Genomic DNA, 55806 nt, shown 5'->3' with positions numbered 1-55806 from the left:
GCATCCCGCACACGTCCTTCGCGAAGATCTTGCGGGTGAACACGTCCTGCACGAGCTGGCCGTCCTTCACGCCCGTCACCGTGACGAACACGAGCACGACGTCCTGCTTCGTCGACGGCACCGCGCGGCGCATGATCGACTTCAGCGTGTCGCGGTCGCTCGACAGGCGCAGGTCTTCGAGCAGGAACTGCACGAGTTCGCGGTGGCCCGGATAGCGCACCGACTTGTAGTCGAGCGTCTCGACCTTGCCCGACAGCGTCTCGCACAGCGTGCCCAGGCCGCCCGACGTGTTGAACGCTTCGTATTCGGTGCCGTCGAGCGAGAAATGTTCGAGGCCTTCGAGCGGCTGCACCCACTGCTTGCGGCCGTCGCGGATCGCTTCGCACGGCTGGCAGTATTCATTGATCAGGCCGTCGACGCTCCACGTCAGGTTGTACTTCAGCGCGTTGGTCGGATACTCGGGCAGCGCGCCGACGCGCATCTTCACGTCGCGCACTTCGCTGAAGCCGTTCACGAGCTCGTGCGCGGCGATGCCGATGAAGCCCGGTGCGAGGCCGCACTGCGGCATGAACGCGCGGTCCGAACCGTCGGCCAGTTCGCGGATCGCGTGGGTCGCGCGCACGTCTTCGGTCAGGTCGAAGTAATGGACGCCTGCCGCCTTGGCCGCCGCGGCGACGTTGACCGCCAGGTAGTACGGCAGCGCGTTGACGAGCGCATCGAAGCCCTTCACGGCTTCACGGATCGCATTGGCGTCGGCCGAATCGACACGTTGCGTCGCGATGCCCTCACGCGACAGCTTGGCGAGCGCATCAGCGTCACGGTCGAACGCGACGACTTCGTAGTCGCCCGTTTCACGCAGCATGTGAGCAATGGTGTGGCCGATCAGACCTGCGCCGACGATGGCGATTTTCATGCGCTTATCTCCTGATGATGGGTTTGGTGTTGGTGTACGGCGTCGAGCCATGAACACAGTTTAGGGACGTGCAAAATCAGTTCCAAGACGAAGAATGATGCGAAACGACCGATACTTTCGACGAAATGACTACACATTTCGTCACAACGACCAAATCATCTAAAAAACGCGTATACGGCGTGCGTCAGACGGGCCGCGATCGACGCGTGTGGACGCGTGTGGCCGGACAGGAAGGAACACGCAAGGCGGGACATGGCAGGCAAATGAATCGTTGCGCGCGCCCGCGCACGCATTCGACACAACGACGCTCGCGTGCGGACGCACGAGGCAACGCCCCGCCCCGCGGCGTGCGCGGGCGGCGGGCATCAAGGGGAAGGGAAAGGAGGAAAAGCCTGCGCGACGAATCGAATCGCGCCGCGGCGTCACATGCGACACCGCATGCGACGCGTCATCCGCCGATCGTGCCGCGATCGATCTTGCGCGACAGAATGATCGACGTCGTCGTGCGTTCGACGCCTTCGAGCGTGCCGATCTGGTCGAGCAGGTCGTTGAGCCGTTCCGGCGAATCGGCACGCAACCACGCGACATAGTCGTATTCGCCACTCACCGCGCACAACAGCTGCACCTCGGGCATCCGGTCGAGCTTGCGCAGCACGTCCCTGCCGAACTTCGGCGTGAGAATGATGCCGACGTATGCGTAAATGCTCGCGTCGAGCACGTCCTGACCGAGCCGCACGCTGTAACCGGCGATCACGTTGGTACGCTCGAGCCGCGCGATGCGCGCGACGACCGTCGTGCGGGCAACGTCGAGCTGTCGCGCGAGATCAGCGACGCTTGCGCGCGCATCCGCTTGCAGCAGCGCGACGAGTTGCCGGTCGAGATCGTCGAGTTGGTCGAGGCGAGGAGGACGCATGAGGCTGGGCCGGCGTGCAACGCGCCGGCGAAATGGAACGTGACGCGATGATAGCGCCGAACGCCGGTGCGCCCAAACGGGATCTCACGCGCTCGCATCGCCCCGCCTCGTTCGCGCGCGGCGCCCGACTCGCCGATCGAACACCGTCGATCGCCGGCCTTCGCCAGGTCCCTTTCAATTTCGATTCGTATCGGATGTAAGCAAGTGTCGCTTTCGCTGCTGCACTGCACGCAACGTGCTACTAATAAGGTGCGACGCGAGATGCGCGCTCGCGGCACTGGCCGCCGCGCCCGCTCGCAGGACACCACCCCGGAGAGCCAACCATGAAGAAGATCTCGCTCACCCTCGCTACGCTCGCCGTTGCAGCCAGCGCATTCGCGCAAACCCCGCCGCAACCGCAAACGCCCGCACCGGCAGCGGCAACGGCCGCGTCTGCCCCTAGCGCCGAACAGCGTGCCGCACGCCACGAAGCGCGCATCGAGCAGCGCATCAAGTACCTGCACGACCAGTTGAAGATCACGTCGGCGCAGGAACCGCAATGGAAGACGTTCGCCGACACGATGCGCGAGAACGGGGACACGATGGGCCGCCTCTATCGCGCCCGGATGGAAAGCCATGACGTGTCCGCGGTCGACGACATGAAGCAGTACGCGGAACTCGCGCAGGCGAACGCGGACGGCGCGAAAAAGCTCGCCGACGCATTCGCGCCGCTCTACGAGCGCTTCCCGGCCGACCAGAAGGCGCTCGCCGACACGACGTTCCGCAGCTGGCTGCACCACGGCGGCGAACACCGCGGCAAGGGCAAGGCCGCGAGCAAGGAAGGCAAGGCAGCAGCCGCGCCGGCCGCCAGCGCGCCCGCGCAACCCTGACGTCCGCCCCGTCGGCGCCGCACTGCCCGTGCGGGCCGAACGGCGTCGCGCATCCCGCGGGAATCCGGCGCGTCACACGGCGCGCCGGATTCGGGATAAGCTCCCGGCTTTTCCCGCACTTCCCCCCTGCCATGCTCGAACTCAAGCACCTCGATCTGCGTACCGACCCGCAGGCCCGTCGCGTCGTGAAGGATGAAACCGTCACGGTCGCATTCGCGGATGCCGACGGCGAACTGATGAGCCTCGAAGGCCCGAACCGCTATGTCGCGGGCGACGCGCTGATCACCGGCTCGACCGGCGACCGTTGGGTCGTGTCGCGCGCGCGCTTCGACGCGAAGTACCTGCCCGCCGATCCGGCGCTCGCGCACGGCGCGCCGGGCGCCTACCGGAACCGGCCGGCCGTCGTGCTCGCCCGTCGCATGGACGAGCCGTTCACGATCGCCCGCTCGGAAAACGGCGACACGCTGCGCGGCGTGGCCGGCGACTGGGTCATGCAATATGCACCCGGCGACTATGGCGTCGTGCAGGCGCAGCGCTTCGCGCAGGTTTATCGCGACGCGTAAGCGCGCGTCGCGTGACACGCGCCGCGCCGGCATCGCGCCGGCGTCGCCGCTCACGCAAAGTCTTCGTCGAGTTCGAGTTCCGCGGTGCGCTCGACGGCTTCACCCGCCGCGTGCCGCTCCTCGAGCGAGCCCAGCATCGCTTCCGTGTACGCATGCAGCACCGCGTGGCTGCGGGCGCGCTGCATCGGCCTGAGCGCCAGATAGCGCGCCAGCGCGGCCGGCACGATGCGGATATCGAGCGTCATCCGTTTCGGCGTCGAACCGAAACGCATCGCAAGCCACTGCACGGACAGGAAGCGCCCGCGTTCGTCGCTGCTTTCGGCAAAACGCGTCTGCTCCGGAAAGAGATCGCAGATCACGCGCGCGAGCGCGTCGAATTCGGCGCTTGCGCATTCGATCAGATAGTCGTCCATTCCGCCTCTCCCGTCAGGCCGCCGCGCGCGGCGACCGGCACGTCTTCACCAGCACGGCGACCAGGATCGCGGCCAGCACGAAATACACGGCCTCGAGCGATCCGGCCGGCAGCACGCGCACCTGGTACAGCAACGCCGGTGCGGCCGCCAGCGCATGCAGCACGATCGCGAGCGGCAATACGCCCGCGCGGCCGGCACGCACGCCGCGCCAGACCAGCACCGACAGCGCGAGCTGCACCGCGAACGCCGCGCAGCGCTCGATCAGCAACAGCAGGATCGACTGTGCCGACAGCGTCGCCAGCATCACGTGCAGCCGCACGACGGTATCGCCCGGCAGGTCCGCGAGCTGCGTCTCGAGCTGCCCGCGGCTCGCGAGCCACGCGAGATACGACCACTGGCCCCAGACGAGCACGCCGACGAACCAGGCTTCGGCGCCGGCATGGCCGATCCCGTAGCCGATGCCGCGCCCGTCGCTGGCCGACGCGCCGTAGCGGCGGTTCAGGAACCAGAACCCGAGATAACGGCCGACTTCCTCGAACACGGCGGTCGCGAGCGCGCTGTACGCGACGAATGCGAGCGGCTGCGTGAGCCAGCCGCCGGCGGGCGTCTGACTCAGCACGAGGCCATGGAATGCGCGTTCGACGATCATCGCGAACAGCGTGAAGACGGCGACGCCGACGATCGTGTCGCGGCGGTCGAGCGCAAGCGGCTTGCGCAGGGTACGGAAGAGAACGAACGGCAGTAGCGCGATGATCAGCGTGGCGGCGATCAGCACCGCCAGCGTGACGGGAGCGACAGTCATGAATTTCCTTGTTCGGGGCAGCGCACCTGACGCGCCGCGTGCCCCGCATGATACTCAGCTTGCGGTCGACGCGCGCGCAATCAGCTCGCCCGGCAGCATCGCGACGCGCACGTCGCCGACCGCGCCGTCGATGCGCTCGTGCACGAATTCGACGGCCTTGTAGCCGATCTCGTAGGTCGGCTGACGGATCGTCGTGATGCCGATCAGCTCGGCCCACTCCGGATCGTCGATCGACAGCAGCGCGGCCTTTTCCTGCCATGCGGCGCCGAAGCGGGCGCGCAGGTGGCGCGCGATCGCGAGCGCGACCGGCGCGTTCGCGGCGAACAGCGCCGCCCGCACGCCGCGCTGCGTGGCCGCATCGACGCGCGCGTCGAGGTCGGCGAGCGCCACGGCGGCCGCGGCCGGCTCGTTCAGGTCGAGCACGACCGTCGGCGGCACCGGCAGCCCGCGCGCCTCGAGCGCCGCGCGGAACGCGGCCTCGCGCAGGCGCCGCGAGCTGACGCGCTCGAACGGCTGCACGACGAAATGAATCGCATCGAAGCCGCGCGCGATCAGGTGCGCGAGCGCCGTCTCGATCGCATCGGTGTTGTCGAGCCCGATCAGGTCCGCCTCGAAGCCCTCGACCGTCCGGTCGACGAGCACGGCCGGGATGCCGCCGCCGCGCAGCGGGCGCAGCACGTCTTCCTCGGCGCCGAGCGCATTGACGATCAGCCCTTCGACCCGGTAGGTCGTGAGCAGCTGCAGGAAGCGCCGCTCCATCTCGACTTCATTCGCCGCGTGGCAGATGAGCGGCATGTAGCCGAGCGCGTGGCACGCGGCCTCGACGCCCAGCAGCACTTCGACGGTATAGGGATTGGTCAGGTCGGCCGCGAGCATGCCGAGCAGCCGGTTGCGGCCGCGCTTCAGCCCGCGCGCCATCTGGTTCGGCCGGTAGTTCAGGCGCGCGATCGCCGTCTCGATCCGCTGGCGCAGATCGGCGGACAGCACGTGCGTCTCGCCGTTCAGATAGCGCGAAACGCTGGTCTTGCCCGTGCCGGCTTCGCGTGCGACGTCGCTGATCGTCGCCGGACGCTGCGTGGAAGGTTGCGAATCGCTCAAGTCGTGCCTCGCGACGTACGATCCGCGCCGCTTCGTGTGCGGACGGACCTTTGTTGTTGGATACGAACGCCCCCCGGCGCACGCCGCCGCTCCCCTGCTTCGCGGTCGATCGAAGCCGGCGCCTTCGCGCCCGCTCCGCTCGCCTGACACGCACGGCGATCGGCCGCACCGGGCTGGCACGGATGCCCGTCGCCGGACGCCGCCGGCCGCGTGGCCGGGTCGTCGATGCGCGACGAGCGGGCGATCATAACGCAGCCTGCCCTCCCGCACCAAGACCATCGACTCTAACTGCGGCGGCGGCCCGCCGGCCGGCCGCCGCCGCTCAGACGCGCGCGAGCGCGTCCGGATTGACGAGATTCGTGCGCAGCGTGCCGGCCAGCGCGCCGACCAGGTTTTCCGCGGCGCAGCGCGCCATCGCATGGCGCGTCTCGTGCGTCGCCGAGCCGATATGCGGCAGCGCGACGACGTTGCTCATCCGCAGCAGCGGCGAGTCCGCCGCCAGCGGCTCCGTCTCGAACACGTCGAGCCCCGCGCCGCGGATCGTGCCGGCCCGCAGCGCGTCGATCAGCGCGGCCTCGTCGACCACCGGCCCGCGCGACGCGTTGATCAGGATCGCGCCACGCTTCATCTTCGCGAATTCGGCCGCGCCGATCAGGTGATGCGTTTGCGGCGACAGCGGAACCTGCAGGCACACGAAGTCCGACTGCGCGAGCAGCTCGTCGAGCGTCACGCGGCGTGCGCCGTACTGCGTCTCGGCTTCGGCGTGCGCGGCACGGTTCGTGTACAACACCTGCATCCGGAAGCCGAGCGCCGCGCGGCGCGCGACCGCGCCGCCGATCCGCCCGAGCCCGACGATGCCGAGCGTCTTGCCCTGCACGTCGGTGCCGTACAGATCGGGGCCGATGCTGCGCTGCCAGTGGCCGGCCTTCACCCACTCCGCCAGTTCGACCACCCGCCGCGCGGACGCGAGGATCAACGAGAACACGGTATCGGCGGTCGATTCGGTCAGCACGTCGGGCGTATGCGCGAGCACGATCCCGCGCCGCGTGAGATCCGCGACGTCGAAGTTGTCGTAGCCGACCGAGATCGTCGACCAGGCCTTCAGCCGCGGCGCGCGATCGAGCATCTGCGGCGTGACCTTCAGGCTCGCGCCGATCGCGCCGTCCGCGTCGCCGAGGGCGTCGGCGAGCGCGTCGGCGCCGTCGGCCTGCACGAGCTCCGCATGCTCGCGCAGGTACGCGAGCACGTCATCGGGCAGCGGCTTGTACGCGACGATACGAGGCTTCATCGTTTTCATTTTCCTTGCAGCGGCGTCGCGAGCGGGTGCGCATCGCGCGCCTGGGGTTTGACGGACAGCGTGAGGATCACCGCGGCGACGAGCGCGACGCTCATGAACGCATACGATGCGACGGGCGACCCGGTCGCCCCGTTCAGGTAGCCGACGAAATACGAGCCGACGAACGAGCCGAGCGCGCCCATGCTGTTGATCAGCGCCATCGCCCCGCCGGCGACGTTCCTCGGCAGCAGTTCCGGCACGATCGCGAAGAACGGGCCGTACGGCGCGTACATCGCGGCGCCCGCGACGACCAGCAGCGCATACGAGATCCAGAAGTGCGACGAGCCGAGCGCATACGACGCGGCGAACGCGGCCGCGCCGACCAGCAGGAACGGCCACACGAAGCCGCGGCGCGAGCCGACCTTGTCGGACGCCCACGACGCGACCAGCATCGCGATCGTCGCCGCGAGGTACGGCAGCGCCGACAGCCAGCCGGTCGCGACCATCCCGAGCTCGGAGCCGTTCTTGACGATCGACGGCAGCCACAGCACGAAGCCGTACACGCCGATGCTCCAGCAGAAATACTGCGCGCACAGCTTGATCACGGCCGGCGAGCGGAACGCCTCGCCGTAGTTGCGCACGGGCTTGATCGCCGCCTGTTCGGCCGCGAGCGCGGCGTCGAGGTCGCGCTTTTCCTGCGCGGTGAGCCACGGCGAATCGGCCGGCTTGTCCTGCACGAGGAACCACCAGCATACGGCCCAGATGATGGCCGGCACGCCTTCGGCGATGAACATGTGGCGCCAGCCGAATTCGTGCACGAGATAGCCCGACACGATCGACATCCACAGCACCGTGACCGGGTTGCCGAGGATCAGGAACGTGTTCGCACGCGAGCGCTCGTTCTTCGTGAACCAGTTGCTGATGTAGATCAGCATCGCCGGCATCACCGCCGCCTCGACCACGCCGAGCACGAAGCGGATCGCCATCAGCGACGGGATGTTGGTGACCACCCCCGTGAGCGCCGCGCACGCGCCCCACAGCACGAGGCTGGCGAACACGAGCTTCTTGACGCTGCGGCGCTCCGCATAGATCGCGCCGGGAATCTGGAAGAAGAAGTAGCCGAGGAAGAACAGCGCGCCGATCAGCGACGACAGGCCCTTGCTGATCCCGAGGTCCTGGTTGATGCCGGCGGCTGCAGCGAACCCGTAGTTCGCGCGGTCGAGGTAAGCAAGGCTGTAGGTGATGAACACGATCGGCATGATCGTCCACCAGCGTCGTGCTGCGAGATTGGCTGCCATCAGAGTGTCTCCTTGGGTGATCGGAGTGGGCGGGTCAAACGCCCGGCTCCGCTCCCGTCCTTTCGGGAATCGACCGGCGTCGGCGCGATGGCGCCTGCTCCGGCCTCATGCAAAACCGTGCACGAAGCACGAATTGGGTCCGCGGATTGTGCCGTGTCCGGCCTCTCATTGCGCGGTGACGGTTTCCTCTAGGCGATCGGCGCGATTGCTGACGTTTTCGAGCCGATCGAGCGCCGCGCGGGTCGGCAAGCCTTCCGAATCGCCGATCACCTGGATCGCGAGCGCCCCGATGCGATTGCCGCGCGCGACCGCCTGCTCGACGGAGCGGCCTTCCAGCAGCGCGCTGACCACGCCGACCGCGAAGCCGTCGCCGGCGCCGACCGTGTCGACCACGTTCGCGACACGCTCGCCCGCCACCGTGCCCTCGCGGCCGTCGGCCGTGCGGAAGTACGCGCCGTCGGCGCCCAGCTTGATCACCACGCCGCGCGCGCCCTGTGCCAGGTAGAAGCCCGCGATGTCGGCCGGCGTGTCGTGCCCGGTGAGCTGCTGCCCTTCGGCAAGCCCGGGCAGCACCCAGTCGGCGAGCGACGCGAGCGCGTTCAGCGTCTTCGCCATCACGTCGGCGGACGGCCACAGCGTCGGGCGCAGGTTCGGATCGAACGAGATCGTCTTGCCGGCCGCACGCATCTCGTGCGCCAGCCGGAACGCAAGCTCGCACGACGTCGCGGAGATCGCGGGTGCGACGCCCGTCAAATGCAGGTGCCGTGCGCCGAGCACGTAGTCAGCCACGTAGTCGTCGCACGACAGGTGGCTCGCGGCCGAGCCCTTGCGGAAATATTCGACGGTCGGGTCGCTGCCGTCGTCGTTGCGCGACTTCAGCTGGAAGCCGGTCGGATAGCGCGGATCGACGGTCACGCACGACGCGTCGATGCCTTCGCGCGCGAGCGTGTCGAGCACGTAGCCGCCGAACGAATCGCGGCCCACCCGGCTCATCCAGCCGACCCGGAAGCCGAGCCGCGATAGGCCGATCGCGACGTTCAGGTCCGCGCCCGCGATCCGTTTCGTGAATTGCGCGGCGTGCGCGAGGTGGCCGGGCTCGGCGGCGACGAACATCGCCATCGCTTCGCCGTAGGTCACGACATCGAGTGCTGCCTTCATGAGTGCATTTCTCCGTATCCTTCGAGCGTCACGCGGCGGCGAGCCACGCGACGCGCCGGCCGGCATCGCCCGCCAGGTCGGCCGCATCGAACGGGAATTCGATGCCGCGCGGCGCCGCTTGCGGCAGGGCCGCGAGCACGCCCGTGACGAGCGTGTCGCCCGGCGCCGGCGCCACCGCGAAACGGCGCGCGCCCTCGCCAGCGACTGCCTTGCAATGAATGTATTCCACATGCGGCGCGAGTGCGTGCGCGCATGCGAGCGGCGCTTCGCCCGGCCACTGCCAGTTGCCGATGTCGAACGTCATGCCGAGCGCATCGGGCGCGCCCGCCTCGGCCAGCGCCGCGAACAGCCCGCTGAATTGCGCGAGCGCGCCGCCCACCGGCAACTGGCCGTTCTCGACCACCACGCGGGCACGCGCGCCGCGCGACAGCGCGACGATCTCGGCTGCGTGCGCGTTGCCGGCGAAGCCGCCGAGCTGGAACTTGACGAAGCGCGCGCCGAGCGCGTCGGCTTCGACGAGCGTGTCGCGCAGCGCTTCGGCGTCGAGCGCGCCGGTTTCCGTGTACAGCGTGGCCGGCGTCGAATAGACCGACCACAGCCCGTGCGCGGCGAGCGCCGTGCCGAGCTCGGCCAGCGCGCCGGGCGTCGCGTCGTCGTCCGATGCGAACAGTTCGCGCCGCACCTCGAAGCCGGTCGCGCCGGATGCCGCCGCGGTCGCGATGAATGCACGGTGACCCTCCTGACGCACGCGGTCCATCCCGAATGCGCTCGCCACGATCACGATGTCTGCCATGTCTGCCCTTTTTTTCTCCGGAATGGAACCGGTTCCATTTGCTTGAGACGGATGGTGCGCTTCGCCCCGGGCGCACGCCATAGAGGAAATCCCTAAGGATGGCCGCCGCACGAACGTGCGCGGGCGCAGGGGCATCCGGCGCTCCAGGACCGGCTTCGGGTGTCTACCCGGCGTCGTGCGCGAGGCTCATTTCCAGGAACTGGGCGGCCACGCGCGACGGCGCCGCGCCGTGCGGCACCAGGATCGAGAAATGACGCGTGAGCGGCGCGGGGGCGAGCGAGCGCGGCACGAGCGCCGCACCCTCGTGGCGCAGCGACATCGCGGACACGAAGCCGACGCCCATCCCCGCGCGCACGGCCTCCTTCACGGCCTCGACACCGGCGATCTCGAACGCGACACGCATCGGCGCGCCGCCGTGCGCGAACGCGCGTTCCACGAGTTGCCGCACGCCGGAGCCTTCCTCGCGCAGCACGAGCGGATGCGCGGCGAGTGCCTCGAGCGTGACGCCGGCTGCGTACTCGGGCGCGGCGAGCGCATGCCCGGCCGGCACGACCGCGACGATCTCGTCCTCGTGCCATGCGTGCACGGCGGTGCCGGGCGGCAGCGCCTCGCCGGGCGGCCCTTCGATCATCGCAATGTCGAGCGATGCCAGCGCGGCGACCACGTCGGCCGTGTTGCCGCTCATCGTGTGGATCGCCACCCGCGGCACGCGCGGCTGGAACGCCGCGATCAGGTAAGGCAGCAGGTAGCTGGCCGGCGTCGTGCTCGCGCCGATCCGCAGCGTGCCGGCGTCGAGCCCGCGCACCGCGTCGCGAAACGCGCGCGCCTGCGCGAACGTGTCGCGCTGGGCCTTCGCGTACTGCGCGAGCTGCTCGCCGACCGGCGTCAGGCGGATGCCGCGGCCGTCACGCTGGTACAGCGGCTCGCCGAACTCGTCCTGCAGCAGGCGCAGCTGGCCCGATACCGCCGGCTGCGACAGATGCAGCGCCACGGCAGCGCGGCTGATGTTCAGATGTTCGGCGACGGCCGCGAACGTTATCAGTTGATCCGGGGTCATGGGGATGAATTATCGGCTTCCCGGATAGTTTACGTCACAAATCACAATTTTTCATATCGATATAACCAAACTAGGATTAGGCCATCGCAACCTGCTTGATCACGGTGCCCCATGTCCACTGCTCCGACTCCCCATCTTGCCCACGCCGCGCCGTCGCTGCGCGGCCAGTTGAACGGCGTGCTGTTCGTCGCGCTGTTCGCCGCCGCCGTCACGAGTCTGTCGCAACTGCCGGCAGTCGCCGGGCTCGGCCTGTCGCCGCTGATCGTCGGCATCGTCGCCGGTGCGCTGTACGGCAACGCGCTGCGCGACGGCATGCCCGCGAGCTGGGCGGCCGGCGTCAACTTTTCCGCGCGCAAGCTGCTGCGCATCGCGGTCGCGTTCTTTGGCCTGCGCGTGAGCCTGCAGGAAATCGCGCAGGTCGGCCTGCCGGGCCTGACGGTGTCGGTGCTGATCGTCGTCAGCACGCTCGCGATCGGCACCTGGGTCGGCATGAAGGTAATGAAGCTCGATCGCGACGCGGCGCTCCTGACCGCCGCCGGCAGTGCGATCTGCGGCGCGGCCGCCGTGCTCGCGTTCGAGTCGACGCTGCAGTCGAAGCCGCACCAGAGCGCGATGGCCGTGGGCAGCGTGGTGCTGTTCGGCACGCTGTCGATGTTCCTGTACCCGTTCGCGTATCACGCCGGCCTGCTCAACCTCGACCCGACCGGCCTCGGCCTGTTCTTCGGCGGCACGATCCACGAGGTCGCGCAGGTGGTCGGCGCGGCGAGCGACATCAGTCCGGAGGTCACGCACGTCGCGACCATCGTGAAGATGACCCGCGTGATGCTTCTGGTGCCGGTGCTGCTCACGCTCGGCTGGTGGCTCGCCCGCTCCGCGCGCTCGACCGATGCGACCGCTGAAGGCGCGCAAGGCAAGCGCAAGGTGGCGGTGCCGTGGTTCGCGCTCGGCTTCCTCGGCTTCGTGATCGTCAATTCGCTGAACGTGCTGCCCGCCGACGTCACGCACACGCTGAACCTGCTCGACACCTTCGCGCTGACGATGGCGATGACCGCGCTCGGCATCGAGACCCGCGTGTCGCAGATCCGCGAGGCCGGCCCGCGCGCCTTGACCACCGGCCTGATCCTGTACGTGTGGCTGATCGCCGGCGGCTACGGGATCACCTGGGCGGTACAGCACTGGCTTGGCTGAGCCGCGCAGCCACGCCGCGACACGCGCCGCGCCCGACGGGAAGGTCCCGCGGGCGCGGCGCAGTGCTATGCTTCGCGTCGTTTTCCTTCGTCCTCTTCATCACCCTCTTTCAGCCGTGCTCTCGTTCCTGCTGAAGCTGCGCACTCGCGCCCAGACGCTGTTCCGCCTGTCGGACGCCCATACGATGCTGATCTGGTCGGCCGTCGTCGGCGTCGGCGGCGCCTTCGCCACCATGGCGTTCCGCGAAGGCATCGACCTGATGCAGCGCCTGATCTCGGGGCACAGCGGCAGCTTCGTGGAGATGGCGAAAAGCCTGCCTTGGTACGTGCGCTTCTGGATGCCGGCCGCGGGCGGCTTCCTCGCCGGCTGCGTGCTGTTGCTCGCGACGCGCGGCGACCGAAAATCCGGCAACATCGACTACATGGAAGCCGTCGCGCTCGGCGACGGCGTCGTGCCGGTGCGGCAGAGCCTGTGGCGCAGCGTGTCGTCGCTGCTGACGATCGGCAGCGGCGGCTCGATCGGCCGCGAAGGCCCGATGGTGCAGCTCGCGGCGCTCGCGGCGTCGCTGGTCGGCCGCTTCGTGCACTTCGACCCGCCGCGCCTGCGCCTGCTCGTCGCGTGCGGCGCCGCGGCCGGTATCACGTCCGCGTACAACGCGCCGATCGCCGGCGCGTTCTTCGTCTCCGAGATCGTGCTCGGCACGATCGCGATGGAGAGCTTCGGGCCGATGGTCGTCGCGTCCGTCGTCGCGAACATCGTGATGCGGGAATTCGCCGGCTACCGGCCACCGTACGAGATGCCGGTGTTCCCGGCCGTGACGGGCGCCGAAGTGCTGCTGTTCGTCGTGCTCGGCGCGCTGTGCGGCGTGCTCGCGCCGCAGTTCCTGCACCTGCTCGATGCGTCCAAGAACCAGTTCAAGCGGCTGCCCGTGCCGCTGCCGGTGCGGCTCGCGCTCGGCGGCCTCGTGGTCGGCGTGATCTCGGTGTGGATTCCGGACGTGTGGGGCAACGGCTACAGCGTCGTGAACCACATCCTGCATGCGCCGTGGACCTGGCAGGCGCTGGTCGCGGTGCTGGTGTTCAAGGTGATCGCGACCGCCGCGACCGCAGGCTCCGGCGCGGTCGGCGGCGTGTTTACGCCGACGCTGTTCGTCGGCGCCGTGTTCGGTTCGCTGTTCGGGCTCGCGATGCACGCGCTGTGGCCCGGCCACACGTCCGCGTACTTCGCGTATGCGATGGTCGGGATGGGCGCGTTCCTGGCCGGCGCCACGCAGGCGCCGCTGATGGCGATCCTGATGATCTTCGAGATGACGCTGAGCTACCAGGTCGTGCTGCCGCTGCTGGTGTCGTGCGTGTTCGCGTATTTCGTCGCGCGCGCGACCGGCACGACGTCGATGTACGAGATCACGCTGCACCATCACCAGGACGCACAGGAACGGCTGCGGCTGCGCACCACCCAGATGCGCGAGCTGATCCAGCCCGCGCAGACGATCGTGCCGCTCACCGCGAGCGTCGCCGACATGACGCGCGTGTTTCTCGAATATCCGGTGAAGTATCTGTACGTGACCGACGACGCCGGGCGCTTCCGCGGCGCGGTCGCGCTGAAGGACATCACGTCCGACCTGCTCGACAAGCGCGACACGACCGACAAGACGGCCGCGCACTACACGCATACGCCGTTTCCGCTGCTCACGCCCGACATGCCGCTCGCGACCGCGCTCGAACGCTTCATGGCGTTCCAGGGCGAACGGCTGCCGGTGATCGAAAGCGAAGCCGAGCCGACGCTCGCGGGCGTCGTCTACAAGACGTCACTGCTCGACGCGTACCGGCGGATGACCGGCGAGCGGTGACGGCGCCGGTGCGCGGCGCCCGATGTGGCGTCGCGGTCTTGTAAATCGCCACGCCTGCCGGCCAACCGTCTGGCCGCCCGCATCGGCGCCCGGCCGTTCAGTCCGGCGCGCGCCCCAGCACGACCCGTGCGAAGAACCCTGCGAGCACCGATTCGGCCACGTCGGCCGACACGTGCTGCGGGTCGGCCGTGTAGTACGACTGCACGCCGTCGCACAGGCACATCAATCCGAACGCGAGCGTCTCCGCCGGCAGAAGCAGCGGCGTGCCCGCGCGCTCGGCGAAGCGCTGGATGAATTCGGCCATCTGCAGCCGCTTGCCGTGCAGGAACTGGTTGAAGCGCACGCGGAACTTCGCGTCACGCGCCGCCTGCAGCTTCGCCTCGCCCCACAGCAGCGAATATTCGTCGTCGCGAAACAGCGTCCGGTAGTACGCGAGCGCCATCGACTCCATCTGCTCACGCGAGCCGCCAATCTCGAAGATCGCCTCGAAATCGGCCCGCACCGAATCGTGGTCGCGCTCGAGCAATTCGAGCAGCAGTTCCGACTTGCTGCGGAAGTTCGAGTAGAACGCGCCGCGCGTGTAGCCGGCCGCCGCGGCGATGTCCTCGACGCTCGCCGCGACAAAGCCTTTCTTCATAAAAATGCAGTGCGCGGCAGTCAGCAGACGTTCGCGCGTCTGGTCCCTGCTCTGCTCGCGAGTTAAGCGCTGAGGTTTCATGGCGCGCAGTCTAGCACCAACTTCCTTTCAGATTCATTTTTGCATTCAGATACAGCACTGTATTAGAATTCACCGCAGTTTCCGAACGACCTCGTTCGGCTGTGTTCGTGTGCGCCGGACTGGCGCCACTCGGGGCAAGCGCCCGCCGCGCTTGCCGGCCTCGTTCCGCTCTCACCTCATCTGGGGGTTTCGTGAATCGCTCCGGTTCCCGCGCCGTGCTGCTGGTCGGCACCGCGCTCGTCCTCGCCGCCTGTCATCCGAAGGAAGCCGCGCCGCCCGCGCCGCGCCCGGTCGTCGCGCTGCCCGCACGCGCCGACGGCGCCGCGGCCGCCGCCACGCTGCCCGGCGAGATCCAGCCACGTTATGCGACGCCGCTGTCGTTCCGCATCGCGGGCAAGATCGTCGAGCGCAAGGTGCGGCTCGGCGATACCGTCAAGGCCGGCCAGGTCGTCGCGCTGCTTGATCCGTCCGACGTCGAGAAGAACGTCGCGAGCGCGCAGGCGCAACTCGATGCCGCGTCGCACAGCCTCGCGTTCGCGAAGCAGCAGCGCGATCGCGATCGCGCGCAGGCGCGCGAGAACCTGATCGCAACGGCGCAGCTGGAGCAGACCGAGAACAGCTACACGTCGGCGCTCGCGCAGCGCGACCAGGCGCAGCAGCAGCTCGCGCTTGCGAAGAACCAGCTCCGCTATGCGACGCTCGTCGCCGATCACGCCGGCACCATCACCGCCGAGCAGGCCGACACCGGCCAGAACGTATCGGCCGGCCAGGCCGTCTACCAGCTCGCGTGGTCGGGCGACGTCGACGTCGTCAGCGACGTGCCCGAGGCCGCGCTCGCATCGCTCGCGCCCGGTCACGCGGCGAGCGTCACGCTGCCGTCGCTGCCGGGCCGCCGGTTCGCCGCGAAGGTGCGCGAAATCGCGCCGGCCGCCGATCCGCAAAGCCGCACCTGGCGTGTGAAGCTCACGCTCGCCGCGCCCGATCCGTCCGTGCGCCTCGGGATGACCGCGAACGTCGCGTTCGACGGCGCGCCGGTTGCCGGCAACGCGCCGAGCATCACGCTGCCCGCGACCGCACTGTTCCACGACGGCCCGCATCCGGCCCTGTGGGTCGTGCGCGCGAAGGACGACACGCTCGAGCTGCGCCGCGTCGACGTCGCGCGCTTCAACGAACGCACGGTCACCGTGTCGAGCGGGCTGCAGCCGGGCGAGCGCGTCGTGCTGCAAGGCGTGCATACGGTCAGCGCGGGCGAGAAGGTGCGGCCGGTCGCCCCGCTGCACGCGGAGGACTTCGCGTCATGAGCAGCCCCCGCGAAGAAGGCCGCTTCAACCTGTCGGCATGGGCGCTGCGCCACCAGGCGCTGGTCGTCTACCTGATCGCGCTCGCGACGCTCGCGGGCATCCTCGCGTACACGCGGCTCGCGCAATCCGAAGACCCGCCGTTCACGTTCCGCGTGATGGTGATCCGCACGTTCTGGCCCGGCGCGAGCGCGCGGCAGGTGCAGGAACAGGTGACCGACCGGATCGGCCGCAAGCTGCAGGAAACGCCGGCCATCGACTTCCTGCGCAGCTATTCGCGGCCAGGCGAATCGCTGATCTTCTTCACGATGAAGGACTCGGCGCCCGTGCAGGACGTGCCCGAGACCTGGTACCAGATCCGCAAGAAGGTCGGCGACATCGGCCATACGCTGCCGCCCGGCGTGCAGGGCCCGTTCTTCAACGACGAATTCGGCGACGTCTACACCAACATCTGGACGCTCGAAGGCGACGGCTTCACGCCCGCGCAGCTCCACGACTATGCGGACCAGCTGCGCACCGTGCTGCTGCGCGTGCCCGGCGTCGGCAAGGTCGACTATTTCGGCGATCCCGACCAGCGGATTTTCATCGAGGTGAACAATGCGCAGCTCACGCGCCTCGGCATCTCGCCGCAGCAACTCGGGCAGGCGATCAACGCGCAGAACGACATCTCGTCGGCCGGCGTGCTGACGACCACCGACGACCGCGTATTCGTGCGGCCGAGCGGCCAGTTCGACAACGTCGCCACGATCGCCGACACGCTGATCCGCATCAACGGCCGCACGTTCCGGCTCGGCGATCTCGCCACCGTGAAGCGCGGCTACGACGATCCGGCCATCACGCAGATGCGTGCGAACGGTCACGCCGTGCTCGGCATCGGCGTGACGATGCAGCCGGGCGGCGACGTGATCCGGCTCGGCAAGGCGCTCGACGCCGAATCGAAGGATCTGCAGGAGCGGCTGCCGGCCGGCCTCAAGCTGACGCTGGTGTCGAGCATGCCGCATGCGGTCGCGCATTCCGTCGACGACTTCCTCGAAGCCGTCGCCGAAGCGGTCGCGATCGTGCTGGTCGTGAGCCTCGTGTCGCTCGGCCTGCGCACCGGAATGGTCGTCGTGATCTCGATTCCGGTCGTGCTCGCCGTCACGGCCCTGTTCATGTACCTGTTCGACATCGGGCTGCACAAGGTGTCGCTCGGCACGCTCGTGCTCGCGCTCGGGCTGCTCGTCGACGACGCGATCATCGCGGTCGAGATGATGGCCGTGAAGCTCGAGCAGGGCTACAGCCGCGCGCGCGCCGCCGCATTCGCGTACACGAGCACCGCGTTCCCGATGCTGACGGGCACGCTCGTCACCGTGTCGGGCTTCCTGCCGATCGCGCTCGCGAAATCGAGTACCGGCGAGTACACGCGCTCGATCTTCGAGGTGTCGGCGATCGCGCTGATCGCATCGTGGTTCGCGGCCGTCGTGCTGATCCCGCTGCTGGGCTTCCACCTGCTGCCCGAACGCAAGAAGCACGCGCACGAAGCGCACCTGCCGGACGATCACGAGCACGACATCTACGACACGCGCTTCTACACGCGCTTGCGCGGCTGGATCGACTGGTGCATCGAGCGGCGCTTCGTCGTGCTGCTGATCACCGGCGCCCTGTTCGTGGTCGCGCTGGCGGGCTTCTCGCTCGTGCCGCAGCAATTCTTCCCGAGCTCCGATCGCCCCGAGCTGCTGATCGACCTGCGGCTGCCCGAAGGCGCGTCGTTCGCGGCGACGCTGCGCGAGACCGAACGCCTCGAGAAGGTGCTCGACAAGCGGCCCGAAATCGACCATTCGGTGAATTTCGTCGGCAGCGGCGCGCCGCGCTTCTACCTGCCGCTCGACCAGCAGCTGCAGTTGCCGAACTTCGCGCAGTTCGTCGTCACCGCGAAATCGGTCGAGGATCGCGAGAAGCTCGCGGCCTGGCTCGAGACCACGCTGCGCGACCGCTTCCCGGCCGTGCGCTGGCGCCTGTCGCGGCTCGAGAACGGGCCGCCCGTCGGCTACCCCGTGCAGTTCCGCGTGAGCGGCGACGACATCGCGACGGTGCGCGCGATCGCCGAGAAGGTCGCGGCGACGATGCGCGGCGACGCGCGCACGGTGAACGTGCAGTTCGACTGGGACGAGCCGGCCGAACGTTCGGTGCGCTTCGAGCTCGACCAGAAGAAGGCGCGCGAGCTGAACGTCACGTCGCAGGACGTGTCGAGCTTCCTCGCGATGACGCTGTCCGGCACGACCGTCACGCAATACCGCGAACGCGACAAGCTGATCGCGGTCGACCTGCGTGCGCCGCGCGCCGATCGCGTCGATCCCGCGCAGCTCGCGGGCCTCGCGATGCCGACGCCGAACGGCCCCGTGCCGCTCGGTTCGCTCGGCCGCTTCACGCCGACGCTCGAATACGGCGTCGTGTGGGAACGCGACCGCCAGCCGACCATCACCGTGCAGTCCGACGTACGCGCCGGCGCACAGGGCATCGACGTCACGCATGCGATCGACGGCAAGTTGAATGCGTTGCGCGCGCAACTGCCGGTCGGCTACCAGATCAACATCGGCGGGTCGGTCGAGGAAAGCGCGAAGGCGCAGACGTCGATCAACGCGCAGATGCCGCTGATGGCGATCGCCGTGTTCACGCTGCTGATGATCCAGCTGCAGAGTTTCTCGCGCGTGCTGATGGTCGTGCTGACCGCCCCGCTCGGCCTGATCGGCGTGGTCGGCACGCTGCTGCTGTTCGGCCAGCCGTTCGGCTTCGTCGCGATGCTCGGCGTGATCGCGATGTTCGGGATCATCATGCGCAACTCGGTGATTCTCGTCGACCAGATCGAGCAGGACATCGCGGCCGGCCACGGACGCTTCGACGCGATCGTCGGCGCGACCGTGCGGCGCTTCCGCCCGATCACGCTGACGGCCGCGGCCGCCGTGCTCGCGCTGATCCCGCTGTTGCGCTCGAACTTCTTCGGGCCGATGGCGACCGCGCTGATGGGCGGCATCACGAGCGCGACCGTGCTGACGCTGTTCTACCTGCCCGCGCTGTACGCCGCGTGGTTCCGCGTGAAGCGCGACGAACGCGACCCGCGCGACGCCCCGCCGCACGACGGCGGCACGCCCGCCGCGCCGTCGGGAGCCTGACCATGGAACTGTCGATGAACCTGAAAACGAAGGCCGCGCGGGTGCTCGCGGCCGCGAGCCTCGCCGGCCCGCTCGCCGGCTGCGCGTGGTTCGCGCCGAGCGGCGAGCCGCCCGCGATGCCGTCGCCCGCGCATTACGGCGCCGCGCCGCAAGTGCCGCAAACCGTCGCCGCGCAAGGCGTCGCGCAGCAGTTCGACGTCGGCGCGCAGCCCGTGCCCGACTGGTGGACGCAGTACCGCTCGGATGCGCTGAACGCACTCGTCGACGAAGGGCTGCGCAACAGCCCGACGCTCAGCGCCGCCGCGCACTCGCTGGATGCCGCGCGCGAGCAGTTGCGCGGGCAGATCGGCAGCTCGATGCTGCCGTCGATCGACGCCGGCGGCCAGGCCACGCGTCAGCGTGCGCTCGGCGTGCCAATCCCTGCGCTCGGCGCACCGACGTTGCTGTACGACACGTTCGTCGGGCAACTGCAGGCGAGCTATACGGTCGACCTGTTCGGCGTATCGCGCTTCGCGAACCGTGCACTCGCGAAACGCGTCGACGTCAGCGCGTTCCAGCTCGAATCGGCACGCCGGGCACTCGCCGCGAACATCGTCACCGCGTCGATCACGGTGTCGGTGCTCAACGCGCAGATCGCCACCACCGAACGGCTCGTCGCGCTCGCGAACGACCAGGCGCACGACGCGCAACGCCGCTACGCGCTCGGCTCGGCATCGCGAAGCGACGCACTGAACGCGCAGCAAAGCGCGGACACCTTCGCCGCGAGCCTGCCCGCGCTGCGCCAGCAGCGCGACTCGGCGCGCCATGCGCTGGCCGTGCTGATCGGCCGCACGCCCGACCGGCCGCCCGCCGATCTCACGCTCGCCGACCTTCACCTGCCCGCGCAAGTACCGGTGGTCGTGCCGTCAGACCTGCTGCAAAGCCGCCCCGACATCCAGGCCGCCGACGCGGGGCTGAAGGCGGCCGCCGCCGAAGTCGGCCTCGCGACCGCGCAGCTGTTCCCGCAGCTGTCGCTGTCGGCCGCGATGGGCAAAGGCGGTTTCAGCTGGCCGGCGATGCTGTCGGGCGCCGGTTCGATCTGGAACGTCGGTGCGTCGCTGAGCCAGCCGCTGTTCCACGGCGGCGCGCTGCTCGCGCAGCGCCGTGCGGCGAAGGCGACCTACGAGGCGGCGGTCGACCAGTACAAACAGACCGTGCTCGCCGCCTTCCAGAACGTCGCGGATTCGCTCGCCGCGCTCGAGCACGATGCTGAGGCGCTCGATGCGTCGTCGCGGGCCGCGCTGTCCGCGCGCGGCGCGTACGACGACGCGGCCGCCCGCGTGCGGCTCGGCGCGCTGCCGCCGTCGGCCGCGCGAGCAAGCGAGCTGCAGTACCGCAACGCGCGGCTCGACGAGATCCGCGCGACCGGCGCACGCTTCGCGGATACCGCGCGGCTCTATCAGGCGATGGGCACGCCGCCGGTCGACCCGGCCGGCAAAGCCGGCAAGGCTGAAAAAGCCGAAAAGGCTGAAAAGGCTGGAAAGGCCGACCCGGCCGGCGACATCGGCAACGCGGCTCGAATCGCCCCCACCGCCCAGGCGCGCGCGGTCACGCCCGACGCGCCGCCGCCACCGCAATGACCGCAATAGCGCGCCGTTTGCGTCGGGCGCGCGGGACCACCCCCGCGCGCCGATCCGCGATCTTCCGCTTGACCCTCACGTAGCGTAACGTTCGAGACTCCAGTGTGCGCACCGAACGGAGGACATCATGCGGCTGAAAGTGGGAGAACTGGCGAAACGCAGCGGCCTGACCGTCCGCACGCTTCATCACTATCACGCGATCGGCCTCCTGACGCCTTCGGCGCGTGCCGACAACGGCTACCGGCTGTACGACCGCGACGACATCGCCCGGCTCCACCAGATCCAGGCCCTGCGTCGCTTCGGACTGTCGCTCGCCGAAATCGGCGACTACCTGAACCGGCCCGGCACCCCGCTCGTCGCACTCGTCGCGAGGCAGATCGCGTCGCTCGACCACCAGCTCGCGCGGACCGCGCAGCTGCGCGAGCGGCTCGTGCACCTGCACGCGCAGCTCGCCGCGGGCACGGAGCCGGAGCTGGCCGACTGGCTCACCACACTGGAGTTGATGACCGTGTACGACAAATACTTTTCCGAGGAAGAACTCGCGCGCCTGCCGATGTATCGCAAGAGCCAGGCCGGCGACGCGGAATGGACGGCGCTCGTCGCCGACGTGCGTGCGCTGCACGACGCGGGCGTGCCGCCCGAGGACGAGCGCGCACGCGCGCTAGCCGGCCGCTGGATGGCGCTGCTCGTGCGCGACACGAACAACGATCCGCGGCTGCTGGCGAAGCTCAACCTGATGCACGAGCGCGAACCGTCGATGCAGTCGAAACTCGGCATCTCGACCGTGCTGCGCGACTATGTGCTGCGGGCGTCCGCGGAAACGAAGATGCGGATCTTCGAGAAGTATCTCGCGCCGGACGAGATCCGCTTCATGCGGGCGCACTTCGGTGAACGCTCGATGGAATGGCCGCAACTGATGGGCGACGTGCGCGACGCGATCGATGCGGGCGCGCAGCCCGATTCGCCGGAAGGCCGCGCGCTCGCGCAGCGCTGGCTCGACCTGTTCCGCAGCTACGCGGGCAACGACCCGGCCACGCACGCGAAATTCCGCAACGCGATGATGACCGAGCCGGCGCTGACGAAGGACTCATGGGTCGACGACACGCTGCTCGGCTTCATGCGCGAGGCGATGGCGCAGCTTGCGCCGGCGCGTTGAGGGTCCAACGCCCCGGCAGCCCGGGCGGTGCGTGGCCGTTGCGCGCCGCCCGGACACGTCGTCAGGCGAACCGGCTCGTATCCGGCCGCGCGTCGAAAACGCCGCGCGATCACGTCTCACCGGCAGCGCCGAGCCGCGTGCTTCCTTACCACTTGCAGCCCGTATCGCGAACCGCATCCAGCGCGAGCATCGGGAGTGCGAGCAAGCCGGCACTCGAGTAGGCGCGCCGGCAGTCGGCGCGCCGTGCGTCCGACACCCCGCTTGCCAGCGTCTCGTCGACCGAATGGCGACGCGCGGCCGGGAGGCCGGACGCTGCGCCCAGCGCACCGACCGTGGCTGCCGCAGGGCTGCGCCCCGTCGCACGACGCGTGCCGATCGTCGCCAGATCACGCTCCCAGTCGACCTCGGGGGTCGGCGCACGCACCGGGCTGCTTTCAGCCGAATCCGGCGCGCCGCCGGTCGTTGCCTGCGCGGGCGCGGCCGCAAGCGAACGTGTCGCCCGGCGCGGCGTCGCCGCTGCGCCGGAACGGCTTTTCGGTTCGCGCGTCTCTCGCATGGCTGCTGTCGGACCGGTGCGCCGGTCGACCTCGGTTGCGGGCGCAGGTTCGGGCGTCACGGGAATCAACCGGACGCTCAATGCAATCCGGCCCGACGACGCATCGACCCGGGTCGCAACCGGCCCGCGCGCCGCGGGCATCCGCTGCAGCGCATACCAACCGATCGCATGCAGCAACACGGCGATCACGCCTGCAACTGCCACGATGCCCGGCCGACGCCGCCGCGCCGCATCGACGACCGGCGGTTGCGGCACGTCAATCCGGCTCGCCGCCGCCGTCATCGCTGAACGCGAGCAGGTCGCCCGGCTGACAGTCGAGATACCGGCAGATCGCCTCCAGCGTCGCGAAGCGGATGCCCTTGACCTTGCCTTGCTTGAGCAGCGACAGGTTCGGTTCGGTGATCCCGACGGCCGCCGCGAGATCCTTCGAGCGGACCTTGCGGGTCGCGAGCATCACATCGAGTTTGACCACGATCGACATCGCGCGCCTCAGACGAACTGCCGGTGTTCGGCATCGAGCTCGCTCGCCTGCCGCAGGATGTGCGCGATCACCGCGATACAGGCCGCCGTGAACAGCGCGACGACGTACGGCAGGCTGAAGCCGATGCTGACGACGCGATGGCCGACCGGCTCGCGAAACGTCGCCCACACGCTCAGCAGCGGTTCGCACAGCAGGCTCAACAGCACCCACAGACCGATCGCGCGCCCCGTCTTGCCGAGATGGCCGGCCGCCTGCGCCGAGAAATAGTCGCGCCGAGCGTAGGTCCGGAACAGCTCGCGCAAGTGGCGCAGGCCGCCCGCGAGCGCAACGAGCGGGACGCTCGACAGCAGGGTGCCGACGGCCTTCTGCCACCACGGGAACGCGCCGACATCGACGCCCAGGTTCGTGACCACCGAATCGGTGAGGCCGAATACGAGGCCGGGCCCGGTGGCCGCGCTCAACGACGGGAACGCCCAGCACGCGGCGTTGAGCACCAGCATGCCGACGATGAACCACAGCGTGACGGTAGCCATGCGCTGACTGATACGGGCAATGCGATCGGAATGCATGCGACCTCCTCGATACGGTGTGAACACGCATCGATTGTAAGCCACATGATTATCGTAAAACGATAATTATTTTGTGCAGAACAGTCATTTTTTATCGTCAATCATGACAGCCGACTGCAAGCTCGCCCGACCGGCCGGGCAATCGGCGATCGTCGTGCAGGCCGATCGCGCGCCCGCGCTTCGTCATGTCGCGAGGGAACACGGGCCGGGCGTTCGGGTCCGCATTCGGCACAGGCGGCGCGCCGCCGTCCATCAGCTTGCCGCTTGATGCGACCGGTCGGCGGCAGCCAGGCACGACGCGCCCGCTCACCGGTCGCGCACCCCGAGCCCGAGCGCCTTCATCCGCCGGTACAGCGTGCGCTCGCTCATCCCGACGTGCTCGGCCAGTTGCTTGCGCGTGCCGTCGAACGTGCCCGCAAGCCGCACGAGTTCCGCGTCCGACACACCGCGCGCGCCCGCCGCACGCGCCGGTGGCGTCACCGACGCCGCGACCAGCTCGGCCGGCAAATGCTCGACGCGAATCGTGCCGTCGTCCGCGAACAGGCACGCGCGCTCGAGCACGTTGCGCAGCTCGCGGATGTTGCCCGGCCATGCATACGCGTCGAGGCACGCGCGCGCGCGCTCGGTCAGCACGAACGGCCGGGCCGCGAACGGCCGCGCGCTCGCGTCGCCCGCGCCGGCGCGCGCGTTCGCGATGCGCCGCAGGATCGACTCGGCCAGCAGCGCGACGTCGCCACGCCGCTCGCGCAGCGCGGGCAGCGGAATCGGGAACGCGTTGATCCGGTAGTACAGGTCCTGGCGGAACCGGCCGTCGTCGATCATCTCGCGCAGCGGCTTGTGGGTCGCCGCGACGAGCCGGAAATCCGCGCGCAGCGCCTCGACGCCGCCGACGCGCCGGAACGTCCCCGACTCGATCAGCCGCAGCAGCTTCACCTGCATCGGCAGCGGCACGTCGCCGATCTCGTCGAGAAACAGCGTGCCGCCCTGCGCGGTCTCGACGAGGCCCGGCTTGCGCTGGTTCGCACCGGTAAACGCGCCCTTCTCGTAGCCGAACAGTTCGCTCTCGAACAGCGTCTCGGCGATGCCCGAACAGTCGACCACCACGAACGGCCCCATCGCACGCTCGCTCGCCTCGTGCAGCGCCCGCGCGAACAGTTCCTTGCCGGTACCCGATTCGCCGAGCAGCAGCACGGGCAGCATCGACGGCGCGACGCGCTGCAGCGCGCCGAGCGCCGCATTGAACGCGTCTGCGCCGCCGACGAGCCCTTCCGCACTCGGCTGCGCCGACGCGCTGCGCACCGTCGTCAGCCGCTCGACGTAGGCGATCACGTCGCCGCGCGCATCGAAGATCGGCCGCAACTCCACGTCGACGTGCTCGGGGCCGCGCGGCGTATGGTGAATGTGCAGCACGCGGTTCAGGCTGCGCGACTCGCGCGCCTGCTTCATCGGGCAATGCTCGCCCGCCTGGTCGCACGGCACGTCGTAATGATGCGAAACCCGGAAGCAGTGCCGGCCGACGTGCTCGACGCCCGCCACGCCGAACTGGCGCCGGTACGCATCGTTCGCGGCGAGGATGCGGTAGTCGGGATCGACGACGATCATCGGCTGCGGATCCTGTTCCAGATACGCGACGAGCGCGCGGACGTCGGGCATGACGTCGCGCGACGGCGCGGGAACGATCGGAATGGTGTCGTGCGGATTCATCGGGAGGCTCGGAGACGGATGGGCGGACGGACTGCCAGGCGGACTGCCAATTCTGCCACGACGCTGCCAGATATGGCAGTCGACGTCGACGGCACCCCGTCGCCGGTGCCTGCGACCCACCGCGGCCACGCCAAAAATCCGAGCCGAATCAATTACCTGCCACATCATCCGGCAGCGCGGCGCGAATTGGCATGCTTCTTGAACATGGGATGTCCGATTGCAGACGCAGAACCAGATCGAGGACATCCCGTGAGCCATGCCCCCCTGCTGTCGGTCGAAGGCTTTTTCGACCCGGCGACCCACACCGTCAGCTATCTGCTGCTCGACACCGAAAGCCGCGCATGCGCGCTGATCGACAGCGTGCTCGACTACGACCCGAAATCCGGCCGCACGCACACCGCCAGCGCCGACCGGCTGATCGCGCGCGTCGCCGAACTCGGCGCGACCGTCCACTGGCTGCTGGAAACGCACGTGCATGCCGACCATCTGTCGGCCGCGCCGTACCTGAAGGCGCACGTCGGCGGACAGATCGCGATCGGTGCCCACGTGCGCCGCGTGCAACACGTATTCGGCACGCTGTTCAACGCCGGCCCCGGCTTCGCGCAGGACGGCCGCCAGTTCGACCGCCTGCTCGACGACGGCGACACGCTCGCGCTCGGCGCGCTGACGATCCGCGCGCTGCACACGCCGGGCCATACGCCGGCGTGCCTGACCTACTGCGTCGACGACGCGACGCAGCGCGCGGCGTTCGTCGGCGACACGCTGTTCATGCCCGACTACGGCACCGCCCGCTGCGACTTCCCGGGCGGCGACGCGCGCACGCTGTACCGTTCGATCGCGCGCGTGCTCGCCCTGCCGCCCGACACGCGCCTGTATCTGTGCCACGACTACCAGCCGGGCGGCCGCGACGTGCAGTTCGTGACGACGGTGGCCGAGCAGCGTCGCGCGAACGTGCACGTGAAGGACGGCGTGACCGAGGACGATTTCGTCGCCATGCGCACCGCGCGCGACGCGACGCTCGACATGCCCGTGCTGATGCTGCCGTCGGTGCAGGTCAACATGCGCGCCGGCCACCTGCCCGAGCCCGAAAACAATGGCGTGCGCTACCTGAAGATACCGCTCGACGCGATCTGAGCCGCCGCCCCGACCGGAGAACCCCCGACATGACCATCCGCCCGCTGACCGACCTGCTGTCGGTCTCGCCCCAGATCGCCGCGACCGACCTGCCCGCCCTGCACGCGGCCGGCATCCGCACGATCGTCTGCAACCGCCCGGACGGCGAAGGCGCCGACCAGCCGACCGTCGCCGAGATCCGCGCCGCCGCCGCGCCGCTCGGCATCGCCGTGCACTACCTGCCCGTCGACACCGGCAAGGTCACCGACGACCAGGCCGCGCAGTTCGGCACGCTCGTCGCGTCGCTCGCCGGCCCGGTACTCGCGTACTGCCGCAGCGGCACGCGTTCGGCGACGCTGTGGGCGCTGTCGCAGGCAGGCCGTCGCCCGGCCGGCGACATCGTCGCGATCGCCGCCACGGCCGGCTACGACCTCGGCGCGCTCGCACCGCGTCTCATGCGAGACCTCGCGCAAGACGGCCGCCAGGCCGCGCCGGCCGTCGACGCGCGGCACGACATCGTGATCGTCGGCGCGGGTGCGGCCGGCGTCGCGGTCGCGTCAAGCCTGCTGGCACGCGACGCATCGCTCGATATCGTGGTGATCGACCCGGCCGATACGCACTACTACCAGCCGGGCTGGACGATGGTCGGCGCGGGCGTGTTCCGGCCCGACACGACCGCGCGCCCGATCGTCGACCTGCTGCCGCGCGGCGTGAAATGGATCCGGGCCGCCGTCGCCGGCTTCGAGCCCGACACGCACACGGTGGTGCTCGACGGCTGCCGGCGCATCGGCTACCTCAAGCTGGTCGTGTGCCCGGGCCTCAAGCTCGACTGGCACGCGATCGACGGCCTCGCTCAAACGCTCGGCCGCAACGGCGTCACGTCGAACTATCGCTACGATCTCGCGCCGTACACGTGGGAACTGGTGCAGGCGTTCCGCGGCGGCAATGCGCTGTTCACGCAGCCGCCGATGCCGATCAAGTGCGCGGGCGCCCCGCAAAAGGCGATGTACCTGTCGTGCGATCACTGGCGGCGCGCGGGCCGCCTCGGTGCCGCGAACGTCGAGTTCCTGAATGCGGGCGGCGCGCTGTTCGGGGTCGCCGATTACGTGCCCGCGCTGATGGAGTACGTGAAACGCTACGACATCGCGCTGTCGTTCGGCCACAACCTCGTCGCGATCGACGGGCCGGCGCGGCGCGCGACGTTCAAGCGCGCGCTGCCCGACGGCGGCACGGAAACCGTCGAGCGCCCGTTCGACATGATCCACGTCGTGCCGCCGCAGAAGGCGCCCGATTTCGTGCGCGCGAGCCCGCTCGCCGACGCGGCCGGCTGGATCGACGTCGATCCGGCGACGCTGCGGCACAAGCAGTTCGCGGACATCTTCGCGCTCGGCGACGTCACCAACACGACCAATGCGAAAACCGCCGCCGCGGCCCGCAAGCAGGCGCCCGTCGTCGCGCACAACGTGCTCACGTCGCTGGGCCGCGCGCGCGGCGACGCCGCGTACGACGGCTACGGCTCGTGCCCACTCACCGTCGAGCGCGGCAAGATCGTGCTCGCGGAATTCCTGTACGGCGGCAAGGTCGCGCCGACCTTCCCCGCGTGGCTGATCGACGGCCGGCGCCCGTCGCGGCTCGCGTGGCTGCTCAAGGAGCGCGTGCTGCCGCCGCTCTACTGGAAGGCGATGCTCAAGGGCCGCGAATGGCTCGCGAAGCCCGCGATCGCACGTTGACCGGAATCCGATGACACCATGCTGATTTCCCTCGTACTCGGCAGTCTCGTCGGCGCCGTGCTCGGCCTCACCGGTGCGGGCGGCGGCATTCTCGCGGTGCCCGCGCTCGTCGTCGGGATGGGCTGGCCGATGCAGCAGGCCACGCCCGTCGCGCTCGTCGCGGTCGCGGGCAGCGCCGCGCTCGGCGCGCTCGAAGGGTTTCGCCGCGGGCTCGTGCGCTATCGCGCGGCGTTGCTGATGGCCGTCGCCGGCGTGCCGCTCACGACGCTCGGCGTGAAGCTCGCGCACGTGCTGCCGCAACGCGTGCTGCTGGCGCTGTTCGCGCTGACGATGCTGGTCGTCGCGGGCCGCCTGCTGCGGCAGGCGCTGCGTCATGCGCCCGGCGACGCGGACGCGTCGCCGCTGTGCGTCGGCCGCGTGAATCCCGACACGGGCCGGCTCGTCTGGTCGTGGCCGGTCGGGCTCGCGCTCGCGTCGACCGGCGCGGTGACGGGGCTGATGACGGGCTTGCTCGGTGTCGGCGGCGGTTTCGTGATCGTGCCGATGCTGCGCAAGTTCACGAACGTGTCGATGCACGGCGTGGTCGCGACGTCGCTGATGGTGATCGCGCTGGTCGGCACCGGCGGCGTGTTCGCGACGCTCGTGTCGGGCACGCGCGCGCCGCTCGACATGACGCTGTGGTTCACGGTCGCGACGGCAATCGGGATGGCGATCGGCCGCAGCGCGTCCCGGCACCTGTCCGCGCGGCACGTGCAGGCCGGCTTCGCTGCGGTGCTCGTCTGCGTGGCGCTCGGGTTGCTCGCGAAGGCGGCGTTCGGCGCGTAAGCCGCACGCGGCTCGCATGCCAAACAAAACGCCCGGGCCGACTCGTCGTCGGCACCGGGCGTTATTCGTTGCGTCGGCAACCTGTGCGCGAGCGCGTCAGGCGGCGAACGCGGCCATCCGCTTGCGTTCCTGGCGCAGCATCACGAAGTTCGCGATCACGACGCCCGCCGTCACCGCGACGATGAACAGCGTCGCGAGCGCATTCATCTCCGGGTTCAGGCCGAGACGCACGCGCGAGAACACGACGAGCGGCAGCGTCGTCGAGCCGGGGCCCGACAGGAACGCCGACAGCACGAGGTCGTCGATCGACAGCGTGAACGACAGCAGCCAGCCCGCGATCAGCGCCTGCGAGATCAGCGGCAGCGTGATCGTGAAGAACACCTTCAGCGGCGTCGCGCCGAGATCGAGCGCCGCTTCCTCGAGCGACGGGTTCAATTCGCGCACGCGCGACTGCACGATGATCGCGACGTACGAGATGCACAGCATCACGTGGCCCAGCCAGATCGTGAACACGCCGCGCTCGGCGGGCCAGCCGATCCACTTCGCGAGCTCGATGAACAGCAGCAGCAGCGAGATCCCCTGGATCACCTCGGGGATCACCAGCGGCGCGTTGATCATTCCGCTGAACAGCGCAAAGCCGCGAAAGCGCCCCATCCGCGCGAGCACGAAGCCGGCCCACGTGCCGATGAACACCGACGCGAACGCGGTCAGCACGCCGATCTTCAGCGACAGCCACGCGGCCGTCAGCAGCTCGTCGTCCTCCGCGAGCGCCGAGTACCAGCGGAACGAGAAGCCCGACCACACGGTGACGAGCTTCGACTCGTTGAACGAATAGACGATCAGGCTGATGATCGGGATGTACAGGAACGCGAAGCCGGCGAACAGCGCCGCGAACTGCAGGTAGCGATTCGGCTTCATCGACGGCGGCCCTCCTGCTCCTTCGCCTGGAAGTGCTGGAACATCGCCATCGGCACGAGCAGCAGCAGCACCATCGCGCAGGTCACGGCCGACGCCATCGGCCAGTCTGCGTTGTTGAAGAACTCGTTCCACATCACGCGGCCGATCATCAGCGTGTTCGCGCCGCCGAGCAGTTCCGGAATCACGTACTCACCGACCGCCGGAATGAACACCAGCAGGCAGCCCGCGATGATCCCGTTCTTCGACAGCGGCAGCGTGATCTGCACGAACGCCTTCCACGGCTTCGCGCCGAGATCGTACGCGGCTTCGAGCAGGCGCAGGTCCATCTTCACGAGATGCGCGTACAGCGGCATCACGAGGAACGGCAGGTACGAATACACCATCCCGATGTACACCGCGTAGTTCGTGCGGTACAGCTCGATCGGCGTATGGGTCAGGCCGATCCACATCAGGAAGTTGTTCAGGAGCCCGTTGTTCTTCAGGATCCCGATCCACGCGTACACGCGGATCAGGAACGACGTCCAGAACGGCAGCATCACACCCATCATCAGCAGGTTGCGGGTCGCCGGGTTCGAACGCGCGATGTAGTACGCCATCGGATAACCGATCAGCAGGCACAGCAGCGTCGTGATCGCCGCGACCACCACCGAATTCACGTAGGTCGCGAAATACAGGCTGTCGGTGAGCAGGAACGCGTAGTGCGACAGGTTCAGCGCGATGTGCACCACGCCGTCCGCGTACGACGCGAGTTCCGTATACGGCGGGATGCCGAGCTGCAGCTCCGCGAAGCTGATCTTCACGACCAGCACGAACGGCACCAGGAAGAACAGCACGAGCCACGTGTACGGCCCCGCGACGACCGCCGAGCCGCCGGTCAGGTTGAAGCGCCGCACCGGCCATGCGAGCAGGGACTTGAGCGTGCTCATGACGTCAGCACCACGCCGGCCGTCGCGCTCCAGCGCACGTAGATCTCGTCGCCGAGCGCCGGCGTGTCGAGCTCGGAGATCGCGAGGCTCGACACGTTCGCGATCACCGTCTTGCCCGCGTCGAGCTTCACGTGATACAGCGAGTAGCCGCCCATGTACGCGACGTTGGTGATCTTGCCGTGCGCCCAGTTGAACGCGCCTTCGGGCGGCTTGCGGGTGAGCGCGATCCGCTCGGGGCGCACCGACACCGTGACCGGCATCCCGAGCGGGCCCGTGATCCCGTGGCTCACGTACAGCCGGCTCGGCAGCTCCGGCGATTCGATGTACACGTAATCGGGTTCGTCCTCGACGGTGACGCCTTCGAACAGGTTGGTCGAGCCGATGAACTCGGCCGAGAAGCGGCTGTTCGGATATTCGTAGACTTCGTTCGGCGAGCCGATCTGCACGATCTGCCCTTCGCTCATCACGGCGAGCCGGTTCGCCATCGTCATCGCCTCTTCCTGGTCGTGCGTGACCATGATGCAGGTGACGCCGACCTTGTTCAGGATGTTGACGAGCTCGATCTGCGTGCGCTGGCGGATCTGCTTGTCGAGCGCCGACATCGGCTCGTCGAGCAGCAGCACCTTCGGGCGCTTGACGAGCGAACGCGCGAGCGCGACGCGCTGCTGCTGGCCGCCCGACAGCTGGTGCGGCTTGCGCTTCGCGTACTTGCTCATCTGCACGAGCTCGAGCGCCGCGGCGACGCGCTCCTTCAGCTCCGCCTTCGGCGTGCCTTCCTGCTTCAGGCCGTAGGCGACGTTCGATTCGACCGACATGTGCGGGAACAGCGCATACGACTGGAACATCATGTTCACGGGCCGCTTGTACGGCGGCATCTGTGCGAGGTCCTCGCCGTCGATCAGGATCTTGCCCGACGTGACCGTCTCGAGGCCCGCCAGCATGCGCAGCAGCGTCGACTTGCCGGAACCCGAGCTGCCGAGCAGCGCGAACAGCTCACCCTGGCGCACCGTCAGGTTCACGTTGCGCACCACTTCGGTGTCGCCGAATTTCTTGACGACGTCGACGATCTGGACAAAATTCTCGGCGCGCGTATCGGCGCCGGACGAAGGAACGAAGGACGGTGCGCCCGCGACCGGCGCACCCGACTGGCTATTCATGATGTGCTGCTTCTCTCCTGCGTTTGACGAACAAAGCCCCCGGGGACACCAGGGGCTTCATGACTGCTGGCTGACTCCGGCTCGCTTCAGCGGCCCGATTTCAGCTCGGTCCACAGACGCGTCTGCAGACGCTGGATTTCAGGCGGCAGCGGCTTGAGCAGGAACAGCGTCTTCACGACGTCGGCCGGCGGATAGACGGCCGGATCGTTCGCGACGTCGGGCCGCACGTACTTGCGCGACTCGGCGTTCGCGCTCGGGTAGTACACGGCGTTCGTGATCGCCGCGTGCACCTTCGGATCCTCGATGTAGTTGATCCACTGCAGCGCGGCGTCCTTGTTCTTCGCGTCCTTCGGGATCGCCATCACGTCGAACCAGACCGGCGCGCCGCCCTTCGGAATGTAGTACTCGACCTTGTACGGCTTCTTCGCCTCGATCGCGCGATGCTTCGCGATCACGACGTCGCCCGACCAGCCGAATGCGAAGCAGATGTCGCCGCCGACCAGATCGTTGATGTAGCCCGACGAGTTGAACTGCGTGATGTACGGGCGGATCTTCTTCAGCACCTCCATCGCGGCCTTGTAGTCGGCCGGGTTCGTGCTCATCGGATCCTTGCCGATGTAGTGCAGCGCCGCCGCGAACATCTGGTCCGGCGCGTCGAGCACCGACACGCCGCAGGTCTTCAGCTTCGAGATGTTTTCCGGCTTGAACAGGATGTCCCAGTTGTCGAGCGGGACCTTGCCGAGCGCCTGCTGCGCCTTCGTCAGGTTGTATGCGAGACCGGTCGTGCCGTACGCCCAGGGCACCGAGTACTTGTTGCCCGGGTCCGCACCGGCGACGAGCGCCATCAGTTGCGGATCGAGGTACTTGAGGTTCGGCAGCTTCGACTTGTCGAGCGGCGTGAAGATGCCGGCGGCGATCTGCTTGCCCGCGTAGTTGCTGGTCGGCACGACGATGTCGTAGCCCGAGCTGCCCGTCAGCAGCTTCGCCTGCAGCGTGTCGTCGCTGTCGTAATTGTCGTAGCGGACCTTGATGCCCGCCTGCTTCTCGAAGTTCGGGATCGTGTCCTTCGCAATGTAGTCCGACCAGTTATAGACATTGAGTTGCGTATCCTTCGCCGCCGCCGCCGATGCACCCACGCACAGCGCGAGCGCTGCGAACCGGCCCACTACGTTTGCTTTCATCCCGTTCTCCCTCCGGCCGGACCGCTTGTCCGGCTGCCGTCTGCCTCGTCATGGCGGCGCGTTCCGGCACGCCGCCCCTCGAAAACCCCGAACGCTACCACCATTCGCGCTCCGTCACAAAAAAATCATGCCCGTGTCGCGCAAACGGAACAGATTCCCGCCGCCGGCCGCTCGGGCGGCCCGCGCAGCGGGGCGTTCCGGGGGAATTCTATCGGGTAATCGGCGTCTGTCCATCGGGAAAAGAAAGCGGTGGCGAAACCGCGTGCCGCATGCAGTACAAGCGGCCCGCGCGACGCGCGGTGCATGCGGCCGTTTCACCGGGGAAATCGCGACACGGTGCGCCACGCGCCGCGCCCTGTCCGGCACGGCGGGCCAGCCGTCGCCGACGGCGATCCGGCCATCGTCCGGCCGTTCGGCCGACCGGCCGCACCGTCACGGCAACGCGACCGTACGGCACGCTAGCGGCGTCCGCCGGCTGCCCCGTCCCGATGCATTAAAATGACGCCCTGACGATCTCACTGCGCGAACCCTCCCGATGGCCTCCAATCTCCACGACCTGCCCGACAGCCCCTGCATCGGCGTGTGCTCGACCCTCTTCGACGAAGTCTGCAAGGGCTGCGGCCGCACGGCCGGCGAAGTGTCGAACTGGGTGTTCCTGAGCGACGACGAGAAGCGGGCCGTGTGGGAGCGCATTACGCGCGAAGGCACCGCGATGCGCTTCCAGTACGACAAGCTGTAAACCGGCCGCACAAAAAAAGAGCGGCATGCCGACTGCCATGCCGCCAACCCCAACTCTGTTCTTGTCCGCGAACCGTTAGAACTTCATCCCGACGCCCACGCCGACGATCAGCGGATCGATGTGCAGCGTGCCGATGCCCTTGTCGCCGAGCGTCGCATCGGTGCTCATCCAGATCTTCTTCACGTCGACGTTCATGAACACCTTCTTCGTCAACTGCACGTCGACGCCGAATTGCAGCGCCGGACCGAAGCTGCTCTTGTTGATCGACACGCCTTCCCCGCCGACGTTGAGCCCGTTGTTGTAGAAGTACGTGTAGTTCAGGCCCGCGCCGACGTACGGACGCACCTTGCCGGCATGGTTGAAGTGGTACTGCAGCAGCAGCGTCGGCGGCAGCACGCCCACGCCGCCGAGATTGCCGAGGCTCGACGTCATCTGGTGCCGCGACGTGCCGAGGATCAGCTCCACGCCCAGGTAGTCGCGGATCATGTAGGTGAAGTCGAGCTCCGGCACGATCGCGTTGTTCACGCCGGTATTGATCGCGCCGAGCGTGTCGCTCGCGCGTTCGTTCGGCTGGATGCTGATCGCGCGCAGGCGGACCAGTACGTCACCCTGGTTGATCCCGTCGCCCGGCGACGCCGCGTGCGACAGCGTGGGCATCGTGACCAGACTCGCCGCGACGGCGGCAGCGGTGACACATGTTCGAATCGTTTTATGCATGGTAAAGACCCCTGAAGAATGCATTCCATTTTCCTCGTAGGGTCTTTTCGTCGTTTTGATATCCGTCAAGCCAGCGTAAACCTCGGACGGTTTGTCGCAGTCGCCGCGGCACGGCCCGTCAGCAGCAGGTCGAGCAGATCGCGCACGCTGCGGATCGCGTTGCCGAACGGCAGCGCTTCGTGGCCGCGGAAGAACAGGCCGTTCGCGACGTCGCCCCGCAACGCGGCCGCGAGCCGCGTGTCGATGCAGAAATGACCGAACTTTTCGATGCCGTCGCGCAGCCCGCAGACGCTCAGGCACTCGAGCGCGGTCGGGCAGCGCTGCCTGAACGCGCCGAGCTTGTCGCGAATGCGCGTTTCGTTGCGCAGGTAACGATCGAGCCACGGTGTCTTCACCGCGCGCGCCGGCAGCCCCGTCACGCTGACGAATTCGACGATGTCGTCGGGCAGCGCGTCGGCCAGTACGCGCTTGAAGTTCGGATGCGCGTCACCTTCCTCCGTCACCGCGAACGGCGTTCCGACCTGCACGCCGTTCGCGCCGGCCGCGAGCGCCGCACGCACCGAGTCGTGACTGTTGATCCCGCCCGCGACGATCAGCGGGATCGTGTCGCGCGCCAGGCCGAGCGACGCCATCACCTGCGCGGCCTCGTCGAGCACGCGCGCGAAATCGAAGCGCGCATCGTGCATGTCGTCGATCTGCGTGACCCCGAGGTGGCCGCCCGCATGCGCGGGATGCTCGATCACGATCGCATCCGGCAGCCGCCCCTTCTTCATCCACTTCTTCAGCACCAGCGCGATCCCGCGGCTGTCCGACAGGATCGGGATCAGCGCGATGTCGCGCCCCTGCGTGAGATCGGGCAGATCGAGCGGCAGGCCCGCGCCCATCACGATCGCGTCCGCGCCTTCGTCGCACGCGACGCGCACGTAGTCCGCATGCGTGCGCACCGCCTTCATCACGTTGACCGCGATCATCCCGCGGCCTTCGCCGTAGGTCTTCGCGAGGCGAATCTCGCGCGCGAGCGCGTCGAGGTTCGCGGCCTCGAGCGTCGCGCGGTCGGGATTCGCGCGACAGCGCGCGAGCAGGTCCGCGTGGTGGTGACGCAGGTCGATGCTCGCGATCGTGCCGAGCGCGCCTTCGCGCGCGACGCTGCCCGCGAGGCGGTGCGCGGAGATGCCGACGCCCATGCCGCCCTGCACCACGGGCAGCAACGCGCGGCCGCGAATCGTGAGCGGCGGGAAGGAAGTGCGTGCGGTCATCTGAACCTCGTCGAAACATCGGAAATCGGAAACGCGATGATCGACGATCCACCGACGCGCATCTTGACGGCCGTCAATAAAAAAACGGCACGCGAGCGTGCCGTTTCGGGTCAGGCGGGGTGCGACGCTCAGGCCGGATTCGCCGGCTTGAGCTGCATCGACTTGTATTCGAGATACTCTTCGAGCCCGTACACGCCGTTCTCGCGGCCGTGCCCCGACTGCTTGTAGCCGCCGAACGGCGCGGCGCTGTTCCACGTGCCGCCGTTGATGTCGACCTGCCCCGTGCGGATGCGGCGCGCGACGCGCATCGCGCGTTCGTCGCTGCCCGCCCACACCGCGCCGCCGAGCCCATAAGGCGAATCGTTCGCGATGCGCACGGCTTCGTCTTCGTCGCGATACGTGATGATCGACAGCACCGGCCCGAAGATTTCTTCCTGCGCGATCGTCGATTTCGGATCGACGCGGCCGAACACCGTCGGCTTCACGAAGAAGCCCTTCGCGAGCCCTTCCGGCAGGCCCGTGCCGCCCGTCACGAGTTCCGCGCCGTCGTCGATCCCGCGCTGGATGTAGGCCTGCACGCGCTGCTGCTGCGCGGCCGATGCGAGTGCGCCGAGGCGCGTCGTTTCCTGGCGCGGGTCGCCCGCGACATACGCTTCGGCCGCCGCCTTCGCGAGCGCGCGCGCCTCGTCGTAGCGCGCTTCCGGCACCAGCATCCGCGTGTGCGCCGAACAGGTCTGGCCCGCGTTCAGGTAGCACGCGTTGACCGTGCCCTTCACCGCCGTCGCGAAATCGGCATCGTCGAGAATCACCGACGCCGACTTGCCGCCCAGTTCGAGCGCGACGCGCTTCACGCCCGCGGCCGCGAGTTCGGCAACGCGCTTGCCGGCGCGCGTCGAACCCGTGAACGACACCATGTCGACGTCCGGATCGGTCGCCAGCACCTCGCCGACGACCGGGCCGTAACCGCATACGAGGTTGAACACGCCCGGCGGCAGGCCCGCTTCGTGAATCGCCTCCGCGAGCATGAACGCGTTGAGCGGCGCGACTTCGGATGGCTTCAGGACGACCGTGCAGCCGGCCGCGAGCGCCGGCGCGACCTTCAGCGTGACCTGGTTGAGCGGGTAGTTCCACGGCGTGATCGCCGCGACGACGCCGACCGGCTCGCGCACCACCAGCGAGTTGCCGACCGTCGCCTCGAATTCGAACGATTCGGCGAGTTTCGCGTACGCCTTCCAGTTGTAGATCGGGCCGCCGACCTGGATCGCACGCGACAGCTTGATCGGCATCCCGACTTCGCCGGTGATCGACTGCGCGAGTTCCTCGCTGCGCGCCTGCAGACGCTCGACGATCTTGCGCAGGTAGCCCGCGCGCGTCGCGGCCGGGGTCGCGGCCCACGCGTCGAACGCCGCGCGCGCCGCGCGGATCGCGTCCTGCGCGTCCGAGGCCGTGCCCTCCGGAATCCGGCCGATCACGGCCTCGGTGCCCGAGTCGATCACGTCGATCGTGCCCGTTCCGGCCGGCTTGCGCCATGCACCGTCGATGTAGAACTGGTTGTAGATTTTCATCGCTTCCTGTCTCCCGGAAAACGGCCATTCTAACGAGTGTGGCGCCACCCGGCGATGACGCCGGACCAGACCGCGAGCGCCGCCGAACGGTCCGCACGGGCGCCGGCGAGCGGGTGCCGGATACCGGACGCCCGCGGGGCTGCGGCATCCGCGCCACGCCGGCACGCCACGAGGCCGCACGACGTGGCCCGCATCGTGCTATGTTTTTAGTATCGGCGCCGGCCGCTGCAGGCCGCGCCACCCGGAATCGATGCCTTCGTGAGCGCTGCCATGACCGACGCATCCCATATCCTCGGCTCGCAAGATCGCCTGGAGCTGCTGTGCTGGCTCACCTGCGGCAATCTCGGCGCGTTTTACCTGAACGAAACCTGGCCGGACGCATCGTTCCAGGTGCAGGCCGCGCACCGCTGGCTCGACCGCCATCACCGGCAGGCCGACTGGCTCGCGATCGCGAAGCTGGCCGCGCTGGCGCAGGACATCGCCAAGCGGCACGCCGACTTCGTCGACGCGTCGTGGGCGCGTGACGCGGTCGAGGAAATCGTCGATACCGACGATCTCGATTACCGGGCGAAACTCGTGCAATGGGTGTACGAAGACTGCTGCAAGGCGCTTGCCGACAAGCGGCTCGCGGATTGATGCGACGGCACAAGGCGGCGGGCGGCGCGCGAGGTGATGCGCCGGTTGCGGTCGCAGCGCCTGCCGGCCGGAAACGGCGCCGCCGCGTCGAATCGTCATCGAGGGTGCCGCACCCGACCTGACATTTTCCCTTCAATGGCCGTCGTGCCGATCCGGTAACGGCGAACATCTGCCCGGATACGAAAAAACCCGCCAGGCTTGCACCTGGCGGGCTTCCGGTACATCAGGTCGGGCATGGCCGCCCGGGCAATTACTCCTGCCCCTGACTCGTCAGGAACTCCTCGTAATTCCCGCCGAAGTCGAACAGCGTGCCGTCCGTGCGCACTTCGATGATCCGGTTCGCCAGCCCGCTCACGAATTCGCGGTCGTGCGACACGAAGATCAGCGTGCCTTCGAACTGCTCGAGCGCGATCTGCAGCGACTCGATCGACTCCATGTCCATGTGGTTGGTCGGCTCGTCCATCAGCAGCACGTTGTGGCGGCCGAGCATCAGCTTGCCCCAGATCATGCGGCCCTTCTCGCCGCCCGACAGCACCTTCACCGACTTCTTGATGTCGTCCGACGAGAACAGCAGGCGGCCCAGCGTGCCGCGCACCATCGTTTCGTCGTCGCCGTCCTTGCGGTACTGGTCGATCCAGTCCATCAGCGTGATGTCGTTCGGGAACTCCTCGTACGTATCCTGCGGCATGTAGCCGACGTTCGCGTTCTCCGACCACTTCACCGTGCCGTGATCGAGCTGCAGCGCGCCGAGCAGCGAACGCAGCAGCGTCGTCTTGCCCGCGCCGTTCTCGCCGATGATCGCGATGCGCTCGCCCGGCTGCACCGACAGGTTGAAGTTCTGGAAGATCGTGCGCTCGTACTTCTTCGTGATGTCTTCGGCGACCACCGCGACGTTGTGCAGCTTCTTCTCGAACTCGAAGCGGATGAACGGGTTCTGACGCGACGACGGCTTGAATTCCTCGATCTTGATCTTGTCGATCTGCTTCGCGCGGCTCGTTGCCTGGCGGGCCTTCGACTTGTTCGCCGAGAAGCGGCGCACGAAGTCCTGCAGCTCGGCCACGCGTTCCTTCGCGCGCGCGTTCGCCGCGGCCTGGCGCTCGCGCGCCTGTGCCGATGCGAGCATGTAGTCGTCGTAGTTGCCCGGCCAGACCTTCAGCGTGCCGTAGTCCATGTCGGCCATGTGCGTGCACACCGAGTTCAGGAAGTGACGATCGTGCGAGATGATGATCATCGTCGAGTTGTACTCGTTGAGCGTGTGCTCGAGCCAACGGATCGAGTTGATGTCCAGGTTGTTGGTCGGTTCGTCGAGCAGCAGCACGTCCGGCTTCGAGAACAGCGCCTGCGCGAGCAGCACGCGCAGCTTCCAGCCCGGCGCGACGTCGGCCATCGTGCCGTTGTGGAACTTCTCCTCGATGCCGATGCCGAGCAGCAGCGCGCCCGCGCGCGCCTCGGCGTCGTAGCCGCCGTATTCGGCGAACTTGCCTTCGAGCTCGGCCGCGTGCATGTAGTCGTCGTCGGTGGCTTCCGGGTTCGCGTAGATCGCGTCGCGCTCGGTCATCGCGGCCCACATTTCGGTGTGGCCCATCATCACGACGTCGAGCACGCGCACGTCTTCATACGCGAACTGGTCCTGGCGCAGCTTGCCCAGGCGCACGTTCGGCTCCAGCGCGACGTTGCCGGCGCTCGGCTCGAGGTCGCCGCCCAGGATCTTCATGAAGGTCGACTTGCCGCAGCCGTTCGCGCCGATCAGACCATAGCGGTTGCCCTCGCCGAATTTGACCGAGATATTCTCGAACAAGGGCTTCGGCCCGAATTGCATCGTGATGTTGGCAGTAGAAAGCACGGCAGGTCCCGTAAGAGAGAAATCGACGGAAAACCGTGTATTTTAGCAGGTGTCGGAGAAACTGCCGACCACACTGTTCCGGCCCCGCCAGCCGGGCCGCCGCGCGCGGCGCCGGCGCCCCCCGTCGGGGCCCCTACTTGCCTTCCTTCGCCGCGCGCTTCTGCGCCGCCTTCTCCTTCATTTGCCCGAACAGCTCCGCGCACGGCACGTCGCGGTTGTTGCTCGGCGCGATCAGCGGAACCAGCGCCGCGAACGGGTTGATCAGGCCGAGCCCGACCATCGCGCCGGCGCGCAGCGCGAGCGCGCCCGCGTCGACGCCGACCTTCGGGTTCTTGAACGTGCCCTTCGCATACAGCGGCGAGCGCAGCGAGAAGACCCGGAAACCCTTCGTGTGCGGGTGGATCTTGAGGTCGATCGATTCGTCGCGCAGGTTGACCGGGCCGTCGACGTTGATCAGCGCATCGTCCGTGTCGAGCGCGAACACCTTGGGGTCGAGCATCCCGTCGGTCGCGACGAAGTCGATCGCCGCGCAGTTGATATTCACGTCGCGAGTGCCGAACAGCTTCTCGTAGACGACGTTCGCGACGTTCAGCCCCGCCGCCTCCATCAGCAGCAGGCTGATGCGGCCATCCGTGATGAGCGCCTTCACTTCGCCGGTCGAGGTACCCGCGAGCGCGGCCGGCGAGTTGCCGGTCGCCGACAGCGACGCGTCGCCGTTGATCTCGCCGAGCGCAGTCTGCATCACCTTCTGCGTCGGGAACAGCTGCTTGAGCCTCAGGTGACGCGCGGACAGCGTGAAGCGGCCCTTGAGCGGCGTGCGGCTGCCGTCCAGATGCGCGGTGGTCGCGAGCGTGCCGCCCGCGACGCCGAACTTCAGCGGCTCGAGCGTCAGCACGCCGTCCTGCAGCAGAACGTGCGTGTACAGGTCGGTAATCGGCAGCTGCGGGCTCTTGATCAGCTTGCGGCCGGTGAACTTCACGTCCGCGTCGATCGCGCTCCAGCGCTCGGTGCGGAACCTCGAAACCGGCAGCACGCGGTCCGGCGGCTGGCGCGTCGTGTCGCCGCGCTTGGCCTTGCTCGCGGCCGTGTCGGCGCCGATCACCGGCGCGAGGTCGGAGAACTGCAGCAGTTTCGACTCGAGCTCGCCCGACAGCTTCGGCCGCGGCTCGCGCTGCGCCCAGGTGAGCGTGCCGCGCAGATCGCTGCCGCCCACGCGGCCGTTGAAGTCCTCGTAGCGGAACGTGCTGGCGTTCTGCTTGATGTTGCCGATCAGCCGCCCTTCGGTCGCATACGGCGGCGTGTCGGGCAGCGTGATGCCGGTAATCTGGTAGAGGTGCGACATCGACGTGCCCTGCAGCCATAACCGCAGGTCGAGCGCCGCGAGATGCATCGGGTCGGTCAGCGTACCGACGATCGCGAGCCGCGTGTCGCCGGCCTTCACGTCGGCCTGCAGCGGGAACGGCTGCGTCGACTTCTCGATCGCCAGCACGCCGCCCACCTTGCCGGTGCCGCTGATCGGCACGTTCTTGTAGCGGCCGTCGACCTTGAGCCCGAACGCATAGGTCGGGCCGGACGGCTTCGCGGGCGCGGCGGCCGCCGACGCACCGGATGCACCTGACGCACCGCTCGCGCCGGGTGCCGGCGCGGCCGTCGATGCAGAGGAAACCGAAGTAGCCGGAGCGGCGCCGGACACTCCCGACGCCGCAACGGCAGACGCCCCGCTCGCCGCCTGCGGCGCCGACGCACCCGATGCGGCTTCCGCATTCGCCTTCGCGCTCAATTGCGCGGCGCCGTGCTTGCCGACGCGCTGGGCCGATGCCGCACGCGACCTCTGTTCCTGTTCCTTCAGCACGTCGCCGAGCGGAATCGGCTGGCCGAGCGTATCGATCGCGACCGTGAGATCGGCCTTCGTGATCGCATCGCGATACGTGACGATGCCCTTCGCGAACCCGAAGCTGTCGAGCCGCACCTTCCACGGCGACGGTTGCGCGGATTGCTTGAACTGGAAGGTCCACGTATTGCGGCCGTCGGCGAGCCGCTCGAGGTCGACCGCGGGATTGACGACATCGATCGACGGAATGACGATTTCGTGCGCGAGGAGCGGCAGGATGGCGAGATCGAAATGCGCGGCGTCGACCGTGGCGAACCTGGGCCCCTTCGCCCAGTCCGGATTGCCGATCTCGAGTTGCGTGGCCGAGAAGCTCGGCCAGGGAACCCATGCGCGCCAGCCGGTCTCGCCGTCCGGGCGACGCCAGCCGACCTTGAGATCGCCGTTGATCGCAAACGAACGGCCAAGCGCGGTACTCACATGTTCGTTGACCCACGGTTTCGCGCGGTTCCAGTCGAACGTGACGATAAAAATGCCGGCGGCCGCGATGATCAGTGCGACGATGCAGACGATCCATGCAGCCGATTTGCCGATGGCTCGGGCTAGCGTCATGGCGATTCCGTTGTTGTTATGCAGAGTGTGCACGCCATGTCGGGCCACGTGCGTGAATGAACGAAGCACGACACTGGCGGCTTTTCAATCTGTATTATGACGCACGCTCCGACGACGCCTCGGCGCCATTAACGCTTTTTTTCATTTTCGACATGACAGCCCCGACCGGTCTCATCGATGCGCAGCACATCACGCGCCGCGACGCCAGCAGCGGCAAGACTTTGCTGGCGCCGACCGACTTCAGCCTCGCCGCGGGATCGCGAATTGCTATCACCGGACCATCGGGTTCCGGCAAGAGCGTGCTGCTGCGCGCGCTCGCGCTGCTCGATCCGCTCGACGGCGGTCAGATCCTGTGGCGCGGCAAGCGGATCAGGCGCAATGCGATTCCGCGCTACCGGCGCAGCGTCGCCTACGTGCGCCAGCGACCCGCGCAGATGGACGGCACCGTCGAGGCGCAATTGCGCTATCCGTACTCGCTCGCGATCTATCGCGACGCGACGTTCGACCGTGCGCGCGCCGAAGCGCTCGCGGCCCGCGCCGGTCGCGGCGCCGATTTTCTCGACAAGCGCGCGAGCGAACTGTCGGGCGGCGAAGCGCAGATCGCCGCGCTGCTGCGCGTGCTGCAACTCGACCCCGACGTGCTGCTGCTCGACGAGCCGACGTCCGCGCTCGACCCCGACTCCACGCGCGCGATCGAAGCGCTCGTCGGCGCCTGGTTCGACGCGGCCCCCGATGCGCGCGCCTGCATGTGGATCTCGCACGATCCGGCGCAGGCCGCACGGATCGGCACGACGCGGCTCGTGATGCAGGCCGGCGTGCTGCACGCCGCCGCGAGCACGACGGAGGCGGCACGATGAGCCCGGCACTGCAGGATCTGAGTCTCGTCGACGTCGGCATCGCCGCCGCGCTCGTCGCGGTCAACGGCGCGATCTCCGCGGCGCTGTCGCTCGGCCTCGGGCGCAAGCTCGCGCTCGCCGCCGTGCGCACCGTCGTGCAGCTGCTCGCGATCGGCTACGTGCTCGGCTGGGTGTTCGGCCATCCGCACTGGACCGTCGTGCTGCCGCTGACCGCGTTGATGACGCTGATCGCGGGCTTTGCGGGCGCCGGCCGCGGCAAGCGCACGTATCGCGGACAGCGCGTCGACAGCATCGCGTCCATCTGGTTCAGCAGCTGGTTCGTCGCGGCGATCGGGCTGTTCGTCGTGATCCGCATTCATCCGTGGTACACGCCGCAATATGCGATCCCGATCCTCGGGATGATCCTCGGCAATACGCTCACGGGCGTGTCGCTCGGCGTCGAACGGATGATGGAGGAACTGACGGCACGGCGCGACCGCGTCGAGACCGCGCTCGCGCTCGGCGCGACGCGCTGGGAAGCCGCGCAGGACGCCGCGCGCCAGGCCGTGCGTGCGGGCATGCTGCCGACGCTCAACCAGATGGCCGTCGTCGGTGTCGTGAGCCTGCCGGGGATGATGACCGGCCAGGTGCTGGCCGGCCAGTCGCCGCTGCAGGCCGTGCGCTACCAGATCGTGATCATGTTCCTGATCGCCGCGGCGTCCGCGCTCGGCACGGTCGGCGCGGTGCTGATGACGTATCGCCGGCTGTTCTCCGCCGATCACCGCTTTCTCGCATCGCGGCTCGAGGAACGCGCGCATTGACGCGCGGCGCCGCGACCCGCGCGGCATTGGCGCGGCGTGCGGTCAGCGGGCGCTGCGGCGTTTGCCGAGGGCCTGGCGCAACGCGGCCTTGACGTCGGCGTCGGGCGCCAGCCCGTCGACCGACGCGACGAGCCGCACCGCGCGTGGTGTCGTCACATAGGCCTGCGCGCCGACATAACCGCCGCTGCCGGCCGAGCGCGTCGTGACGACGAGCGCCTGCGGCGCACGCGCACCGAGGTCGGCCGTGAAGGCGTCGGCGACGGTGCCGTCACGCGCATGCAGCACACCGGTTACGTAGTCGTCCGTATCGAAGCCGGGCGCGGCATGCGCGGTCGAATACACGCGCACCGCATAGCTGCCGGTCGAACACGGCTCGAGTGCGCCGCTCGACACGACGGCGACCTGCCGTCGCGACGGCAGGTCGACTTTCTTCGCGAAGCTGCAATCGTCGGCCGCCTGCGCATGGGTGGCGACGAACGCAGCGGCCGACAGCAGCGCGCGCATGCAATGTTTCATCGGGATGTCGTACGGGGAAGAGGGAGAAGCCCGGGAGGATAGCGCGACATCCGCATCACGTCACGCGCGCCGGGGGGCGAATGGCCGCGCTGTCGGTGCGCACCGGACGTGACGCACATCAAACCTCAAACAACGGAAATACGCGAAGCCGCGCGCCACGAAACCGTCACGCGCGGCACTGCCCGGATCACCGGATACGCATCGCGGTTGGTTGCGCACGCACCGGACGTCTTGCCGGCCCGCGCGCACCGCTCAGCGCTTGATCGACACCGTCACTTTCGTGCCGTCGCTCATCGAGACGGACTTCGAGCCGCCATTGGTCGAAATCGACACCCACTTGACCTGGCTCACCGACACGACATCCGGGCACTGCAGCGACTTGCCGCCCGCGCTCACGTTGCGCGTGCCTTTCGGCGCGGCCGCCTGGAAGCTCATCTGCACGTTCGCGATCCCCTTCGCGTCGACCGACGGCGCGAGCCGCACCTGGGTCTGGCGCACCATCGCGCCATTCGCGTCGCGCGGCAGGTTGTCGGCGTTCGGGCAACCGTCCGGCATCGCGACCGCGCCGCCCGGCGGCACCGACTTCCAGTTGAAGTCGTCCGTTTCGCCCGAGCGGATCTTGCGGGTCTCCTGCGTATTGCCGAAGGTCTTCGAATCGACCTTGACGGTGTATTCGAGCTGCCCTGTCCCGCCGCCCTTCAGGCTGCCCTTGACCGGCGGCGCCGCGAATACGCTCGCGCTGACGCACGCCGCCGCGAACACGGCAGACCACGATGCGGCGACTGACAAGCTGCGTTGGCTCATGCTGACCTCCTTGTAATGCGGCGGCACGCGCGTGCCGCGCGGTTTTCGATGCATGATGCGTTGCCAGTCTACCGCCAAGCGGCATGCAATGCGCCGCAAACGCATCGGGTGTTACCCCGCTTGCGTTCGCGACGCCGCATCCCGTACGCGCGACGCCGGCGCTCGGGAACACGCCGGGCAGACCCAGGTTTTCCGCCCCGAAGGAAGTCCCCTTGGGGGATGCCCATCGGCGCCTGGCGCGAAGCGACGGGTCTGCGGCACTCAGAAGCCGCTCAGCACCAGCTTGCCGATCGCGCGCCCGGCTTCGAGCAGCTGATGCGCGCGCCGCACGTTGGCGGCGTTGATCGTGCCGAGCTGTTCGCCGAGCGTCGTGCGCAGCGTGCCGCCGTCGACGAGCCGCGCCACCTCGCTCAGGATCTTGTGCTGCTCGATCATGTCCGGCGTCTCGAACATCGCACGCGTGAACATGAATTCCCAGTGAAACGCGGCGCTCTTCGCCTTCAGTTGCTCGACCGGAATCGGCTTCTCGTTCTCGACGATCGTGCAAATGCCGCCCTGCGGGCGGATTACTTCCGCCGCGGCAGGGAAATGACGGTCCGTGTCGTTGAAGATCAGCACGTAGTCGACGCTCGGGTGGCCGATTTCACGCAGTTGCGCGGGCAGGTCGCCGAAATGATCGACCACGTCGTCCGCGCCGAGCGAGCGCACCCATTCGGCCGACGCCGGCCGCGACGCGGTCGCGATCACGCGCAGCCCTGCGAGCGTCTTCGCGAGCTGGATCGCGATCGAACCCACCCCGCCCGCGCCGCCGATGATCAGCACCGACTTGCCCGCGTCGGCGCCCTGCGGCGACACGCGCAGCCGGTCGAACAGCGCCTCCCAGGCGGTCAGCGCGGTGAGCGGCAATGCGGCCGATGCCGCGAAATCGAGCGAGCGCGGCTTGAGCGCGGCGATCCGCTCGTCGACCGCGTGGAATTCGCCGTTCGCGCCGGGCCGCGTGATGCTGCCCGCGTAGAACACCTCGTCGCCCGGCCGGAACAGCGTGACCTCGGCACCGACCGCGACGACCGTGCCGGCCGCATCCCAGCCGAGCACGCGCGGCGTCTCCTCGACCTGCGGTTTCGGCGCGCGCACCTTGGTGTCGACCGGGTTCACGGAGATCGCCTCGACCTTCACGAGCAGGTCGCGCGGGCCCGGCACCGGTTGCGGCAGTTCCACGTCGACGAGCGCCTGCGGGTCGTCGATCGGCAGGTAACGGGTCAGTCCAACGGCTTTCATCACGAAACTCCTTCAGGGAAATCGGGAGGGCCGCGGCGCAGCCCCATGCATGCCATCGTAGGCGCCCCGATCCTTCGAGAAAACCGCTATATTTCCTGAAACATTTTCAGGAATTTCAGAATAATGACGTCCAATCCGATTGCAGCCCCCGACAAGCCGCTCGACCTGCTCGACGTCGGCCTGTTCGTGCGCGCCGCGCTGCTCGCGAACGTGAGCGCGGCCGGGCGCGAGTTCGGCGTATCGGCCGCGGTCGCGAGCGCGCGCATCGCGCAGCTGGAGCGCCAGCTCGGCGCGCGGTTGCTGCATCGCACCACGCGCCGCATCAGCCTAACGCAGGACGGCGAAGTCTTCATGGCCCGCGCCGAGGCGCTGCTGTCGGCCGCCGATGCCGCGCGCGCCTCGGTCGGCCACGGCCGCAGCGAGCCGTACGGGCGGCTGAAAGTGTCGATGTCGTCGTCGTTCGGCCGCCAGCACGTCGCGCCCGTGATTCCCGCGTTCCTGCGCCGCTACCCGTCCGTGTCGCTCGACTTGCGGCTGTCCGACGAGATCGTCGACCTCGTCGACGACGGCTACGACGTCGCGATCCGCCTCGGCGCGCTGAAGGATTCGACGCTGGTCGCGCGCAGGCTCGCCACGAACCGGCGCGTGCTGTGCTGCTCGCCCGCGTATCTCGCCGAACACGGCACGCCGCGCCATCCGGCCGACCTCGCGCAGCACGAATGCGTGATCCTCGGCGACCAGCGCGACTGGTCGTTCGTCACGCCGCAAGGCCCGCTCACCGTGCGGGTCGGCGGCCGGCTCGTCGCGAGCAACGGCGAGGCGATCCGCGAAGCGCTCGTCGACGGCTTCGGCATCGCAATCAAGTCGACCTGGGACGTCGGCCCGCTGCTCGCGAGCGGCGCGCTCGTCACCGTGCTCGACGACTACCCGTTCGCGAACGACGTCGCGATCTGGGCCGTCTATCCGAGCCGCGCACACGTGCCGCTGAAGACGCTCGCGTTCATCGCGTTCCTGGCCGAACACTTCGGCGATCCGCCTTACTGGGATCGCGACCGGCAATCGCACGAATAGCCCGAATAGCCCGCACCGTCCGCCGAATCGCCGTGCGTGCGGCACCCGGCACGGCGCCCGCGCCGGTTCCCGGCGGCGATCCGGTCGCGATCGGATACCAACCGGCTACAATGGCGCGTTCGCGACGCAACGGCCCAACGCCGAACGGGGCCCGCGCTCGCAGGCGGCCGCATGCCGGCCGCGCACGCGTTTCATTCGCTTCCAAACATTCCGTCATGACCCACAACCTCGTCATCCAGAGTCTCGCGCCGTTGTCGGACGCGCATCACAAACCGCTGCTCGCGCTGTCGCGCGGCACCCGCATCGTGCAGACCGACGATCACGCGCTGCGCGTCGAAAACGCCAACCCCGCGCAGCGTCTCGACATCGACGCGTACTGCGGCACGCATGCGCTCGACTTCGGCTTCGTCGAAGCCGGCCGCACGCTCGGCGAGTTCGGGCTCGTCGTGATGGACATGGACTCGACGCTGATCACGATCGAATGCATCGACGAGATCGCCGATTTCTGCGGGCTGAAGACGCAGGTCGCCGAGATCACCGAGGCGGCGATGCGCGGCGAGATCCGCGATTTCAACGAAAGCCTCACGCGCCGCGTCGCGCTGCTCGCGGGGCTCGACGCGCAGGCGCTCGAGCGCGTGTACGAGGAACGGCTGCAGCTGTCGCCCGGCGCGGAGACGATGCTCGCCGGCGTGAAGGCCGCGGGCCTGAAGACGCTGCTCGTGTCGGGCGGCTTCACGTTCTTCACCGAGCGCCTGAAGGCGCGCCTCGGCATCGACTTCGCGCACGCGAACACGCTCGAGATCGTCGACGGCAAGCTGACCGGCAAGGTGCTCGGCGAGATCGTCAACGCCGACGTCAAGGCGCGCCTGCTGCGCGACACCTGCGCATCGCTCGGCATCGAGCCGAGCCGTGCGATCGCGATGGGCGACGGCTCGAACGACCTGAAGATGATGGCCGAAGCCGGGCTGTCGGTCGCGTTCCACGCGAAGCCCGTCGTGCGCGATGCCGCCACCGTCGCATTCGACCACGTCGGCCTCGACGGGCTGCTGCGGCTGTTCTGATTTCCGATCCGCGCAAGCCGCCCATGAAAAACGCCCGCGCGATGTTGCATCGCGCGGGCGTTTTGCTGTTCCGCTCGGGGTCCGGTGCTCAGCCGAGCGTGGACTGCATCGCGCGCTCGATATCCGCGCGCAGGTCGGCTTCGTCTTCGAGACCGACGTAGAAGCGTACCAGCGTGCCGCGATGCGGCCAGTCCGGGCGCATCGACGCCACGTCGTAAGGCATCGCGAGGCTGCACGCGCCGCCCCAGCTCCAGCCGATCGAGAACAGCTCGAGCGCCTCGACGAAACGATCGATCTTCTCGGCACTGTAGCGCTCGTCGAACACCACCGAGAACAGCCCGCCCGCGCCGGTGAAGTCGCGCATGAACGATGCGTGCCCCGGACAGTCCGGCAGTTGCGGATGCAGCACGGCCGCGATCTCCGGGCGCGCCTTCAGCCACTGCGCGAGCGCGAGCGCGCTCTTGCTGTGCGCATCGAAGCGCACCTGCATGCTCGGGAGGCTGCGCAGCACGAGCGAGCAGTCGTCGACCGACACGCCGATCCCGCAGCGCATCCGGGCGAGCTTCAGTTGCGCCTGCAGCGCCGCGCTCGCGGTGATCGTCGCGCCCATCAGCACGTCGCTGCCGCCCGATTGATACTTGGTCAGCGCCTGCACCGAGATGTCGACGCCATGCTCGAACGGCTTGAACGCGAGCCCGGCCGAATACGTGTTGTCGATCGCGGTGACGATGCCGCGCGCCTGCGCGACCGCCGTGATCGCACGCACGTCGGGCACTTCCATCGTCACCGAGCCCGGCGCCTCGATCCAGATCAGCCGCGTGTTCGGCTGGATCAGGTCGGCGATGCCGGCGCCGACGAGCGGATCGTAGAAGCGCGCGGTGATGCCGAAATCCTTCGCGAGCCAGTTGCCGAGATCGGCGTTCGGCCCGTAGACGTTGTGCGGGATCAACACGTCGTCGCCCGCCTTCACGATCCCGAAATAGACGTTCATGATCGCCGCGAGACCCGACGGCTGCAGCAGCGCATGCGAGCCGCCTTCGATCTCGGCGAGCCGCTGCGCGAGCGCGAGCGACGTCGGGGTCGCATGCAGCCCGTAGCGCCACTGGTTGTCGTCGTGCCAGACCAGCGCGCGCATCGTCGCGAGATCGGGGAACACGACCGTCGATGCACGCTCGACCGGCGGCACGAACGAACGGAAGCCATCCGGGATGTTGTCGTCGGGTTGAACGATGCGGGTCTGGAGTGCGCGCTTCGGAGTGGATGCAGTCATGGCAGGAGGCCCGGAGAAAGGCCGTTCGGTTGCGGAATAGGTCGCTAGGTTAGCCAAAATCGGCGCGGTTGGCCCGGTACAATGCGCGCCGCATGCGCCGAGCCAGCGCGCGCTCAGTCGTCGGCGCGCAGATTGACAACGTTGCCGACCGTCTCGATTTCCTGCACGCGGCCGTCGCGTACCTGCAGCGCCGCGCGCTTGCCCGGCGCCAGGCGCAGCACGACGGGTTGCGGATCCGATTCGTCCGAGTTCATCCGGTCGGCCTTCAGCTCGCCCGTCGCGTCGAAGCGACCAATCCACACGCCCGTGATGTTCGTGCCGTCGTTCGATTCCTCGATCTCGAGCGTGTCGCCGTCGCGATCGCCGGCGAGCAGCACCACCTCGCCCGTGTCCGTGAACTGGTATTCGCCGTGCACGCCCGCCTCGTCCGTCTTCGGGCCGAGATGCACGACGATCGGCCGATCGCCGAGCGTGCCTTCGTAGCGCGGCAGGCGGGCGAATTCCGGATTCGGCCGCAGCGGCCGGGCGGGCGCCACTTCATCCTGCTGCGCGCCCGGCGCGGCAGCCTGTGCCGCGACCACGCCCGGCATCGCGAGGCCCGCCGCCAGCGCGCCGGCAATCACCAGCGCCCGTTGCCATTGCGAATATCGACCCACCTTGTGTTGCTCCTTGCTTCAGATTCGCTCGAAAATCGCGGCGACATGCTGCGCGTCGCCGCTGCACATCGATCGCCACGCGCACATGGCGACCGCCGATGCGCAGGCGCCGAGCGCGGTACGCACACCGCTCGCCAGCCGTTCACGTCGCCCGTCATCCGGGCGTTCGAGTGAACACGTCGCGTAGCCGGCGTGCGAGAGCCGCGTCAGCCCTGCATCAGGCGTTCCACCGCGTCGCGGCGCGGAATCGGTGCGACCGCACCGTAGCCGGTCGTCGACAGTGCCGCCGCCGCGTTCGCATAACGCGCAGCCGCGAACGGATCGTCGCCTGCGACGATCCGCGCAACGAACGCACCGCCGAAGCAGTCGCCCGCGCCCGTCGCGTCGACGGCCTCGACCGCGAAGCCCGGCACCACGCGCCGTTCGTTCGGCGTCGCGACATACGCGCCTTCCTTGCCGAGTTTCAGCGCGACGACCCGCGGCCCGTGCTCGAGCATCGCATCGACGATCGCGTCGCGATCGTTCGCACCGGTGAGCGCCGTGACGTCGTCCCAGCTCGGCAGGCAGATGTCCGTCTGGCGCAGCGCTTCGCGCATCACCGCGCGGGCGCGCGGCAGCGGCCACAGCTTCAGGCGCAGGTTCGTGTCGAAGCTGACCTGCGCGCCGTTGCTGCGCGCGTGGTCGATCGCCGCGAACGCGGCGTCGCACGCGGCCGTGCCGATCGCGAGGCTGATGCCGGACAGGTGCACGGCCCGCGCCGCGGCCAGCGCATCGAGCGGCAGATCGGTCACTGCGTAGCGGCTCGCCGCGGAACCCGCGCGCAGATAGTCGAACTGGTGGCCGTCAGCGCCGTGCGTGACGAAATACACGCCGGTCGGCGCCGTGCGGTCGATCCGCACGTACGTCGTATCGACGTGCTCCGCCGCCCACATCTCGGTCAGCAGGCGGCCGAACGGATCGTCGCCGATCGCCGACACGAAGCCCGTCGACGCGCCCTGGCGCGCCGCGGCGATGCAGAAGTTCGACGTGTCGCCGCCGAAGCCTTGCAGGAACTCCGGCCGACCCGGCTGCGACTGGTTGAATTCGATCATCGCCTCGCCGAGCGCGAGGATCTGCGGCAGTGCGGCGGTCATCGCTTAAACCTCGCCCCACAGGTCGTGGCCGTCCGCGCCCGTGATCTTCACCGACACGAAATCGCCGACCTTGTAGCGCTTCGACGCCTTGGTCGCCGGCTCGACGTAGACGACGCCGTCGATCTCCGGCGCATCCGCCGCCGTGCGGCCGATGCCGCCTTCCTCGCCGACTTCGTCGATCAGCACCTTGAGGGTCTTGCCGACCTTGCGCTGGATGCGCCGCGCCGACACTTCCTCGGCCACTTCCATGAAGCGCGCGCGGCGTTCTTCGCGCACCTCGTCCGGCAGCGCGCCGTCGAGTTCGTTCGCGGTCGCGCCTTCGACCGGCGAATACGCAAAGCAGCCGACGCGATCGAGCTCCGCCTCGCGGATGAAGTCGAGCAGCGTTTCGAACTGTTCTTCCGTCTCGCCGGGGAAGCCGGCGATGAACGTGCTGCGGATCGTCAGGTCCGGGCAGATCTCGCGCCACTTCTGCACGCGCTCGAGCACCTTCTCGGCGTTCGCCGGGCGCTTCATGCGCTTCAGCACGTCCGGATGCGCGTGCTGGAACGGCACGTCGAGATACGGCAGCACGTGGCCCTTGAACGGGCCTTCGGCCATCAGCGGAATGACTTCGTCGACGCTCGGATACGGGTACACGTAGTGCAGGCGCACCCATGCGCCGTACTGCGCGGCGAGTTCGCCGAGCGCGGCGACCAGGTCGGTCATGCGCGTCTTGATCGGCTTGCCGTTCCAGAAGCCGGTGCGGTACTTCACGTCGACGCCGTATGCGCTCGTGTCCTGCGAGATCACGAGCAGTTCCTTCACGCCGGACTTGAAGAGGTTCTCGGCTTCGAGCATCACTTCGGCGACCGGGCGCGACACGAGGTCGCCGCGCATCGACGGGATGATGCAGAACGTGCAACGGTGGTTGCAGCCTTCGGAAATCTTCAGGTATGCGTAGTGACGCGGCGTGAGCTTGATGCCGGCCGCCGGCACCAGGTCGGTGAACGGGTCGTGCGGCTTCGGCAGGTGCGAATGCACGGCCTGCATCACTTCGCCCACCGCGTGCGGGCCGGTGACGGCGAGCACCTTCGGGTGGACTTCCTCGATCAGGTTCGAGCCGCTCGCGCTCGACTTCGCGCCGAGGCAGCCGGTGACGATCACCTTGCCGTTCTCGGTCAGCGCTTCGCCGATCGCGTCGAGGCTTTCCTGCACGGCTTCGTCGATGAAGCCGCAGGTGTTGACGACGACGAGGTCGGCGCCGTCGTAGGTGCCGGAGATTTCATAACCTTCGGCACGCAGCTGCGTGATGATTTGTTCGGAGTCGACGAGGGCTTTCGGGCACCCGAGCGATACGAAGCCTACTTTGGGGGACTGGGACATCTGGAATGTGGGGGCGTGGCGGCAAAAGCGTGAGTTTACAGCTATTTATGGGTCAGCGAGGCAAAACCGGCGGACGGAGTGCCGTGGATGGCACCCCAATATGCGGCGCGCGCGGGCGCATCGAGCCGCCACGGACGATTGATCCAACCCTTTCATGCCTCCGGTGATGATCCAACGGCCCCGATCATCCCCGCGCCACCGCCCAGTAATCGCCCCAGCGCCGCCCCGCCGCTATGCGAAAATCGCGGCATCCACTTCCTACCCAACGGGGTTCGCATGACCACCCACATCACGATCGAATTCACCGAGCACGCCGCCGAAACCATCGGCGAGCAGACCAGCACCAGCTTTTCCTATGACCAGGGCGCCCACGTACCGCAGCCTGGCGACTTCGTCGAGCTCGAGAATTCGCCGCAGACGTTTCTCGTGATCGGCCGCGTGTTTTCGCTGAAGGCCAACTACTGTGCGGTGAAGCTCGTACTCGATCTGCCTCCGGCCGACGATCATCAGGACTTCGATCCGGCGCTTTGAGCGATACGGGCGAACTGCTCCCGCTTCGCAGCAAGGTGCCGTTGCACGGACCCGACGCAACGGCACCGGCCCTGACCGGCACGAACGCGCGCCGACAGGCGCAACACCAGCCGCGCTTGTCTTGAGTATCTGGAATTCGATCGACCGGAAGACGGTCATGCCCGCCCCGCGCAGGGGCACAGGCATCTGGTGCCGACGATCAGGAACGACCGACGGCGACATCAAGCGGCGGCGGGCCGCCAACCACCGTCGCGCCCGAGCACACGATCAGTTTGATTTCACCGCCACACGTCGCGGCGCCGACCGTCCGGCGGCGCATGCCGCCGCGGCCAGCCTGCCGCGACCTCGTTACTTCTTCTCCGGCTCCGGCGTGCCCGGTTGCTTGAACGGGAACGTGCTGAACATCGACTTCGCCTGATTCTGCATCTGCTCCTGCATCTGCACGAACATGTTCTTCGACTGCTCGATGTAGCTCGTCATCATCCCTTGCATCATCGGCGCCTGCATGTTCATGAACTGCGACCAGACTTCCGGATTCATCGCGTTGCCTTCGTACAGGTTCTTCGATTGATCCGCGAGCTTGTTCTGGATGTCGATGAACGCCTGGATGTTCTTTTCCAGGTACGTGCCCATCATGCCCTGCATCGCATGACCGTAGAAACGGATGATCTGCGACAACATCGACGACGAGAACATCGGCACGCCGCCGCTCTCTTCCTCGAGGATGATCTGCAGCAGGATGCTGCGCGTCAGGTCTTCGTTCGATTTCGCGTCGACGACCTTGAAGTCCTCCTGTTCCAGCACGAGTTGCTTGACGTCGGTCAGCGTGATGTACGTGCTCGTCTCGGTATCGTAGAGCCGGCGGTTCGGGTACTTCTTGATGAGCCGCTCGGCCGTTTTCTTTGTAGTAGTCATGTAACGCCTTTGGGTGCAGCGTAGCGCAAGTGACAAATCCCCGCCTCCCGGATCCGGGAGGCGGGGGCCTTCGGAAACGCCAGGCTGCACGGCCGGTCCGGCCTGCGCAGCCCGGACGTTCAGCCCATGTGCAGGCCGCCGTTCAGCGAGAAGTCGGCGCCGGTCGCGAAGCCGGAATCGTTCGATGCGAGCCACGCGACGATCGAGCCGATTTCCTCCGGCGCACCGAGACGCCGCACCGGAATCGTCGCGACGATCTTCTCGAGCACGTCCGGACGGATCGCCTTCACCATGTCGGTGCCGATGTAGCCGGGCGACACGGTGTTGACCGTCACGCCCTTCGTCGCGACTTCCTGCGCGAGCGACATCGTGAAACCGTGGATGCCGGCCTTCGCGGTCGAGTAGTTCGTCTGGCCGAATTGCCCCTTCTGGCCGTTCACCGACGAGATGTTGATGATCCGGCCCCAGCCGCGCTCGACCATCCCGTCGATCACCTGCTTCGTCACGTTGAACAGGCTCGTCAGGTTGGTGTCGATCACGGCCGTCCAGTCTTCATGCGTCATCTTGCGGAACACGACGTCGCGCGTGATGCCCGCGTTGTTGACCAGCACGTCGATCTCGCCGACTTCAGCCTTGACCTTGTCGAACGCTGCCTTGGTCGAGTCCCAGTCGCCGACGTTGCCTTCCGACGCGATGAAATCGTAGCCGAGCGCCTTCTGGTCCTCGAGCCACTTCACCCGACGCGGCGAGTTCGGGCCGCAACCCGCGACCACCTTGAAGCCGTCTTTCGACAGACGCTGGCAGATGCTGGTGCCGATGCCGCCCATCCCGCCCGTTACGTACGCAATTCGCTGAGACATAAATCTCACTCCATTTTTTGGTTTCGAGAGCCGCCGGAGGCCCCTCTGACTTCACGTGGCACCGGCCGAAGCCGCAATCGGCCGGCGCCCGGATTGGTTTGGCAGTGACGGACGACCGGTTACGGACGCTCGACCGCGAGCGCGACGCCCATCCCGCCGCCGATGCACAGCGACGCCAGCCCGCGCTTCGCATCGCGCTTGGC

The 55806-nt window shown here is 68.2% G+C and carries 51 protein-coding genes (1 of these 51 only partly in view); 18 read left to right on the top strand and 33 right to left on the bottom strand.

Annotated elements, in window-relative coordinates:
- A protein-coding gene (locus DID99_RS31355) for a saccharopine dehydrogenase family protein (RefSeq protein ID WP_040144221.1) crosses the window boundary here: on the bottom strand, nucleotides 1-913 show its 5' portion. It extends 188 nt beyond the left edge of the window; the window shows 913 of its 1101 coding nt (coding positions 1-913); it begins with the start codon at nucleotides 911-913; its stop codon lies off the left edge, out of view.
- A gap of 448 nt (nucleotides 914-1361) precedes the next feature.
- A complete protein-coding gene (locus tag DID99_RS31350; RefSeq protein ID WP_124668252.1) occupies nucleotides 1362-1826 on the bottom strand; it encodes an Lrp/AsnC family transcriptional regulator in 465 nt (154 codons plus the stop codon).
- A 323-nt stretch (nucleotides 1827-2149) separates the two neighbouring features.
- Between DID99_RS31350 and DID99_RS31345 the strand changes: the two genes are divergently transcribed.
- Nucleotides 2150-2695 carry a Spy/CpxP family protein refolding chaperone gene (locus DID99_RS31345; RefSeq protein ID WP_044848243.1) on the top strand — a complete coding sequence of 182 codons (546 nt, stop codon included), beginning with the start codon at nucleotides 2150-2152 and terminating at the stop codon, nucleotides 2693-2695.
- A gap of 131 nt (nucleotides 2696-2826) precedes the next feature.
- The gene (locus DID99_RS31340; protein ID WP_124521715.1) at nucleotides 2827-3258 is read left to right on the top strand and encodes a PGDYG domain-containing protein; all 432 of its coding nucleotides are present in this window, start codon (nucleotides 2827-2829) and stop codon (nucleotides 3256-3258) included.
- A gap of 50 nt (nucleotides 3259-3308) precedes the next feature.
- Here DID99_RS31340 and DID99_RS31335 read toward each other — a convergent pair whose 3' ends face one another.
- The 8 genes from DID99_RS31335 to DID99_RS31300 all read right to left on the bottom strand — a co-directional run bounded on the left by DID99_RS31335 (nucleotide 3309) and on the right by DID99_RS31300 (nucleotide 11153).
- Nucleotides 3309-3671 carry a DUF3022 domain-containing protein gene (locus DID99_RS31335; protein ID WP_044848245.1) on the bottom strand — a complete coding sequence of 121 codons (363 nt, stop codon included), beginning with the start codon at nucleotides 3669-3671 and terminating at the stop codon, nucleotides 3309-3311.
- 13 nt (nucleotides 3672-3684) lie between these two features.
- On the bottom strand, nucleotides 3685-4473 hold the full coding sequence (locus DID99_RS31330; protein WP_124668251.1) for a YhfC family intramembrane metalloprotease: 789 nt from the start codon (nucleotides 4471-4473) through the stop codon (nucleotides 3685-3687).
- Nucleotides 4474-4527: 54 nt separating this feature from the next.
- Nucleotides 4528-5571: a LacI family DNA-binding transcriptional regulator gene (locus tag DID99_RS31325; protein ID WP_124485442.1), complete on the bottom strand. Its 1044-nt coding sequence runs from the start codon at nucleotides 5569-5571 to the stop codon at nucleotides 4528-4530.
- 322 nt (nucleotides 5572-5893) lie between these two features.
- Nucleotides 5894-6859: an NAD(P)-dependent oxidoreductase gene (locus DID99_RS31320; protein WP_124570531.1), complete on the bottom strand. Its 966-nt coding sequence runs from the start codon at nucleotides 6857-6859 to the stop codon at nucleotides 5894-5896.
- Between the two features lie 5 nt (nucleotides 6860-6864).
- Nucleotides 6865-8145 (bottom strand): MFS transporter, encoded by a 1281-nt coding sequence (locus DID99_RS31315; RefSeq protein ID WP_044848248.1) that lies wholly within the window; start codon nucleotides 8143-8145, stop codon nucleotides 6865-6867.
- A gap of 165 nt (nucleotides 8146-8310) precedes the next feature.
- Nucleotides 8311-9303, bottom strand: coding sequence for a sugar kinase (locus tag DID99_RS31310; RefSeq protein ID WP_124668250.1), 993 nt, complete (start codon nucleotides 9301-9303; stop codon nucleotides 8311-8313).
- Between the two features lie 28 nt (nucleotides 9304-9331).
- Nucleotides 9332-10096, bottom strand: coding sequence for a sugar phosphate isomerase/epimerase (locus DID99_RS31305; protein WP_124668249.1), 765 nt, complete (start codon nucleotides 10094-10096; stop codon nucleotides 9332-9334).
- Nucleotides 10097-10259: 163 nt separating this feature from the next.
- Nucleotides 10260-11153, bottom strand: coding sequence for a LysR family transcriptional regulator (locus DID99_RS31300; RefSeq protein WP_124570533.1), 894 nt, complete (start codon nucleotides 11151-11153; stop codon nucleotides 10260-10262).
- 111 nt (nucleotides 11154-11264) lie between these two features.
- Here DID99_RS31300 and DID99_RS31295 point away from each other — a divergent pair, with 111 nt between their 5' ends.
- Both DID99_RS31295 and DID99_RS31285 read left to right on the top strand, forming a co-directional pair.
- Nucleotides 11265-12341 carry a YeiH family protein gene (locus DID99_RS31295; RefSeq protein ID WP_124668248.1) on the top strand — a complete coding sequence of 359 codons (1077 nt, stop codon included), beginning with the start codon at nucleotides 11265-11267 and terminating at the stop codon, nucleotides 12339-12341.
- A gap of 115 nt (nucleotides 12342-12456) precedes the next feature.
- Entirely contained in the window at nucleotides 12457-14190 is a 1734-nt protein-coding gene (locus DID99_RS31285) for a ClcB-like voltage-gated chloride channel protein (protein WP_221621948.1), read from the top strand.
- 97 nt (nucleotides 14191-14287) lie between these two features.
- Here the strand turns inward: DID99_RS31285 and DID99_RS31280 are convergent, their stop codons facing one another.
- Complete coding sequence (locus tag DID99_RS31280; protein ID WP_124668247.1) at nucleotides 14288-14908, bottom strand: TetR/AcrR family transcriptional regulator; 621 nt, start codon at nucleotides 14906-14908, stop codon at nucleotides 14288-14290.
- 191 nt (nucleotides 14909-15099) lie between these two features.
- Here DID99_RS31280 and DID99_RS31275 point away from each other — a divergent pair, with 191 nt between their 5' ends.
- The 4 genes from DID99_RS31275 to DID99_RS31260 all read left to right on the top strand — a co-directional run bounded on the left by DID99_RS31275 (nucleotide 15100) and on the right by DID99_RS31260 (nucleotide 22130).
- Nucleotides 15100-16209 (top strand): efflux RND transporter periplasmic adaptor subunit, encoded by a 1110-nt coding sequence (locus DID99_RS31275; protein ID WP_124668246.1) that lies wholly within the window; start codon nucleotides 15100-15102, stop codon nucleotides 16207-16209.
- Nucleotides 16206-19355, top strand: a complete 3150-nt coding sequence (locus DID99_RS31270; RefSeq protein ID WP_124668245.1) for an efflux RND transporter permease subunit — start codon at nucleotides 16206-16208, stop codon at nucleotides 19353-19355. Before DID99_RS31275 ends, DID99_RS31270 begins: the two co-directional genes overlap by 4 nt.
- A 2-nt stretch (nucleotides 19356-19357) precedes the next feature.
- Nucleotides 19358-20974, top strand: coding sequence for an efflux transporter outer membrane subunit (locus tag DID99_RS31265; protein WP_124668244.1), 1617 nt, complete (start codon nucleotides 19358-19360; stop codon nucleotides 20972-20974).
- A gap of 127 nt (nucleotides 20975-21101) precedes the next feature.
- Nucleotides 21102-22130, top strand: a complete 1029-nt coding sequence (locus DID99_RS31260) for a MerR family transcriptional regulator (protein ID WP_124668243.1) — start codon at nucleotides 21102-21104, stop codon at nucleotides 22128-22130.
- Nucleotides 22131-22275: 145 nt separating this feature from the next.
- On the opposite strand, the gene DID99_RS31255 is transcribed toward DID99_RS31260, so the two are convergent.
- From DID99_RS31255 to DID99_RS31240, 4 genes are all read right to left on the bottom strand, one after another.
- The gene (locus DID99_RS31255) at nucleotides 22276-22968 is read right to left on the bottom strand and encodes a hypothetical protein (RefSeq protein ID WP_124668242.1); all 693 of its coding nucleotides are present in this window, start codon (nucleotides 22966-22968) and stop codon (nucleotides 22276-22278) included.
- Nucleotides 22943-23167, bottom strand: a complete 225-nt coding sequence (locus DID99_RS31250) for a helix-turn-helix transcriptional regulator (RefSeq protein ID WP_124485430.1) — start codon at nucleotides 23165-23167, stop codon at nucleotides 22943-22945. The genes DID99_RS31255 and DID99_RS31250 overlap by 26 nt, the downstream gene beginning before the upstream one ends.
- Before the next feature lie 8 nt (nucleotides 23168-23175).
- Nucleotides 23176-23736, bottom strand: a complete 561-nt coding sequence (locus tag DID99_RS31245; RefSeq protein WP_124668241.1) for a DUF2975 domain-containing protein — start codon at nucleotides 23734-23736, stop codon at nucleotides 23176-23178.
- A 306-nt stretch (nucleotides 23737-24042) separates the two neighbouring features.
- Complete coding sequence (locus DID99_RS31240) at nucleotides 24043-25440, bottom strand: sigma-54-dependent Fis family transcriptional regulator (protein WP_124668240.1); 1398 nt, start codon at nucleotides 25438-25440, stop codon at nucleotides 24043-24045.
- A 204-nt stretch (nucleotides 25441-25644) separates the two neighbouring features.
- On the opposite strand from DID99_RS31240, the gene DID99_RS31235 reads away from it, so the two are divergent.
- From DID99_RS31235 to DID99_RS31225, 3 genes are read left to right on the top strand one after another with little or no spacing between them, the layout of a single operon-like run.
- The gene (locus DID99_RS31235) at nucleotides 25645-26574 is read left to right on the top strand and encodes an MBL fold metallo-hydrolase (protein ID WP_409333454.1); all 930 of its coding nucleotides are present in this window, start codon (nucleotides 25645-25647) and stop codon (nucleotides 26572-26574) included.
- A gap of 29 nt (nucleotides 26575-26603) precedes the next feature.
- On the top strand, nucleotides 26604-28283 hold the full coding sequence (locus tag DID99_RS31230; RefSeq protein WP_124668239.1) for a bifunctional protein tyrosine phosphatase family protein/NAD(P)/FAD-dependent oxidoreductase: 1680 nt from the start codon (nucleotides 26604-26606) through the stop codon (nucleotides 28281-28283).
- Nucleotides 28284-28301: 18 nt separating this feature from the next.
- Nucleotides 28302-29108 carry a sulfite exporter TauE/SafE family protein gene (locus DID99_RS31225; RefSeq protein WP_044848262.1) on the top strand — a complete coding sequence of 269 codons (807 nt, stop codon included), beginning with the start codon at nucleotides 28302-28304 and terminating at the stop codon, nucleotides 29106-29108.
- A gap of 96 nt (nucleotides 29109-29204) precedes the next feature.
- Here the strand turns inward: DID99_RS31225 and DID99_RS31220 are convergent, their stop codons facing one another.
- The 4 genes from DID99_RS31220 to DID99_RS31205 form a co-directional block, all read right to left on the bottom strand.
- A complete protein-coding gene (locus tag DID99_RS31220) occupies nucleotides 29205-30026 on the bottom strand; it encodes an ABC transporter permease subunit (protein ID WP_124485424.1) in 822 nt (273 codons plus the stop codon).
- On the bottom strand, nucleotides 30023-30952 hold the full coding sequence (locus DID99_RS31215) for an ABC transporter permease subunit (protein ID WP_044848264.1): 930 nt from the start codon (nucleotides 30950-30952) through the stop codon (nucleotides 30023-30025). The genes DID99_RS31220 and DID99_RS31215 overlap by 4 nt, the downstream gene beginning before the upstream one ends.
- Nucleotides 30949-32109, bottom strand: coding sequence for an ABC transporter ATP-binding protein (locus tag DID99_RS31210; RefSeq protein ID WP_044848265.1), 1161 nt, complete (start codon nucleotides 32107-32109; stop codon nucleotides 30949-30951). The genes DID99_RS31215 and DID99_RS31210 overlap by 4 nt, the downstream gene beginning before the upstream one ends.
- Before the next feature lie 86 nt (nucleotides 32110-32195).
- Nucleotides 32196-33290 (bottom strand): polyamine ABC transporter substrate-binding protein, encoded by a 1095-nt coding sequence (locus DID99_RS31205; RefSeq protein ID WP_124485422.1) that lies wholly within the window; start codon nucleotides 33288-33290, stop codon nucleotides 32196-32198.
- 535 nt (nucleotides 33291-33825) lie between these two features.
- Between DID99_RS31205 and DID99_RS31200 the strand changes: the two genes are divergently transcribed.
- Nucleotides 33826-34029 carry a DUF1289 domain-containing protein gene (locus DID99_RS31200; RefSeq protein ID WP_027784516.1) on the top strand — a complete coding sequence of 68 codons (204 nt, stop codon included), beginning with the start codon at nucleotides 33826-33828 and terminating at the stop codon, nucleotides 34027-34029.
- A gap of 75 nt (nucleotides 34030-34104) precedes the next feature.
- Here DID99_RS31200 and DID99_RS31195 read toward each other — a convergent pair whose 3' ends face one another.
- The 3 genes from DID99_RS31195 to DID99_RS31185 all read right to left on the bottom strand — a co-directional run bounded on the left by DID99_RS31195 (nucleotide 34105) and on the right by DID99_RS31185 (nucleotide 37567).
- Complete coding sequence (locus tag DID99_RS31195; protein ID WP_044848916.1) at nucleotides 34105-34746, bottom strand: OmpW family protein; 642 nt, start codon at nucleotides 34744-34746, stop codon at nucleotides 34105-34107.
- 65 nt (nucleotides 34747-34811) lie between these two features.
- Nucleotides 34812-36002 (bottom strand): nitronate monooxygenase family protein, encoded by a 1191-nt coding sequence (locus tag DID99_RS31190; RefSeq protein WP_124570543.1) that lies wholly within the window; start codon nucleotides 36000-36002, stop codon nucleotides 34812-34814.
- 128 nt (nucleotides 36003-36130) lie between these two features.
- Nucleotides 36131-37567, bottom strand: a complete 1437-nt coding sequence (locus tag DID99_RS31185) for an aldehyde dehydrogenase family protein (RefSeq protein WP_124485420.1) — start codon at nucleotides 37565-37567, stop codon at nucleotides 36131-36133.
- A 270-nt stretch (nucleotides 37568-37837) separates the two neighbouring features.
- Here DID99_RS31185 and DID99_RS31180 point away from each other — a divergent pair, with 270 nt between their 5' ends.
- Nucleotides 37838-38203 carry a hypothetical protein gene (locus DID99_RS31180; protein WP_044848913.1) on the top strand — a complete coding sequence of 122 codons (366 nt, stop codon included), beginning with the start codon at nucleotides 37838-37840 and terminating at the stop codon, nucleotides 38201-38203.
- Between the two features lie 250 nt (nucleotides 38204-38453).
- Here the strand turns inward: DID99_RS31180 and DID99_RS31175 are convergent, their stop codons facing one another.
- Nucleotides 38454-40046 carry an ABC-F family ATPase gene (locus DID99_RS31175; RefSeq protein ID WP_044848912.1) on the bottom strand — a complete coding sequence of 531 codons (1593 nt, stop codon included), beginning with the start codon at nucleotides 40044-40046 and terminating at the stop codon, nucleotides 38454-38456.
- A 133-nt stretch (nucleotides 40047-40179) separates the two neighbouring features.
- The gene (locus DID99_RS31170) at nucleotides 40180-42486 is read right to left on the bottom strand and encodes an AsmA family protein (protein WP_124668238.1); all 2307 of its coding nucleotides are present in this window, start codon (nucleotides 42484-42486) and stop codon (nucleotides 40180-40182) included.
- A gap of 152 nt (nucleotides 42487-42638) precedes the next feature.
- On the opposite strand from DID99_RS31170, the gene DID99_RS31165 reads away from it, so the two are divergent.
- Together DID99_RS31165 and DID99_RS31160 are read left to right on the top strand one after the other, a co-directional pair.
- Nucleotides 42639-43343, top strand: a complete 705-nt coding sequence (locus DID99_RS31165) for an ATP-binding cassette domain-containing protein (RefSeq protein ID WP_124485418.1) — start codon at nucleotides 42639-42641, stop codon at nucleotides 43341-43343.
- The gene (locus DID99_RS31160; protein WP_124485417.1) at nucleotides 43340-44143 is read left to right on the top strand and encodes an ABC transporter permease; all 804 of its coding nucleotides are present in this window, start codon (nucleotides 43340-43342) and stop codon (nucleotides 44141-44143) included. Before DID99_RS31165 ends, DID99_RS31160 begins: the two co-directional genes overlap by 4 nt.
- A 42-nt stretch (nucleotides 44144-44185) precedes the next feature.
- On the opposite strand, the gene DID99_RS31155 is transcribed toward DID99_RS31160, so the two are convergent.
- From DID99_RS31155 to DID99_RS31145, 3 genes are all read right to left on the bottom strand, one after another.
- Complete coding sequence (locus tag DID99_RS31155; protein WP_124668237.1) at nucleotides 44186-44659, bottom strand: PliI family lysozyme inhibitor of I-type lysozyme; 474 nt, start codon at nucleotides 44657-44659, stop codon at nucleotides 44186-44188.
- Between the two features lie 252 nt (nucleotides 44660-44911).
- Complete coding sequence (locus tag DID99_RS31150; RefSeq protein WP_124485415.1) at nucleotides 44912-45463, bottom strand: DUF6013 family protein; 552 nt, start codon at nucleotides 45461-45463, stop codon at nucleotides 44912-44914.
- A gap of 261 nt (nucleotides 45464-45724) precedes the next feature.
- A complete protein-coding gene (locus DID99_RS31145) occupies nucleotides 45725-46741 on the bottom strand; it encodes a zinc-binding alcohol dehydrogenase family protein (protein WP_124668236.1) in 1017 nt (338 codons plus the stop codon).
- Nucleotides 46742-46864: 123 nt separating this feature from the next.
- Here DID99_RS31145 and DID99_RS31140 point away from each other — a divergent pair, with 123 nt between their 5' ends.
- Together DID99_RS31140 and serB are read left to right on the top strand one after the other, a co-directional pair.
- Nucleotides 46865-47812: a LysR family transcriptional regulator gene (locus tag DID99_RS31140; RefSeq protein WP_124668235.1), complete on the top strand. Its 948-nt coding sequence runs from the start codon at nucleotides 46865-46867 to the stop codon at nucleotides 47810-47812.
- Nucleotides 47813-48027: 215 nt separating this feature from the next.
- Complete coding sequence (serB, locus tag DID99_RS31135) at nucleotides 48028-48873, top strand: phosphoserine phosphatase SerB (protein WP_124668234.1); 846 nt, start codon at nucleotides 48028-48030, stop codon at nucleotides 48871-48873.
- Between the two features lie 88 nt (nucleotides 48874-48961).
- Here serB and DID99_RS31130 read toward each other — a convergent pair whose 3' ends face one another.
- From DID99_RS31130 to rimO, 4 genes are all read right to left on the bottom strand, one after another.
- Entirely contained in the window at nucleotides 48962-50143 is a 1182-nt protein-coding gene (locus DID99_RS31130; protein WP_124668233.1) for a cystathionine beta-lyase, read from the bottom strand.
- A 113-nt stretch (nucleotides 50144-50256) separates the two neighbouring features.
- Entirely contained in the window at nucleotides 50257-50799 is a 543-nt protein-coding gene (locus tag DID99_RS31125) for a hypothetical protein (protein WP_124570547.1), read from the bottom strand.
- A 206-nt stretch (nucleotides 50800-51005) separates the two neighbouring features.
- Entirely contained in the window at nucleotides 51006-51932 is a 927-nt protein-coding gene (locus tag DID99_RS31120) for a sugar kinase (RefSeq protein ID WP_124570548.1), read from the bottom strand.
- Between the two features lie 3 nt (nucleotides 51933-51935).
- Nucleotides 51936-53297, bottom strand: coding sequence for a 30S ribosomal protein S12 methylthiotransferase RimO (rimO, locus tag DID99_RS31115; protein WP_044848901.1), 1362 nt, complete (start codon nucleotides 53295-53297; stop codon nucleotides 51936-51938).
- 276 nt (nucleotides 53298-53573) lie between these two features.
- Between rimO and DID99_RS31110 the strand changes: the two genes are divergently transcribed.
- On the top strand, nucleotides 53574-53828 hold the full coding sequence (locus tag DID99_RS31110) for a hypothetical protein (protein ID WP_124485713.1): 255 nt from the start codon (nucleotides 53574-53576) through the stop codon (nucleotides 53826-53828).
- A 348-nt stretch (nucleotides 53829-54176) separates the two neighbouring features.
- Here the strand turns inward: DID99_RS31110 and phaR are convergent, their stop codons facing one another.
- On the bottom strand, nucleotides 54177-54743 hold the full coding sequence (gene phaR, locus DID99_RS31105; protein WP_006478701.1) for a polyhydroxyalkanoate synthesis repressor PhaR: 567 nt from the start codon (nucleotides 54741-54743) through the stop codon (nucleotides 54177-54179).
- A 119-nt stretch (nucleotides 54744-54862) separates the two neighbouring features.
- Nucleotides 54863-55603 (bottom strand): 3-ketoacyl-ACP reductase, encoded by a 741-nt coding sequence (locus DID99_RS31100; RefSeq protein WP_059537451.1) that lies wholly within the window; start codon nucleotides 55601-55603, stop codon nucleotides 54863-54865.
- Nucleotides 55604-55806: the final 203 nt, after the last annotated feature.

Origin of the sequence: Burkholderia sp. Bp8986 (genome assembly GCF_003854225.1) — a bacterium.
Classification (GTDB): domain Bacteria; phylum Pseudomonadota; class Gammaproteobacteria; order Burkholderiales; family Burkholderiaceae; genus Burkholderia.
The sequence above is the reverse complement of the archived record's forward strand: the minus strand, read 5'-3'. Positions and strand labels throughout refer to the sequence as shown.

Excerpts from the sequence above, each read along its gene's own strand:
- DID99_RS31350 (WP_124668252.1), bottom strand. The coding sequence starts at position 1,826 with ATGCGTCCTCCTCGCCTCGACCAACTCGACGATCTCGACCGGCAACTC.
- DID99_RS31345 (WP_044848243.1), top strand. The coding sequence starts at position 2,150 with ATGAAGAAGATCTCGCTCACCCTCGCTACGCTCGCCGTTGCAGCCAGC.
- DID99_RS31340 (WP_124521715.1), top strand. The coding sequence starts at position 2,827 with ATGCTCGAACTCAAGCACCTCGATCTGCGTACCGACCCGCAGGCCCGT.
- DID99_RS31335 (WP_044848245.1), bottom strand. The coding sequence starts at position 3,671 with ATGGACGACTATCTGATCGAATGCGCAAGCGCCGAATTCGACGCGCTC.
- DID99_RS31330 (WP_124668251.1), bottom strand. The coding sequence starts at position 4,473 with ATGACTGTCGCTCCCGTCACGCTGGCGGTGCTGATCGCCGCCACGCTG.
- DID99_RS31320 (WP_124570531.1), bottom strand. The coding sequence starts at position 6,859 with ATGAAGCCTCGTATCGTCGCGTACAAGCCGCTGCCCGATGACGTGCTC.
- DID99_RS31315 (WP_044848248.1), bottom strand. The coding sequence starts at position 8,145 with ATGGCAGCCAATCTCGCAGCACGACGCTGGTGGACGATCATGCCGATC.
- DID99_RS31310 (WP_124668250.1), bottom strand. The coding sequence starts at position 9,303 with ATGAAGGCAGCACTCGATGTCGTGACCTACGGCGAAGCGATGGCGATG.
- DID99_RS31305 (WP_124668249.1), bottom strand. The coding sequence starts at position 10,096 with ATGGCAGACATCGTGATCGTGGCGAGCGCATTCGGGATGGACCGCGTG.
- DID99_RS31300 (WP_124570533.1), bottom strand. The coding sequence starts at position 11,153 with ATGACCCCGGATCAACTGATAACGTTCGCGGCCGTCGCCGAACATCTG.
- DID99_RS31295 (WP_124668248.1), top strand. The coding sequence starts at position 11,265 with ATGTCCACTGCTCCGACTCCCCATCTTGCCCACGCCGCGCCGTCGCTG.
- DID99_RS31280 (WP_124668247.1), bottom strand. The coding sequence starts at position 14,908 with ATGAAACCTCAGCGCTTAACTCGCGAGCAGAGCAGGGACCAGACGCGC.
- DID99_RS31270 (WP_124668245.1), top strand. The coding sequence starts at position 16,206 with ATGAGCAGCCCCCGCGAAGAAGGCCGCTTCAACCTGTCGGCATGGGCG.
- DID99_RS31265 (WP_124668244.1), top strand. The coding sequence starts at position 19,358 with ATGGAACTGTCGATGAACCTGAAAACGAAGGCCGCGCGGGTGCTCGCG.
- DID99_RS31260 (WP_124668243.1), top strand. The coding sequence starts at position 21,102 with ATGCGGCTGAAAGTGGGAGAACTGGCGAAACGCAGCGGCCTGACCGTC.
- DID99_RS31255 (WP_124668242.1), bottom strand. The coding sequence starts at position 22,968 with ATGACGGCGGCGGCGAGCCGGATTGACGTGCCGCAACCGCCGGTCGTC.
- DID99_RS31250 (WP_124485430.1), bottom strand. The coding sequence starts at position 23,167 with ATGTCGATCGTGGTCAAACTCGATGTGATGCTCGCGACCCGCAAGGTC.
- DID99_RS31245 (WP_124668241.1), bottom strand. The coding sequence starts at position 23,736 with ATGCATTCCGATCGCATTGCCCGTATCAGTCAGCGCATGGCTACCGTC.
- DID99_RS31240 (WP_124668240.1), bottom strand. The coding sequence starts at position 25,440 with ATGAATCCGCACGACACCATTCCGATCGTTCCCGCGCCGTCGCGCGAC.
- DID99_RS31235 (WP_409333454.1), top strand. The coding sequence starts at position 25,645 with ATGGGATGTCCGATTGCAGACGCAGAACCAGATCGAGGACATCCCGTG.
- DID99_RS31230 (WP_124668239.1), top strand. The coding sequence starts at position 26,604 with ATGACCATCCGCCCGCTGACCGACCTGCTGTCGGTCTCGCCCCAGATC.
- DID99_RS31225 (WP_044848262.1), top strand. The coding sequence starts at position 28,302 with ATGCTGATTTCCCTCGTACTCGGCAGTCTCGTCGGCGCCGTGCTCGGC.
- DID99_RS31220 (WP_124485424.1), bottom strand. The coding sequence starts at position 30,026 with ATGAAGCCGAATCGCTACCTGCAGTTCGCGGCGCTGTTCGCCGGCTTC.
- DID99_RS31215 (WP_044848264.1), bottom strand. The coding sequence starts at position 30,952 with ATGAGCACGCTCAAGTCCCTGCTCGCATGGCCGGTGCGGCGCTTCAAC.
- DID99_RS31210 (WP_044848265.1), bottom strand. The coding sequence starts at position 32,109 with ATGAATAGCCAGTCGGGTGCGCCGGTCGCGGGCGCACCGTCCTTCGTT.
- DID99_RS31205 (WP_124485422.1), bottom strand. The coding sequence starts at position 33,290 with ATGAAAGCAAACGTAGTGGGCCGGTTCGCAGCGCTCGCGCTGTGCGTG.
- DID99_RS31200 (WP_027784516.1), top strand. The coding sequence starts at position 33,826 with ATGGCCTCCAATCTCCACGACCTGCCCGACAGCCCCTGCATCGGCGTG.
- DID99_RS31195 (WP_044848916.1), bottom strand. The coding sequence starts at position 34,746 with ATGCATAAAACGATTCGAACATGTGTCACCGCTGCCGCCGTCGCGGCG.
- DID99_RS31190 (WP_124570543.1), bottom strand. The coding sequence starts at position 36,002 with ATGACCGCACGCACTTCCTTCCCGCCGCTCACGATTCGCGGCCGCGCG.
- DID99_RS31185 (WP_124485420.1), bottom strand. The coding sequence starts at position 37,567 with ATGAAAATCTACAACCAGTTCTACATCGACGGTGCATGGCGCAAGCCG.
- DID99_RS31180 (WP_044848913.1), top strand. The coding sequence starts at position 37,838 with ATGACCGACGCATCCCATATCCTCGGCTCGCAAGATCGCCTGGAGCTG.
- DID99_RS31170 (WP_124668238.1), bottom strand. The coding sequence starts at position 42,486 with ATGACGCTAGCCCGAGCCATCGGCAAATCGGCTGCATGGATCGTCTGC.
- DID99_RS31165 (WP_124485418.1), top strand. The coding sequence starts at position 42,639 with ATGACAGCCCCGACCGGTCTCATCGATGCGCAGCACATCACGCGCCGC.
- DID99_RS31160 (WP_124485417.1), top strand. The coding sequence starts at position 43,340 with ATGAGCCCGGCACTGCAGGATCTGAGTCTCGTCGACGTCGGCATCGCC.
- DID99_RS31155 (WP_124668237.1), bottom strand. The coding sequence starts at position 44,659 with ATGAAACATTGCATGCGCGCGCTGCTGTCGGCCGCTGCGTTCGTCGCC.
- DID99_RS31150 (WP_124485415.1), bottom strand. The coding sequence starts at position 45,463 with ATGAGCCAACGCAGCTTGTCAGTCGCCGCATCGTGGTCTGCCGTGTTC.
- DID99_RS31145 (WP_124668236.1), bottom strand. The coding sequence starts at position 46,741 with ATGAAAGCCGTTGGACTGACCCGTTACCTGCCGATCGACGACCCGCAG.
- DID99_RS31140 (WP_124668235.1), top strand. The coding sequence starts at position 46,865 with ATGACGTCCAATCCGATTGCAGCCCCCGACAAGCCGCTCGACCTGCTC.
- serB (WP_124668234.1), top strand. The coding sequence starts at position 48,028 with ATGACCCACAACCTCGTCATCCAGAGTCTCGCGCCGTTGTCGGACGCG.
- DID99_RS31130 (WP_124668233.1), bottom strand. The coding sequence starts at position 50,143 with ATGACTGCATCCACTCCGAAGCGCGCACTCCAGACCCGCATCGTTCAA.
- DID99_RS31120 (WP_124570548.1), bottom strand. The coding sequence starts at position 51,932 with ATGACCGCCGCACTGCCGCAGATCCTCGCGCTCGGCGAGGCGATGATC.
- rimO (WP_044848901.1), bottom strand. The coding sequence starts at position 53,297 with ATGTCCCAGTCCCCCAAAGTAGGCTTCGTATCGCTCGGGTGCCCGAAA.
- DID99_RS31110 (WP_124485713.1), top strand. The coding sequence starts at position 53,574 with ATGACCACCCACATCACGATCGAATTCACCGAGCACGCCGCCGAAACC.
- phaR (WP_006478701.1), bottom strand. The coding sequence starts at position 54,743 with ATGACTACTACAAAGAAAACGGCCGAGCGGCTCATCAAGAAGTACCCG.
- DID99_RS31100 (WP_059537451.1), bottom strand. The coding sequence starts at position 55,603 with ATGTCTCAGCGAATTGCGTACGTAACGGGCGGGATGGGCGGCATCGGC.